This window comes from Pseudomonas sp. Pse79 (genome assembly GCF_024519615.1).
Taxonomy (GTDB): domain Bacteria; phylum Pseudomonadota; class Gammaproteobacteria; order Pseudomonadales; family Pseudomonadaceae; genus Aquipseudomonas; species Aquipseudomonas veronii.
Genome location: NZ_JALJRR010000007.1, coordinates 85657 through 143327 on the forward strand (window position 1 = coordinate 85657; position 57671 = coordinate 143327).

The following is a 57671-nucleotide window of genomic DNA, read 5'->3' on the forward strand; positions in this document are numbered from 1 at the left end:
GTGGGAGGGGGCTTGCCCCCGATAGCGGTGAATCAGTGCCCAATCCGCTAGCTGACACACCGCAATCGGGGGCAAGCCCCCTCCCACATTTGGATCTGCGGGGCTGTGGGAAAATGCTTCAGCGGTAGATATCTTCCCGCGTCCACGGCAGTTCATGGCTGCCATCGGCGTGGGGTTTTACCGCCAGTATGCGGATCGCACGGCGTGTTTCACCGCTGCACCAACAGACGCTGCGGTAAAAATGTGGGAGGGGGCTTGCCCCTCCCACATTTGGATCTGCAGGGCTGTGGGAAAATGCTTCAGCGGTAGATATCTTCCCGTGTCCACGGCAGTTCATGGCTGCCATCGGCGAAGGGTTTTACCGCCAGTATGCGGATCCCACGGCGTGTTTCACCGCTGCACCAACAGACGCTGCGGTAAAAAGTGGGAGGGGGCTTGCCCCTCCCACATTTGGATCTGCGGGGCTGTGGGAAAATGCTTCAGCGGTAGATCTTCCCGCGTCCACGGCAGTTCGTGGCTGCCATCGGCGAAGGGTTTTGCCGCCAGTATGCGGATCGCACGGGGTGTTTCACCGCTTCACCAACAGACGCTGCGGTAAAAATGTGGGAGGGGGCTTGCCCCCGATAGCGGTGAATCAGTGCCCAATCCGCTAGCTGACACACCGCAATCGGGGGCAAGCCCCCTCCCACACTTGGATCTGCAGGGCTGTGGGAAAATGCTTCAGCGGTAGATATCTTCCCGCGTCCACGGCAGTTCATGGCTGCCATCGGCGTGGGGTTTTACCGCCAGGATCTGGTGCAGGTTGATCCAGCCCCGCGCAAACGCGTAGGCGCAACCGGCCAGGTACAACCGCCAGATGCGCAACGCCTGCGCCGGCACCATCTTCGCCGCCGCTTCCAGGTTGTCTTCCAGGCGTTCGCTCCAGTGGTCCAGGGTGCGTGCGTAGTGCAGGCGCAGGCTTTCCACGTCGACCACTTCGAGCCCGGCTTCGCTGAGTTCGGCGGTCATCATCGCCAGGTGCGGCAGTTCGCCGTTGGGGAAAACGTAGCGCTCGATGAAATCCCCGGCGCCGCGGCCCACGGGGCGTCCGTCGGTGTGCTTGGCGGTGATGCCATGGTTCATCACCAGCCCGCCTTCGCGCACCGCGCCAAACAGGGTTTTGCAGTATTGCGCCAGGTTGGCGTGGCCGACGTGTTCGAACATGCCCACGCTCACCACTTTGTCGAAACGACCGTCCTGGGGCAGATCACGGTAATCGAGCAGTTGCAGGTCCACCTGATCGTCCAGGCCCTCGGCTTTCACGCGTGCCTTGGCCAGGGCCAGTTGCTCCTTGCTCAGGGTGATGCCGAACACCTTTACCCCGAACTCCCGCGCCGCATAGCGCGCCAGCCCGCCCCAACCACAGCCGACATCAAGCAAATACTCCCCCGGCTGCAAGCGCAACTTGCGGCACAGGTGGCGGAATTTGTCTTGTTGGGCCTGATCGATGGATTCGCTGCCGGTTTCGAAATAACCGCAGGAATACGCCATGTCCTGGTCGAGCCACAGCTGGTAGAACTCGTTGGACAGGTCGTAATGGTAGGAAATCGCCGCTGCGTCAGTGGCCTTGTCGTGGAACGAGCGCACCGGACGATTGCCCCCATCGTCATCGACCAGGGCGTGACTCAACTCGTCACACACCCGGATCACCTCGGAGATGGAGCCTTCCAGCTCCAGTTTGCCCTCGACGAAGGCTTCGCCCAATGAATCGAGCGTGGGATGGGAAAGCTTGGACACAATCGTGGGGTCCTTCACCACGATGGTCACACTGGGCTCAGGGCCCAAGTTGAATTCATGGCCGTCCCAGAGTCGAAGACGCAGCGGTAGCTGAAGATTCTGTAAGGCCGGTGGAAGTTGCGCGAGCATGAGTAGTCCCCCCTTGTTTCAGACGTCTGGAAAGAGGGTAGACCATCCGACGACCGGGTAGGAAGCTATCGATCTGATAACCTGCGCTTATGGAATCCGGCGTTCGAGCAAACCGTCCTGAACCCACTGTTTCAGCCATGAGACTGCTTGCAGGGGCGCACCCTCTCCATGACTGACCGCCAAGCGTTCGCACAGTTCTGAAAAACACCAGCCGGTGCTCACCATGCCCGCCAGGGCGCAGGTTTGCGCGGGTTCCAGGCTGCGGTAGCGGCATATCTGCTGATCGCGCCACACCAGGCAGACCTGCGGCGCGTCCAGAGGCTGGCCGGCGTGCAAGGCCGATTTAGCCTTGGCGGCACGCCAGGTTTCGACGGTATTGAAGCGGCAGAATATCTGCTGAACGGTCGGCGCCAGGGTGACCTGCAAGCCCGGCCAGTCGGGCGGCGGCAGTCGCGCCATGTCGTCCAGGGTCAGCGGCGTGCCCGGCGGCGCATCGAACGCCAGGGTAAACGCCCACTCCAGCCGTGCCAGCTCGGCCAACGGCGCGCTTTGTTCAGCCACCAGGTGCTCCTGGATAAACCCCGCAAACCGCTCGCCCAGCCAGCGCAGGCTGTAGTGGGCGGACGGATAGCGACGCACGTAGGCCTCAGTCAGCGAGGCGAATTCGTCATCGCCCAGCCAATACCAGAGGGCGCCGAAGTCCTGCCGTAATACGTCCTGCAAGCGCGACAGGTAGGCGTTGTGATAAATCGCCAGGCCGGTTTCCACATCCAGCGTAGGACCACCCAGCAAGGTGGCGGCAAAGCCAATGCCGGCCACGGGCGTTTCGGCTAATAAATGCTCTTCGAAGGCCCGTTGCCAATCTGTCAGGCGCATAGCGTTCTCCTGAGCAAGGCGCTCGCCCCCAGCGACCGGGCCTTGTCCAACTCGCTGAGCAAGTCTTCGAACGGCGGGAAATGGTCGTCGCGCTCGAGCAACGTCGAGACCGGGCCCAGGTGCTCCAGGGTCTGTTGATACAGCGCCCACACCGGATCACACACCGGGTGGTCATGGGTATCGACCACGTAATCGCCGTAGTCCACATGCCCCGCCAGATGCAGCTGGCGGATGCTCTGCGGCGGCAGGTTGTGAATGAACGTCCAGGCATCGAAGCCATGATTGCGCGAGCTGACGTACACATTGTTGACGTCCAGCAGCAACTGGCACCCGGTCAAGTGGGTCAGCGCGTTGAGGAATTCCCACTCGGTGAATTCATCCGCCTTGGCGCGCACATAGCTGGAGACGTTTTCCAGCACCAGCGGGCGCTGCAACACATCCTGTACCTGAAGCACGCGACTGGCCACGTGATACAAACTTTCTTCGGTGTACGGCAGGGGCAGCAAGTCATGCAATTGGTGCGCGCTGCCGCGGCTCCAGCACAGGTGATCGGAGATCCACGCCGGCTGGATGCGTGCGGCGAGTTGCTGGAGCTGCTTGAGGTAATCGGTATCGAGCGGATGGGGCCCGCCGATGGACAGGGACACGCCGTGCATCACCAGCGGGTAGCGCTCGGCGATCGCGTCCAGGTAGTACAAGGCTTTACCGCCCTGCACCAGGTAATTCTCGGAGATCACTTCGAACCAATCCACGGCCGGCGATTGTTCAAGGATCTGCTGGTAGTACTCACTGCGTAGACCCAGGCCGTAACCCAGGCTCGGAAGGGATGTAGACATCAGGCACTCCTGGGCAAAAGTGTCCGCAGCGGTGACGGCGACCGCTGCGGGGTACGCGGGGCCGATTACGCGCCGACTTTGCCACCGGCCGCGTCGCACGCAGCCTTGGTCATGGCCTTGAAGCCATGGCCCTTGCAGACCGCCTGGCCCTTGCAGGCGTTTTCAGCGGTCTTGCAGTCATTCATGCCTTTGCAGGAGGTTACGCCGTAGCAATGAACCGGAGCGTCGGCGGCCTGGACCTGGGTGGTGACACCGGCAAACAAGGCGGCGGCAGCGAAAGCCAGGGCAGCACCGGAAACGGCGTTTTTGATGGTCATGGGGTCATCCTCATAAATCGTGGTTAGGTCGGCTGAGCGGAATGCTCAGTCGCGACATAGCACTAGAGTGAGGTGCCCCCTTGCCGTTACAGCACCATCGAAAAAAACCTGGAATTTATTCCTCCAGCTTCGACAGCGGCTCCTGAAACCGCAGCAACCGCCCGGCATTGCCCAGCACCAGCAAGGTGCTGAGGTTGTGCAACACCGCCGCGATCATTGCGCCGGCGGCGCCCAACCAGCCAAACGCAGCGAACACCACGATCGCCAGCGTCCAGCCCAGGCCGATGATCACGTTGACCTGCAACGTCTGCCGGCACCGTCGGCTCAAGCGCACACAGGTGCCCAGGCGGCGCAAGTCGCTGCCAATCAACACCACATCCGCCGAGGCCAGCGCAATGTCCGCACCGCCCGCGCCCATGGCCACGCCGACCACGCCGGCCTTGAGCGCCAGGGAGTCGTTGATGCCGTCGCCCACCACCATCGGCCGGAAACCGCTGCTGATTTCGCCCAACACGCGGTTGAGCTTGTCTTCCGGCAACGCCTGGGCTTCGACATCGCTGATGCCCACGTCGAGGGCCAGGCTGTCGGCCACGCTTTGGCGGTCGCCGGTCAGCAGCAGTTGCCGCCCCAGGCCCAGGTCGCGCAGCTCTTGCAGGGCCTGGCGGGCTTCCGGTTTGACGCTGTCGGCCAGCAACAGCCAGGCGAGGAACGCACCGTTCAACGCCAGCCCGGCAATCGGGCCATCATGGTCGGGGACGCGGGTGGTAACGATGCCCAACTGCTCGAACAACTCCGGCCGGCCCAAGGCCGCTTCGCCCTGCGCGGTCTGGGCCACCACGCCGAGGCCTTGGCGTTCGCGGATGTCGGTGAGCACCAACAGCTGTTCCTGGCTCGCCAACCCGGCCAACGCGCGGCTGACCGGGTGGCTGCTGGCCGAACCGAGGCTGGCCGCCAGGTTCAACAACCCTTGGCGGTCCGGCGCGGTGGTTTGGATGGACTGCAGGCGCAGAGTGCCGAAGGTCAGGGTGCCAGTCTTGTCGACCACCAGCGAGGTCAGGTCCGCCAACTCTTCGAGGAACGCCGAGCTGCGGATCAGAATCCCATGCCGCGCCGCCACAGCGATCCCGGCAATCGCCGTGGCCGGGGCCGACAGCACCAGGGCGCATGGGCACGCTGCGACCAGCACCGCGAGCATCGCCTGGGCGTCATTGGTCACAAACCAGGTCACCGCCGCCAGCAACAGCACCAACACCATATAGCTGCCGGCGTAACGCTCCAGCAGCCGCGTGATCGGCGGCTTGGAACGTTCGGCGTTCTGCATCAGGGCGATGACCTTGCCCAGGGTCGACTCGTTGCCGGTACGCGTCACTTCCAGGCGCAACAACCCGTCGAGGTTGATCGCACCGCCGAACACTTGTACGCCGACACTGGCTTCCAGCGGCACCGACTCGCCGGTGATCGGCGCCGTGTCGAGGCTGGCCTGGCCGGACAGCACCACACCATCGGCAGGCACGCGGTCGCCGGCGCGCACTTCGACGATGTCGCCGCTGTTCAGCGTGCCGTTGTCGACTTCGCTGATACTGCCGTCCGCCTGCACCAGGCGTGCGTGGCTGCGGGTCAGTTTGCCGAGGGCGTGGATCGCTTCCTGGGAGCCGATCACGCTGCGCTCTTCGAGCACATGCCCGAAGATCATGATGATCGGCAGCAACGCGGCGGTCAGCAGATCGCCCGTGGCCCACGCGCCGAGCATCGCCAGGGCGATGAGCTGGTCGGTGATGCCATGCAGGCTGGGAAAACGCAGGCTGTACCAGGCCGAGCGCATCACCGGCACGGCCACCAGCAGCGAGGCCACGCCGAGCAGCAACTGGCTGACGCCGCTCTGGTCCGGCGCCAGCCAGCGCCACACCAGGCCCAGCACCAGCAAGCCGAGGGCGAGCATGGCCAGGGTCAATTGCCGGGCGGCGCTGCGCTGCTCGGCGGATGTCAGCATGGGTGCGCTCATTGTTCGGCTCCCTGAATGATCAAGCGGGAGTCGTCTTTGGGATCGACCGTGGTCACGGAACCGGCCTGGCCGAGAATCTTCGGCAAGCGCTCGCGGTACAGGCGCAACAGCAAGCCGGGGTCTTTGACCTGGGCCAGGCTGGCGACGGTGGCGGTTTGCGCCTGCGCGTTGGCCAGGCGTTCGCTGGCCTGGGCGTGGGCGACTTGCACCAGGCGGTCAGCCTGTTGGTTGGCGGTCTGGGTGAGCTTTTCCGCGTCGGTGCGCGCATTCGCCACCGCTTTGTCGGCTTGCTGGCTGGCAGTGAGCACCGCATTGAAGGCATTCACCGCCGGGCTCGGCAGGCTCGATTGCACATCGACGCGGGTGACTTCGATGCCCACCCCCAAGCCGCTGGCGGTCAACTCCGCCAGGCGCTTGTTGATGCCTTGCACCAGGTCGCCGCGCAGCCGTTCACGGCGCTCGGCGGCGCCGTTGTCGCTGCTGATCAATTCGGGGCGCGCCACCAGGATGGTGTCCAGATCCCGCGCCGCCGTCAGGGCCACGGCGCTGCGCGTCACCAGGCGATCCAGCGCCGGCAGCACGTGCTCGCCCTGCAGCACAAACGCATAAGGTTCGGTGACTTTGTAGAACACCCGCACATCCAGCTGCACCACGCCGGCATCGCCGGTCAGCAGGTAGCCGGACCCGGCCAGGGCATCGCTCAACGGCGTGGCGAAGCTGGCCACGCGGTCGGCCTGCACCGCGGCATCGGAACGCAGCAGGTTGCCGACCCGCCGCTCGATCACCCGGTCTGCCGCCGGCAACAGCACGACTTGCTCGAACGGCTGCGGCCACGCCAGCAACAGTCCGGCATTCTGAACCCGATCGAGTGCGCCGAAGTGCAGCACCACGGCGCGATTCTGCGGGTCGATCTGCCGCACATTGGAAAACGCCCAGGCCAGGGCGGCCAACACCGTCACCGCGTACAGCGCCATGAACGTCAGGCGCCCGGCCTGAATCCACGGGCTGTCCGGGCTGTCACGCTCGATCATGGCTGGACGTCCTTCGGCCCGTCCACCAGCGCGCGGAACGGCGCGGCGTCGGTGCGCAGGATGATCTTGGTGCCCGGGGTGACCACGGTGCCCAGGGTATCCAGGGAACGCAGCAGGTTGTACAGCTGGGGATTGCCGGCGTAGGCGCGACCATAGATCTGCGCCGCTTCGACCCGCGATTGCGCTTCGATGTCGGCGGCTTTCACCGTGGCATCGGCCTGCACGATGCGCGCATCGCGCTCGGCGGCGGAACGGATCTGCGCCGCCTCACGCTTGCCCACGGCGGTGCGTTCGGTGGCGATGGTTTCGCGCTCGGCGCGCATGCGGTCGACGGTGGCGGTGAGCGTCACCGACGGCAAGGTCAGCCGCTCGATGCCCACCTGCGCCACGCGCACGCCATAGGTGGTGAGCAATTGTTGATCGATCTGCTGGCGCAACTGCGCTTCGAAATCGCTGATGCGTACCTGGCTGGCGTCGGTATTGATCAGGCTGGACAGGTCGAAGCTGGCCGCCGTGGTTTCCAGCGCCGAACCGACAAACGTCCGAATCTGCCGCGCCGCTTCATCCGGCTGGTTCTGCACCGCGCGCATGAAGCGCTGCACATTGTCGGCATCGCCCTGCACCTGCCACGCCACATAAGCCTGCACGATGATGCGCAGACCATCGCGGGTGCCGACATCCTGCAAACCGCTGGAGGTGGTGCGCAGGCGCAGGTCCACCGGGATCGCCGCTTCGAACGGCGCCGGCCAGCGCCAGCCCAGGCCCGGTTCCAGCAGCACCCGCGACGGGTTGCCGAAACGGGTAATCACCGTGGCTTCGCCGGAGCGCACTTGCACCAGGCTGGCGGCCGCTACCGCAAACAACACCAGCAACACAGCCCAGGCCATGCGCCGCCAAGGGAATGGGCCGGCGGGCTGTTCGTCACCATGGTGGTGATGATGGTGGCCGTGGTGGTGGTGACCATGATCGTGAGAATGAGCGCTCAACAGACAGACTCCTTATTGAACGGCTTTACGCGGCACCGAAGGATCGGCCGGCAAGGTAAAAGAACGCAGATCGATCGTCGGCGCACTGTCGGCGCCCAGGCGATGATCCAGAATCAACAGCTTGGCGTGAGCCAGGCCCTGGGTCAGCTGGCCGAGGTACTGCTCCAGCACGAAGGCTTTGCCCGCGCTGGCGTAGGCTTTTTGTTCGGCGGCAAAACGCAGGTCCGCCGCCCGGGCCCCGGCATTGACCTCGTGCGCGGTGGCCTGGGCCTGGTCGCGGACGGTGCTGGCTTGCAGCAGGGCCTGGTTGGTTTGTTCGCTGGCGGCGCCGCGTTCGCGGGAGATCAGCGCCTGGGCGCCGATCTGCGCCGCTTGCACGCCGTGGTAGGCGTTGGCGGCACCGGACGGCGGGTGGATGGCTTCGACCACCGTGGCGAGAATCTCCACGCCGCTGTCGAGTGTATGCAGGTCCGCTTGCACGGCGCGGCCGATCTCGTCGGCCAGGCCGGTGCGTTGTTCGCCGAGCAACTCGTCGAGGGTACGCGAGGCAAAGTCATGCACGAGGATGCGGCTGGCGGTGCTGCGGATCAGGGTCGGCACATCCGCGCTGTTATAGGTGGCGGCCAGTGCGGCCTGGTCGGTCAGGCCGATACGGTAGACGAAGCGCACATCCATATTGACGATCTGGAAGCTCTGCTTGTCGCCACGGCTGCTGGCGATCACCTGGGACTTGTCGTTCACATGGCTGGCGTCCCACAACCGGTTGGCGATCAGCGGCGCCGGGCCTTCGGCCGCCGCGAGTTCCGGGCTGGCGGCTTCGCTGACGCTGGTCGCCAGCTCATGCACCACGCCGTTTTCCACGTTCAGCACGCGGCCCAGCGGCCACGGCAACCCGGCATGCAGGCCAGGGCCGAAGACTTGCACCGGTTTGCCAAAGCGCTCATAAATCCCACGGCCCTGCAGGGGCACTTCATGCACCCCCGTCAGCGCCCAGCCGACGGCCAGTACCACCAGCAGCACCGGCAGGAATGCCCGACGCATGTAGGTAAACGCCCAGATCTGGCGCAGGTCGATGCCGAAGCGGTTGTGCAATTCGTGCTGCAAGGCCTGCAGCGGTTGCGGCGGCCAGCGCAGCAGCCCGGCGACAAAACTCTGCGCCATCAGGCGTGGTTCGAGGCGCGGTTGGCGCGGGCTGAACAGTGACAGCGCGGCCCGTAACAGAAACTCCAGCGCGACCAGCGCTGGCAACAGCCCGACCAGTGTCGCCAGGCGCAGCGGCCACACCGACCCGGCACTGGCAAACAGCAGGCAAATCGCGCTGATCACCAGGCACGCTATCGCCACCCGGCTCAGTTGCGCCAACTGCGCGGCTTCCGGCCATTGCGCGGCGGTTTCCTGGGCCAGGCGCCGCTCGAACACCAGCAGGCCAAAGGCCAATGCCAAGGCCAGCGCAGCGCCGATACTTGCGCCTTGGCCGACCGCTGCCGCGGGCAAGCCCAGGTTCCAGAACTCGACAATGCTGACCAGCGCGAACAACGACCAACCGCCGAGCCACAACACCGGCGCGCCGATCTGCGCCAGCAACCCTCTGCCGAAACGCCCTACCAGGCGCGCCTGCCAGCCAGCGGGTTCACTCTCTGCTTCGAGTAACTCAGGTGCCGACGCTTCCAGCGCCTGGGCACGCCAATCGGCCACCCACCACGCCGACTGCAACCCCGCCACCAGCACCAGCAACGCAGACGCACAATTGATCAACACCACCGGCCAGATCGACAACGGGGCGAACAGCGCGACGAACAACGCCAGCACCCAGCCGCTGATAGCCACCGCAGTCAGGCTGATACCGGCCTGCCTCAATCGACGGGCATGGAACAGCCCTTGCTGAAAACGCGGCAGTCCTTCAACCGAAGCGCCGTCAGCTTCTAGATCCACTTGCATCCACTCATGCCCGTTCACACATAATTCGTTACGATATAACACATGGCGTGAAATTTTTGTTCGTTAAACACCGTATTCACCTGCAACACAGACCCACTGTGGGAGCGGGCTTGCTCCGATGGCGGTGGGTCAGGTGATACATGGGTTGGCGGGGCCGCCGCCATCGCGGGCAAGCCCCCTCCCACATTTGTTCTGCATCGCGCTCCGGAACGTGACTACCCCCCCATAAACACGTGCCATCACTGGTGCAGGCCACGATTAATCGGCACACTTCAGGCCAGTTTTTCGCGGGCTTACGGACAAGGAAACGTCACTCCCATGATTTCGATCTATCAGCTCAAACCGCGTTTTCAAAACCTGCTGCGCCCCCTCGTGCAGCGCCTCTACGACAACGGTACCACCGCCAACCAGATCACCGTGCTGGCCGGGGTCATCTCCCTGCTGGTCGGCCTGCTGATCGCCGGCTTCGCCCAACACCTCTGGCTGTTCGCGCTGATCCCGCTGTGGATGATCCTGCGCATGGCCCTCAATGCCATCGACGGCATGCTCGCCCGCGAATTCGGCCAGCAGTCGCGCCTGGGCGCCTACCTCAATGAACTGTGCGACGTGATCGCCGACAGCGCGCTGATCCTGCCCTTTGCGTTGATCCCCGGCGTCAGTCTGGCGCCGGTGCTGCTGGTGACCTTGCTGGCAGTGTTCAGCGAATACGCCGGGGTGCTCGGGCCGATGGTGGGCGCGTCGCGGCGCTACGACGGGCCGATGGGCAAGAGTGATCGGGCCTTCGTCCTCGGCGTGCTGGCCAGCGGCGTGGCGCTGGGCTGGCTCGGTGCCGGCTGGGTCGACACGGTGATGTGGCTGGTCGCCGCCCTGCTCGCCTACACCGTGGTCAACCGAGTGCGCCAGGGCCTCAAAGAAGAACAACACATTTCCCCTTCTGCATAAGGATTTTGCGATGCGCGAACAGCGAGAACACACCTTCAGTACCCATGATGGCGTCGAGCTTTTCTACCGGCACTGGCCCGCCACCGCCCCGGCAGGCGGCGAGCCGCGCAAGGCGATCCTGCTGTTCCATCGCGGCCATGAGCATTCGGGGCGCATTGCCCATCTGGTCGATGAACTGAACCTGCCCCATTTCGACTTCTTCGCCTGGGACGCCCGTGGCCACGGCCAATCCCCCGGCGAGCGCGGCGACAGCCCCAGCTTCGCCACCAGCGCCCGCGACGTGCAGACGTTCTGCGAGCATATCGGCGCCACTTACGGCGTCGAGGCAGAAAATCTTGCAGTCATCGCCCAAAGCGTCGGCGCGGTGATCGCAGCCACCTGGGTCCACGACTATGCACCGAAAATCCGCGCCCTGGTGCTCGCCTCCCCGGCGTTCAAAGTCAAACTGTACGTGCCCTTCGCCCGGCCGGGCCTGGCGCTGATGCGCAGGTTTCGCGGCAACTTTTTCGTCAACAGTTACGTCAAGGCCAAGTTCCTCAGCCACGACCCGGAGCGCGTCGCGTCCTACGACAGCGACCCGCTGATCACCAAGGCGATTTCGGTGAATGTGCTGCTCGGGCTGTATGAAGCGGCCGACCGGGTTGTCGCCGATGCCCAGGCGATCCAGGTGCCGACCCAACTGCTGATCTCCGGCTCCGACTTCGTGGTCCACCGCAAACCCCAACAACAGTTCTTCGACCGCCTCGGCAGCCTGAAAAAAGAGCTGCATATCCTCCCCGGCTTCTTCCACGACACCCTCGGCGAGCGCGACCGTGCGGTGGCCGTGAGCAGCGCCCGGCGTTTTATCCTGCAGAACTTCGCGCACCCGCTGGACCGCGCCTCGCTGCTCGATGCCGACAAACTGGGCGCCACCTGTGCCGAATCCGAAGCCCTCGCCGCGCCGCTGCCGCGCAATTCCCTGCGCGACCTGTACTGGCGCCTGACCCGCGCCAGCATGGGCCTGGGCAAGAACCTGTCGGACGGCGTCAAGCTGGGCTTCGACACCGGTTTCGACTCCGGCAGCACCCTGGACTACGTGTACCGCAACACGCCCACCGGCAAAGGCGCGCTGGGGCGGATGATCGACACCAATTACCTCAACTCCATCGGCTGGCGCGGCATTCGCCAGCGCAAGCTGAACGTCGAAGAGCTGCTGCGCCTGGCCATGGCCACGCTGCGCACCGATGATCGCGAAGTGCGTATCGTCGATATCGCCGCCGGCCACGGTCGTTACATTCTCGAAGCTTTGCAGGGCGTTTCGCCGCTGCCGGAATCGATCCTGCTGCGCGACTACAGCGACATCAACGTGCGCGACGGTGGTGCGTTGATCCGCGAGAAAGGCCTGGGCGAGATTGCGCAGTTCATCAAAGCCGATGCGTTCGACCGCGCGGACCTGGCAGCGCTGGCGCCCAAGCCGACGCTGGCGGTGGTCTCCGGGTTATATGAACTGTTTGCCGACAACGCCATGGTCGGCGGTTCGCTGGCGGGCCTGGCCGAAGCCGTGGAGCCCGGCGGTTACCTGGTCTACACCGGCCAGCCGTGGCACCCGCAGCTGGAACTGATCGCCCGCGCATTGACCAGCCATCGCCAGGGCCAGGCCTGGGTGATGCGCCGGCGCAGTCAGGCGGAAATGGATCAACTGGTGCAAGCCGCCGGTTTCCGCAAGATCACCCAGCGGGTGGATGAGTGGGGCATCTTTACCGTATCCCTGGCACAGAAGATCTGAACATGCGCGAACCCGGCCTGTTAAAGCCCGCGTTCCTGTGGCTGTTGCTGTTGGCCCCGCTGTTTTTCAGCACCTACGGCTTTGCCACATGGGTCACCAGTCAGCGCAGCGACGTCGGCACACTGGTGTTCGATTGGGAAACCCACATGCCGTTCTGGGCCTGGAGCATCGTGCCCTACTGGACCATCGACCTGCTCTACGGTTTCTCCCTGCTGCTGCCCAACAGCCGCCACGAACTGAAGCAACATGCGCTGCGCCTGCTGAGTGCGCAGCTCATCGCCGTGAGTTGCTTCCTGATCTGGCCGCTGCGCTTCACCTTCGAACGGCCGGAGCTGGATGGCGTGTTCGGCTGGCTGTTTGCCGTGCTGGCCGGTTTCGATAAACCGTTCAACCAGGCGCCGTCGCTGCATATCGCGCTGCTGGTGATCCTGTGGATCATGTACCAACGCCACACCCAGGGCGCCTGGCGCTGGCTGGTGCATGGCTGGTTCGGGTTGATCGGGGTTTCAGTGCTGACCACTTATCAACACCACTTTATCGACTTACCCACAGGTGCCCTGGCGGGTTGGCTGTGCGTGTGGCTGTGGCCGCTGGAACATCCGAGCCCGCTGCTGAATGCGCGGCTGACCCGTGATTCCACGCGCTGGCGCCTGGGGTTGCGCTACGGCCTGGGCGCGCTGGGGCTGTTCATCCTCGCGCTGACTTACGGCGGGTGGTGGCTATGGCTGCTGTGGCCGGCGCTGTCCCTGGGGCTGATCATGGCGAATTACGTCGTCCTCGGCGCGCCAGGTTTCCAGAAGCGTGCCGACGGTCGACTGACCCCTGCGGCGCGCTGGCTGTATGCGCCGTATCTGGCGGCGGCGTGGCTCAATTCACGGCTGTGGACGCGCACGCATCCACAGCCCGACCTGATTGTGGATAACGTCTCGCTCGGTCGGCTTCCTACCGTGCGCGAGCAAGGTTCATTCAAGGCCATCGTCGATCTGTGCGCGGAATTGCCGATTAATCCACAGGGCCGTGCCTATCAAAGCGTCCCCGTCCTCGACCTGATCGCGCCGACCCCCGCCGAATGCCTGCAAGCCGCGCAAGCCATCGAACGCCTGCGCGCCAGCGGCCCGGTGCTGGTGTGCTGCGCCCTTGGCTATTCGCGCAGCGCCACCGCTGTGGCGGCCTGGCTGCTGCACAGCGGGCGCGCCGCCACGGTGGATCAGGCACTGGCTATTATTCGTACAGCGCGGACCCAGGTGGTCCTGCATCCCGCTCATCGCCATGCTTTGGAGGCCTTGCCCCATGCCTGCTGATATGGAACTCCAGGTCGTCGCCAGCCTGCTGCGCCGCGGCCGCTCACTGGATCAGTTATCCACAGGCCTGACGCTGCTGGGCGTATTGTTCGGCCTGGCGCAACTGCTGATGGCCAGCATCGCGCCGATCTGCCTGCTGCTCAGCCTGTGGATGATTATCCTCGGCCTGCTGCAGAAGTACTGGGCGCTGCGCGTGGCCTTCGATGCCGACCTGTTCGCCCTGCTCGCCCGTAACACCGAACGCACCCCGGACCTCGACCAGGCCCTGCAAACCCTCGGCCTGCAGTCGCCCAAACGCGCCGGCCGACCCTGGACCGAACGCCGTCGCGGCGCCCTCAAACTGCTGCGCAAGCAAGCCTGGCTGCTGGGCGCGCAAGTGCTGTTGACCCTGGGCGTGATTCTCGCCAGCCCTTGGCTACCTTTCGCCGGATAAGGAATTCCCATGTTCGAACCCGTGGTCGCCACCCTGATTACCTCGATGGCCCGCACCGTCACCGGCGCCCGCAGCCTGTGGCTGGGCTGCGCGCCGGTGCCGGTGCAACGCATCTACTTCGCCAACCACAGCAGCCACGGCGACTTCGTGTTGCTGTGGGCATCGCTGCCGCAGAACCTGCGCAAATTCACGCGCCCGGTGGCCGGCAGCGACTACTGGAACAACAGTGCGCTGCGCCGCTACATCATCCACCGCGTGTTCAACGGCGTGTTGATCGACCGCGAGCGCAAAGACCCTGTGGATAACCCCTTGCAGCCCATGCTCGCCGCACTGGAAGGCGGCGACTCGCTGATCATCTTTCCCGAAGGCACGCGCAATCTGGAAGACGGCTTGCTGCCGTTTAAAAGCGGCCTGTATCACCTGGCAAAAAGTTACCCACAGGCCGAATTGATCCCCGTGTGGATTGCCAACCTCAACCGCGTCATGCCCAAGGGCCGCGTCCTGCCGCTGCCTCTGCTGTGTACCACCAGCTTCGGCGCGCCACTGCAATTGGAAGAAGGCGAAGACAAAGCCGCCTTCCTAGCCCGCACCCGCGACGCCCTGCTCGCCCTCGCCCCGGAGCATTCCTGAGATGGATAGCCAAACCCTGATGCTGTTCGGCGGGATCGGCGCGATCCTGGTACTCGCCTCGCTGATCGGCCTGATCCTCAAGCTGCGCACCCGTGGCACGCCGAATGCGGTGATCGACAACCTCAACGCCCGCATCAACGCCTGGTGGGTGATGGTGGTGATGATCGGCATCGCCTTCTGGCTCGGCACCGGCGCGGTGATCGTGCTGTTCTATGCCGTGTCGTTCTATGCCCTGCGTGAATTTCTCACCCTCACCCCGACCCGGCGCAGCGACTACCCGGCGCTGGTGGCCGCGTTCTACCTGGCGCTGCCGCTGCAATACCTGCTGATCTATGCCGACTGGTACGGGCTGTTCTCGATCTTCATCCCGGTGTACGTGTTCCTGCTGCTGCCGATCCTCGCCTCCCTCGGCGGCGACAGCACACACTTCCTGGAGCGCGCCTCGAAGGTGCAATGGGGCTTGATGATCGCAGTGTTCTGCGTGTCCTTCGTGCCCGCCCTGCTCACCCTCGACATCCCCGGCTATGAAGGCCGCAACCTGCTGCTGATCGCCTACCTGGTGATCGTGGTGCAACTGTCGGACGTGTTGCAGTACGTGTGCGGCAAGCTGTTCGGCAAACACAAGATCGCGCCCAACCTGTCGCCGTCGAAAACCGTCGAAGGCTTTGTCGGCGGCATCCTGCTCTCCTCGCTGATCGGCGCGGCGCTGTGGTGGACCACGCCGTTCAACCCGTGGCAGTCGTTTCTGATTGCGCTGCTGATCAACTTGCTGGGGTTTGCCGGCGGCATTGTGATGTCGGCGATCAAACGCGACCGTGGCGTGAAGGACTGGGGGCATATGATCGAGGGGCACGGCGGAATGCTCGATCGGCTGGATTCGGTGTGCTTTGCGGCGCCGATTTTCTTCCACCTTGTGCGCTACTGGTGGACCTGACCGACACCGCCCTCAAGCCCGACGAAGATCAACATGTGAGGGCGGGCTTGCTCCCGCACGCTCGGCATTGATGTGACGTATCGACCTCATCTTTTGTCGCAAAGACGCGTGTAAGATACGCCGCACTTAGCCAGGGATGCTCACCATGTTCGACACGTTAAAAACGATCTTTCGCCGTTTGTTCGGTGCGTTAATAACTGTGGTGGGTGCCCTGTTCGGCCAATGGCAGCCGCCGTTCTGGCTACGCGCCATCGGCCGGGGCGTGCTGAACCTGGGCAGCAAGGCCCGCGCTTACCCGCGCCGGGCCGGGGGCGGAGTGTTGGGCCTGGTGCTGCTGGCCGCCGCCGGGTTCTACGGCTGGCAGTGGTACTCCAACCTGCCGCAGCCGCACACCGTGGGTTATTCGCTGCACAACCCCAACCTGACCGACTACACCCAGCAACCCGCGGTTGTGGATAACTTGCAGGTGCGTTTTGCCGAGTCCGTCGCGCCCCTGGCGGCGATCGGCAAGCCGGTCACCGCCGGCATTACCCTTAAACCCGCTGTAGCCGGGGCCTGGCGCTGGTCTGATGACCGCACGTTGCTGTTCACGCCGGAAAAAGACTGGCCCATCGACACCCATTACACCTTCGATCTGGCGAAGAAAAACCTGCTCGCCGACGGCGTGTTGCTCAGCCAGTACAGCGGCCAGTTCTCCACTCAACCGTTCCGCGCCAGCCTTTCGCAGAACGAGTTGTATCAGGACCCGTCCAACCCGACGCTGAAACAACTGGTGGCGACTTTCCGTTTTTCCCACCCGGTCGACGAAGAAAGCCTACGCAAGCGGGTTTCGATCATTCTCGGCAAAGGCCTCGCCTACCGCGACGCCCAGTTACCCAATCGCCCGGAAATCAGCTTCGACGAGACCAAGCTCAACGCCTATGTACGCTCCGCCGCCCTGGCCACCCCGCTGGAAAGCACGCCCGTCAGCGCCAAGCTCGACGAAGGCATCAAGGCCCGGGACGGCGGCAACGCCAGCAACGCGCCATTGGTGGCCGAAGTCACCGTGCCCGGTCGCTATCGCCTGACGTTTACCGCTGCCGAAGTGAGCTTTGTCGACAACGAACGCGGCGAACCCGAGCCGGTGTTGATGTTCAGCAGTTCCAGCGCCGTAGCCGATGACACCATCGCCGGTAAGGTCCAGGCCTGGTTGCTACCGGAAAAAGCCGAGGACGACACGCGCCCCTATAACAGCAACGACATCGACGATGCCCTGCTGGCCCGCAGCACCAAGGTCAACCTGACCCACGTGCCCAGCGTCGAACCGCTCAACACCCTGCACGCATTCAAGTTCAAGGCCCCGGCCGGTCGTGCGCTGTATGTGCGCGTGCCCGCCAATCTGGAAGCCATCGGCGGCTACCTGGCGAAAAACCCCACAGCGTCGCTGATCAGCATGCCGGCCTACCCGCGCACGTTGCAGTTCCTCTCCGACGGCGCCTTGCTCAGCCTCACCGGCGAAAAACGCCTGGGTTTCATGGCCCGTGGCGTGCCCGGCGCCCATGTGGAAATCGCTCGCCTGCTGCCCAACCAGTTGCAGCATTTGGTGGACCAGAGCAGCGGCAGCTTTGCACGGCCGAACTTCGGTAATGAGTACTTCGATCGCATGGTCGAGCGTCAGTCGCTGGATATTCCGCTGTCGTCCAACGACCCGGCGAAAACCGTCTACGACAACGTCGACCTCAGCCATTACCTGACCGCCAACGGCGGCCGACGCGGTATTTTCGTACTCAAGCTCAGCCCACAGGATGACCCGGCCGAACGCACATTCGACTACTCCCGCAGCAGCACCAGCGACCTGCGCTTTATCGTGGTGACAGACCTCGGGATCATCGCCAAGCGCTCCAGCGACGGCAGCCATGACGTGTATGTGCAGTCCATCGGCAACGGTTCGCCGGTGGCCGACGCGCAAGTCGACATCATCGGCCGTAACGGTCTGCCGGTCGCCAGCGGCCACACCGACGCCGAAGGCCACGCGCATTTCGCCAAACTCGATGAACTGCGCCGTGAGAAAACGCCACTGATGTATGTGGTCAGTCGCGGTAATGACCAATCCTTCCTGCCGATTGCCCGTCAGTCCCAACAGCTGGATCTGTCGCGCTTCGACGTAGGTGGTTTGCAAGAAGACGGTGCGATCGACCGCCTCAGCGCCTACCTGTTCACCGACCGTGGCCTGTACCGGCCCGGCGAAACCGCGCACCTGGGCATGATCGTGCGCAGCGGCAACTGGAAAGGCGCCCTGCAAGGCTTGCCGGTGGAGCTGCAAATCACCGACCCTCGCGGCCTGGAAGTGATTCGCCAGCCGCTGAAGCTGTCCGCCAGCGGTTTTGAAACCTTTGATTTCCCCAGCAGCGAAGTGGCCCCGGCCGGGGATTACACCGCGACTTTGCAACTGATCGGCGCGAAACAGACCCGTACCGACCTGGGCAGTGTCAGCTTCAAGGTCCGCGACTTCGAGCCGGACCGTATGAAAGTCAGCCTGAGCCTGCACGACACGCCGGTGCCGGGCTGGATTCCACCGGAGCAGGTGGTGGCCAAAGTCAGCGCAATGCACCTGTTCGGCGCCCCGGCGGCCGGCCGTCGCGTGACCGCGAAGATGTCCCTGAGCCCGACGCTCGCGGCGTTCGAGCGTTACCCCGATTACCGCTTCCGCCTCAACGATGCGCTGGAAGAGGCCAGCACCGAAGACCTGGCCGAGACCACCGTCGATGACAACGGCCAGGCCGTGCTCGACCTCAACCTGCAACGCTTCGCCAACAGCACTTACCGCCTGCAGGTAATGACCCAGGTGTTCGAGGCCGAAGGCGGGCGCAATGTGGCGGCGCAAAGTGCGTTGCTGGTGTCGTCTGCGCCCTACCTGGTGGGTGTGAAAAGTCAGGACTCGCTGTCGTATGTCGCCAAGGACGCCCCGCGCCAGGTGCAATGGTTGGCCGTCGCGCCGGATCTCACGCCGCTGGCGGTGGACGGGCTGACCAGCGAAGTGGTCGAGCACCGCTACGTCTCGGTGCTGGTGAAGCAGTCCAACGGCACCTACAAATACGAATCGCGGATCAAGAACATCAGCCAGCCCGCCTCGCCGCTGGTGATGACCAAGGACGGCGCCAAGCAAACCCTGAACACCGCCACCCCTGGCGATTTCACCCTGCAACTCAAGGACGCCAACGGCAAGCTGCTGAACCAGATCGACTACAGCGTGGCCGGGCGCGGCAACACCTCGCGCTCCCTGGAGCGCAACGCCGAGCTGCAACTGCGCCTGGATAAACGCAGTTACGCAACGGGGGATGAGATTGCCATCAGTGTCCGCGCGCCGTACACCGGGGCGGGCCTGATCACCATCGAGCGTGACAAGGTCTACACCCAGCAGTGGTTCAAGGCCGACAGCACCAACAGCGTGCAACATATCCGCGTGCCCGCAGGGCTTGAGGGCAATGCCTACGTCAACGTGCAGTTTGTGCGCGACATCGGTTCGTCCGAGGTCTACATGAGCCCGCTGTCCTACGGCGTGGTGCCGTTCAGCATCAACCTGGATGCGCGGCGCATGCCATTGAAGGTTGACGGCCCGGCGCAGATCGAACCGGGGCAGACTCTGGATATCAAGGTCAACGCCGACCGCCCGGGCCGTGCGGTGGTGTATGCGGTGGACGAAGGCATCCTGCAGGTGGCGCGCTACCAGACGCCGGACCCGCTGGGCTTCTTCTTCCAGAAACGTGCGCTGGAAGTCGGCACCAGTCAGATTCTTGACCTGATCCTGCCGGAATTCAGCCGCCTGCTCAGTGGAGCCGCGCCCGGTGGCGATACCGAAGGCGCGTTGGCCAATCACCTCAACCCGTTCAAGCGTAAACACCAGCCGCCTGTGGCCTGGTGGTCCGGGCTGGTGGACTTGCCAGCCGGTGAAAGCGTGCTGCATTACCAGGTGCCGGACAGTTTCAACGGCAAGCTGCACCTGTTCTCGGTGGCGGTGGACGCCGACAGCGTGGGCGTCAGCGAGGCCACTACCGAGGTGCGCGGGCCGCTCGTGATCACGCCAAACGTACCGGCTTTCGTCGCGCCGGGGGATGTGTTCAACGTGAGCGCCGGGGTGTTCAGCAACCTCGACGCAGCGGCGGATGTGAAGTTTGAAGTGCAGACCAGCAACGGCCTCAACGTGCAGGGCGACAAAGGCAGCACCTTGTCGCTGCAACCGCGCAAGGAAGGCACCGCCGAGTTCAAGATCAAGGTCGGCGACACCCTCGGCTCGGCAGATCTGCGCTTTATCGCCGTGTTGCCGAATGGCAAGCGCATTCAGGTGGCGGAAACCACCTCGATCCGCCCTCTGAGCGAACACCGCGTGGCCCTGAGCCTGGGCCGTTTCGACAGCGCCAGCAAAGAGCTCAAGCCCACCCGCGAACTGTTCAGCCAACTGCGCGACGTGCAACTGGGTGTGGCGGCGTCGCCACTGGTGTGGGCCAACGGTCTCAAGCATTACCTGGATGACTACGGCTACGCCTGCACCGAACAGTTGGTGTCCAAAGCCATGCCGGCGTTGATCTGGGGTGGCAACGCGCCCGAGGCCGAACAGGCCTTCGCCAGCGCGGTGCGGATGTTGCGCCAGCGCCAGAACCAGGCCGGCGGTTTCGGTTTGTGGGCGGCCAATCCGGATGTAGCGCCATATGCCAGCCTGTACGCCACCGACTTCCTGATCGAAGCCAAGGAACGCGGGCTGCCGGTGCCGGAAGACCTGCTGGTACGGGCCAATACCTATCTGACAGACCTGGCCAACGGCCCCAGCGAAGGCCTGTCGGAATTGCGCAACCGTGCCTACGCCAGTTACCTGCTGAGCCGTCAGGGGATTCTGGTGAGCGGCGCCTTGAGCGATATCCGTGAGCGCTACGAGCGCTACTTCAAGGACACCTGGCAGAACGACCTGGGCGCCGCCTACCTGGCCGCCAGCTACAAGCTGCTCAAGCAGGATCGCCAGGCGGATACGCTGTTCCGTAAGATTCCATGGCGTTCGCTTGTGGATAAGTGGAACAGCGACGGTCTGTATTACGACCCGTTGGTGCATGACGCCGAACACCTGCACTTGCTGGCACGGCATTTCCCCGAGCTGCTGGACGAGGTGCCGGCGGCGCTGCTGGATAAACTCGGCAAGCGCCTTAACGAGCAACGTTACAACTCGCTGTCGGCGGCGCTGTTACTGCGCGCCCTGGATAACTACGGCCAGCGCGCACAAAGCGACATGACCCTCAAGGCCAGCGCGTGGTTGGGCGACAAACAGCAACAATTGCTGGAGATGGCCGGCCAACCGCCGCGCGCCGCAGTGCCGAGCGCCACGCAAAAATTGCTGATGGAAAAATCCGACGGCCCGGCAGCGTTCTACATGCTCAGCGAAGCCGGCTTTGATAAAGGTGCCAAGCTCAAACCGATCAACAATGGCCTGGAAATTATCCACGAGTACCTCGACCTCAACGGCGAGCCGGTAAACACAGTCGCGGTGGGCGATGAGTTCCTGGTGCGCCTGCGCCTGAGGGCGACCGACCGCGATCAAGTGCAGCAAGTGGCGGTGGTCGACCTGCTGCCCGGTGGCGTCGAGCCTGTGTATAACTTGCCGCCGGAGCCGGAGGCCGCCAGCACCGATGACAGTGAAGGCGAGGAAGCGGAATACGTAGAAGACAGCGAAACGCCTGACGCCTGGCAAGCACCTATCGGCGAAACCGAGCTGAGCAACTGGCAGCCAGACTACGTGGACGTGCGCGATGATCGGGTGGTGTTGTACGGCACCGCACTGCGTGACGTAGGCACTTTCGTGTACCGCGTGCGCGCCACCAACGCCGGTACCTTCAATACGCCACCGGCCTACGCCGAAGGCATGTACGAAACCACCCTGCAAGGGCGCGGCAAAGTAGGCCAGCTTGAAATTACCAAGCCTTAAACGCCTGACGCCGCTGCTGGCAGCGGCGGTACTGCTGGCGGGGCTGCGGCTGTGGCCACATGCTCCGCTGGAACAGGCGGTGACATCCTCAAGGGTGGTGCTGGCCGATGACGGCTCGCTGTTGCGCATGACCTTGGCGGATGACGGGCAATACCGCTTATGGCTACCGCTGGAGCGGTTTTCTCCGTCATTGATCGAGGCCTTGCTGCTCAAGGAAGACCGTAATTTCTACTGGCACCCGGGGATCAATCCCCCGGCGTTGCTGCGTGCGGCCATGGCCACTTACAGCGGCGGCCAGCGCCAGGGCGGCTCGACGTTGAGCATGCAACTGGCGCGGCGCTTGTGGGATCTGAACACCCGCCAGGTGCCGGGCAAGCTGCAACAGATGGCCTTGGCCTTGTGGCTGGAAGCGCGTTACAGCAAGCACGACATCCTTGAGGCCTACCTGAACCTGGCGCCCATGGGCGGCAATATCGAAGGCGCCGAGGCGGCGAGTCGCATTTACTTCGGCAAGGCGGCGGCGCAGTTGTCGTTGTCTGAAGCGCTGGCACTGGCGGTGATCCCCCAGCAGCCGGGGCGACGCGCGCGCTTCGGGCCCTCGTTGCAAAACGCACGGCAGCGCTTGATGAACGACTGGCGCGCAACTTATCCACAGGACCCGCGCAACGACAGCCTGCTGGACGTGCCCCTGGAAGCGCGCAACCGCCAGCAGATCGCGTTTCTGGCGCCGCACTTGAGCGAACAGTTGCTCGCGTCCCAGCCCGGCAACGAGCTGAACAGCACCCTCAACCTGCCCTTGCAACAATTGCTCGAACGCTTGATCAGCGGCTTTATCGCCGAGCGGCGCGGCACGGGGGTGGAAAACGCCACGGCGATCCTGATCGACAGCCGCGACCAGAGCGTCAAGGCACTGGTGGGCTCGGCGGATTACTTATCCACAGGCATCCATGGCCAGGTCAATGGCGTGCTGGCGCGGCGTTCGCCGGGGTCGACGCTCAAACCGTTCCTCTATGGATTAGCGCTGGACCAGGGGGTGATCCACCCCATGAGCATCCTCAAGGATTTACCCAGTAACTTCGGCTACTTCCAACCGGAGAATTTCGACGGCAGTTTTGTCGGGCCACTGACGGCGCGCGATGCGTTGATCCGTAGCCGCAATATCCCCGCCGTGTGGCTCGCCAGCCAGGTGAAATCGCCTTCGTTATACGGCTTGTTGCAACGCGCCGGCATCAAGGGCCTGCGCGGTGAAAGCCATTACGGCCTGGCCCTGGCCCTCGGCGGCGGCGAGATGACGCCCGAAGAGCTGGCGCGGCTGTACCTGATGCTGGCCGGCGACGGGCACCTGCGGCCGTTGCGCTATTTACAGGAACAGCCCCAGGCCAGCGGCCCCGCGCTGCTGACGCCTCAAGCCGCCTTCATGGTGCGCGACATGCTGCGCCGCAACCCGCGCCCGGATGGCCTGCCGGGCCGGCACTGGCGCACCGCCTGGAAAACCGGCACCTCCTGGGGCTTCCACGACGCATGGAGTGCCGGGCTGGTCGGCCCCTACGTGCTGGTGGTGTGGGTCGGTAACTTCGATGGGCGACCGAACCCGGCGTTCATCGGCGCCAAGACCGCCGCGCCGCTGTTCTTCCGCATCGCCGACGCCCTGCCCCTGGCCTTGCCCAACGTGCAGATCAAACCCGACAAGCCGCCGCCCGGGCTGATCCGTATCGACGTCTGCGCGGCCTCCGGCGAATTGCCCAACCGCTGGTGCCCGCAGACCCGCAAAACCTGGTACATCCCCGGCGTCTCGCCGATTCGCGTGTCCAACCTGCACCGCCCGGTGCTGATCGACACCCGCACCGGCAAAGCCGCCTGCCCGCCGTTCGACCCGCAGTACACCCGCGAAGAAGTCTTCGAGTTCTGGCCCAGCGACGTACAACGCCTGTACCGCGCCGCCGGCCTGGCGCGACGCACGCCGCCTACGGTGATGAAAAACTGCCAGCCCAACCGCATCGGCGACCAGAGCGAAGCCCCGCAGATCCGTTCGCCGCTGACCCAGGTGAGCTATCAATTGCGCCTGTCCCAACCGCAGGAAAGCATTGCGCTGAATGCCAACGCGGCCAGCGACGCGACGACGTTGTACTGGTTTGCCGACCAGACCCTGATCGGCCAAGGCCCGCCGCAATCCACGCTGAATTGGCGACCGGGCAAGTCGGGGGAGTACCGATTGCGGGTCAGTGACGATCAGGGCCGCAGTGCGAGCCGGGCGCTGCGGGTGGAGTTTGTGCCGTGAGCGGGCGAACGCGCCTGACCGCTAGGCGCTGATCTCCACGTAACTCGACTCCCCACCGCCCGTCGCGCCCGACAACCATCCCCAAACGAAGCTCAAGGTGGTACGCCCGGCCTGATCCACACCCACCGTGCCACGCGACCAGCCGGCCAGCAACTCGCCCTCAAGCGTCAGGCATTGATACAGCAACTCGATGGTATCAGCGCCCGTCACACGCCCGACCTGCGTGCCCACGCGGATTCGACCGCCTTGGTAAGAGCCGGAGATGGCCTCCCCTTCGACAAGGTAATGAAACACCGTGCCGGCACCGGATAGCCCGTGGGCATTGTTCGCGACCGTAAAGCGACGATTGTTCAAACGTGCGTGGATTGGGCAGAAGGGAGTGTCCATGAATGTCGCGTCCTTTTGTAGGGGGCTTCCGTTCCGGGTCGAGCCTGGAGACCCGGCGGTGGATCTAGAGAATTAAAACGCTCGCAATCTACGTGGTTGTTTGCTGGGAACCAATACGCCCGTCTTCAGCTTGTCAGATGCGAATGATCTGGTGAATCACCTGATCCACAACCATGAAGGCTTCAGCATTCTCGATCAGCTCCTGGAGGCTGCAGACACCAATGTCGACGCTGGCGCAGTAGCATCTGGCAGCCCTCTTGCTGCTCTACTCTCCCTTTACGTCACTGAACGGGATGATTTCTATTGGTGGTGTCACTGCACAAAGTGGTTTGCGCCAATAACCAACGCTATGCCATTGACCGTGCTTGTACCCAACCTCAGGGTACGTGCCGATATGGGTAAAACCGAGCGCTTCATGGATACCGATGCTCCCCGCGTTGGGTAAGGCAATGCCGGCGTAGGCCGTATGAAACCCCTGTTTCTCGAGGAGCGGTAGAAGCCGCTGATAAAGCGCACGACCAACCCCTTTTCGGTGTACGGCAGGGTCGACATAGACGGTGACATCTACCGACCAGCGATAGGCTTCTCTAGCGCGATGCTGGCTTGCATAAGCGTATCCAACGACATCGCCATTCATCTCGGCTACCAGATAGGGATACATCGGCAGTGTTGCGGCGATCCGCTCTGCCATTTCATCGACAGTTGGTGGCGTCAGCTCAAACGAGATGGCTGTGTTCAAAACCATCGGCGCATAGATAGCCTGAATGGCAGAGGCATCAGCGGGTGTAGCGACCCTCACGTTGTAATTCATGGCGACCAAGTACTCCATTCTCTTTCTCTTTGAGTTCAGGCACGACGATTCGGTGGCTCGAGATCGCCGTTGGTTTTGTAGGCGTTCGAAGTTAAGGCGATATCAGCAGAAGAACCGCCAGACCGATCAATGCTTGTAGAACTGAACCGGCGGTCATCAAACGCATATACCTGCCGGTGCTGTATTCGGGAAAGGCGTCCGATTTGACCAGCCAGTAATAGCTGTCGTTAGGGAGAATGGCGACGAACGATCCCAGACAGACGGCGAATGTGACGCTCATCAAGTCCACCGCGCCAGACGCAAGGATTGGAGAGAGAACAGGAGGGATCGCGGCAAAGGTCGCAAGGGAAGAGCCATTCAGTGTTTTGAATACCGCAGCCAGCAGGAACACCCCCACCAAAATATGCGTGGTGCTGCCCGACGCGCTGAATGCGTGCTGAATCAGTTCCTTGGGAAGCACCAAACCGAGGGCTTGGCCCAAAGCAGACGCACAACCGATGGTGAACAATAACGGGCTGGTTCTACGCATCGCTTTGGACAGCAGATCTTGAACCTCACCAGGTTTGCAGCTAAGCGCAATCAACAACGATGTGGCGATCAACGCACCGGCGGGAGTAGTGAAGAACTCGATGATGGAGTGCTGGTTCTTTGGAATGGCGTAGCCGGTGATCAGGAGCAGGAAAAATACAGCCAGAGGCAGGATCACCTTGATAACCGAGTCGTGAGGCACGGTGGGATCAGTCGAATCGTTGGGTGATGAACAATCTGTGCGGGTCGTCCAGTACGTCCAGACCGTCCCGACAACCCAGGTGACGACTGTCAGCAGCAACCCTAGATACAGAAACTTTGGGTCATGCGTGTTGGCCCCTAACCCAATCCCAATGATCAGCGGGCCCGCGGGCATTAACAGCTTGAATCCCGAGTAGCATCCGATTGCAATGTACTTGCGGTGTTGCCCGGCAATGGGAGCAAGAGACGCATAGGCTGTATCGGGACAAACCATGCCAGCACCCAGCAAGGGTGACAGAGAGATGCCGAATTTTCCGAAGGACGCACTTCCTTGCGTCGAGATCCAGCCGGCAATGAAAAACGCGCTCAGGATGACGATGGCGAAATAGCCAAGGTTGTTTGCGAATCCTTTGCTCAGCGATTGGAACACGTCACTGCTGTTGGTGCCGGCAAGAAGAGGGATCAGAATCGCACCCAGCAACATCGCGACAGGGAGAGGAATGGAGACACGGCTCCCTAGGTTCCGTAACCGGGAGCGTGTTTTCGTCCTAAGCGCTTCTACCAACATCCATGTACCTCCCCGCGTTACCGGAACCGCCTCTGAAAGGCCTGCAAGTTGTGCCTGCACTTCACAATCGCAAAATACGTTGCGACCCGCAACTAATATAATTGAACAATTTCGCAGGCGCTTATGCCCAGAAAAATGTGTCGCTGCGCCTGCTAAGGTGGTATTAGCGTTTCCCCGGAATTGCGAGCCGAGTGCTATGCCAAACATTGATCAGATCGACCAGGATGCCGAACAGCTTTACGAAGCCCTGAGTCACTTGGTTAGGGTCTACCAGTTTCGTGACAGAGATCGCAGCTGCTGCGAAGGCCTGTCCGTCACTCAATGCTATGCGCTTGAGCATGTGATAAAGGCTGGGCCGGTTCGCGTTCAATCGTTGGCCAGTGAGCTTTTTCTCGACAAGAGCAACGCGAGCCGGTTAGTCGATTCGCTTGCAAAACAGGGGCTGGTTTGCCGTGTTCCAGATGCCACTGACGGCCGCGCGCTGGCGATCACCGTGACGCCCGAAGGCGTGACGCTTTATGAAAGTATTCGATCGGATTTAGTCGCAGAGGCTCGCAATCTCGCATCTGACTTATCGAAAGAAGCCCGTGAGGGTGCAATCCAAATGCTACGTCGCTTCGCTAACGCCACCGAACAACGGTGCGGTCTCAAAGACTTCAGTGCTGACGAGGCTCTGCCCCGCAAATGCTGCTGAGGCTGTTGGCGCTGATGCCGAGTTGACCCAGTTGCCGAGATTTCACTGACCCAGTCTGACTCCTCGTGAATCATTGTCTGTGCTCGATTGTTGCAGTTTTAGAGATGGGACAGTCTTGCGTCGGCAATTGGGTCAATCCGGGGTCAGCATCAACACCCTGATTGATCTGTGTCTCGGCTACACATTACTGGAAGACCTCAACCTCAATGTTTCACTACAGAACATGACGGACCGTTAGAACCCGGTTCGTCATGCCCTTCGCGTGATGGCACACCTGCCGGTCACGCGAGCATCGGGGTTACATCGTCCGCACAATGATCTGGCTTTTCAGGTCATTGACCATGCCTTCAATCGTCGGCTTCATCGCCGCGAACTCTTCGGGCGTGCACAACACGTTCGGCTTGGAGAATGCATAGTGTCGCGTGATCAGGACCGTATTGGCTTTCTTCACATAGGTTGAGCGGTAGTCGAAGCCGTTTTGTTTCATCGTGACCGCCTTGGGGAGTGCCAGAATTTTCACGTTGCCGGGAAACGCCAGTCGCGCCTCCTCAGAGATTTCACCCGACATACAGGTAGAGGTTTGCGTGCGCTCGTTTTCGGCAATGAACGAAAACACGTTCTGGGCGATGCCGCCGGCCAGGCTGGAGAGGGTACGAACTCCGGTAGGGCCGGGCAGGCTCACCAGATTTTTGGTATGGCCGCTCATCGTCGACGTGAAAGTATTGGCGTTGCCTTCCATTGAATCGTTTTCGATTACACCACTGCCGGATTGCCCGTACATACTCAAAATCTGTTGCACCAACTGATCGCGGTCGGCTGGCTGCATGGCCTTGAATATGAAGCGACTGAATTCCGCCCCCCAACCTTGCGCAGTGGATGCATGGGTAAAATCGGCAGCGCCTTTGCCGTCGATCTTGAAAGACAGCGTTGTGTTCACGTTGCTTTGCTGATGGTATGGGGTATGGCCGCGTTCACCGCTCTGGGTCTGCAGCACCGGCTTGCCCAATTCCTGAATGGGCAAATAACCCGCCGCGATAGGCGTGGCAGTCGAGTCCAGATATAGGTCGAGGCTGGGCACGTAGGTAATCACGTGGTTGAGCAGGCCCAGAGTCGGCACCTTCGGCAGTACGTAGGCATTACCGAGGTTGATCAGCGCGGGCGAGCTTTCGATGGCGGCAGCCTTGAGCAAGGCTTCTAGCAAGACGACATGGTCTTTGCAGTCGCCGTAGCGATTATCCAGCACCGCCTGTGCGGCATGCGGCACTACGCCGCCCGCTCCAACGTAAACGGCCACGTAACGGATATTCTTGCGCACCCAATCGCTCAACGCCAGGGCTTTGGCGCGCGGGGTATCGAGGTTGGCAGTGAGCTCACTTGCCAGTTGCGTGATGGCTGGAGTCACGTCTACCTTTGCCCTAGCGGCGTAGGCTTGAGCAAATTGTTTGTAGTCGGTGAAGGTGGAAACGGCTAGCAATTGTCCGTAATCGGTGTAAGCCACGGAGCCTTCTTCCACGCGTTTTTTTTCACTAGCTTGCAAGTCCCAACGGTAGACGGTCCGCCCGTTAGCGGTGGTGGGGACGGATGCTTTGAACCCCCGGAAGTCGGCGTACAACTTCATCTCGGCGGGCATGTCGTAGGTGAAACTCACCTGCTCGTTGCGATAGAAGTCCGGTGAAAACAGGTCTTCGAACTGCCCGGGGAACAACGGTGTGTTGCGATGGCGCTGATAGTGCATAACTATGCGATCACCCACCTGCAGCTCGGGGAATATCACCACCTTGACCCGTGAGTCCTGGAACATTGGCGCTTCAGTGGAGGCCTGCTCCTGCTGCTCCTTGATCCGGTCTGCGGCTACGACGACTTTGCGTCCATCCGGTTTCAAGGTGTAGGCGTCAACGATATCCAAGGTTTCCAGCGTGCGGTTGTAGCTTACTGAATGCTGGGCGTTGGTTTTGATCGCGCGCTCTTCTTTGATCAACGAAACCAGCTCGACATCCAGTACGAAACTGCCGTCGGCATTCACTGCGTACGACCGGATGTTTTTTTCGTGAATCAGAGAAAGGTCGGTGTAATCGGCGCGGGCCTGCGTCATGAACAGCAGGCCGATGATCACAACCAGTGCACCGTACAGGCGCGTCGAGGGGTGCATAAAGCTTTGCATAGAGATCCTTCTGAGCGATGAGGCGCGCCGTCTTCAAGGCGGTACGCGCTTCTGGTTAAACCGCTAAATGCGAAGCGTTATTATATAGAGCCGATAACGAGCTAGCTGATTTTTTGTTGTGAATCGCCCCGGATTCTCTAGACACCTTGCAATAAACGGGATAACGAATACTCAAAGCATGGGCAATTGACTGGAGGGTCGGTACCGGCAGGAGAGGAAATTGCTCACGTATATCCAGCACCTCTGGGGAAAAATCGGCTACGAGCAAATACCCGTATTCAAGATCTGACAGCAGATGATGAAGCCTATCAACTTTTACTCCGTGGACCTTACGTGAGCGGCCCTGAGATGGAACGTCCTGCACGCGCAGCCATGGCACATACAGCTCCTGACTTCCTTGCCCAAAGCCTTTTTCGATATGCCGATCAATATCGGACTGCATCTTCCACGCAAGCCAACCTCCCATGCCTTCTGCAGCCTCCACATATCCTCAAAATGGAATGTGTACAAAAAAGTCCTAGGAAATTATCTGCCCTGTGAATAAGTCTAATCACTGGTACCAGACTAAACCTTCAGCAGGATCACAATCCAAAATAGGGTATGTGGTGGAGACACATAAAAAAGAAAAGCCCCTGAGATCAGGGGCTTTTGGCAGTGATTGTCTGAAACCAGACGGGCCTTCCGGCGCCAGCCGTATTACTCCACCGTTACCGACTTCGCCAGGTTGCGCGGCTGGTCAACGTCGGTGCCCTTGAGCACGGCGACGTAGTACGACAGCAATTGCAGCGGGATGGTGTAGAGGATCGGCGACAGGGTGTCGTGGATGTGCGGCATGTTGATGACGTGGGTGCCTTCGCCATTGACCATGCCGGCTTTCTCGTCAGCGAAGACGATCAGTTGGCCGCCGCGGGCGCGCACTTCCTGCAGGTTGGACTTGAGCTTCTCCAGCAGTTCGTTGTTCGGCGCGACGGTGACCACCGGCATGTCGTCATCCACCAGGGCCAATGGGCCGTGTTTCAGTTCGCCGGCCGGGTAGGCTTCGGCGTGGATGTACGAAATTTCCTTGAGCTTCAGGGAGCCTTCCATCGCCACCGGGTATTGCGCGCCACGGCCGAGGAACAGGGTGTGGTTCTTGTCGGCGAACAGCTCGGCGACTTTTTCTACGGTGCTGTCCATCGCCAGCGCTTCGCCGAGGCGGGTCGGCAGGCGGCGCAGTTCTTCCACCAGGGTGGCTTCGACGCCGGGGGCCAGGGTGCCGCGCACTTGGCCCAGGGACAGGGTCAGCAGCAGCAGGCCGACCAGTTGGGTGGTGAAGGCTTTGGTGGAGGCCACGCCGATTTCGCGACCGGCCTGGGTCAGCAGGGTCAGGTCGGATTCACGCACCAGGGAGCTGATGCTGACGTTGCAGATCGCCAGGCTGGCGAGGAAGCCCAGCTCTTTGGCGTTACGCAAGGCGGCCAGGGTGTCGGCGGTTTCGCCGGACTGCGAGATGGTCACGAACAGGCTGTCGGGCTGCACCACCACCTTGCGGTAGCGGAATTCGCTGGCGACTTCGACCTGGCACGGGATGCCGGCCAGTTCTTCCAGCCAGTAACGCGCAACCATACCAGCGTGGTAGCTGGTGCCGCAGGCCACGATCTGGACATTGCGCACCTTGGCGAACAGCTCGGCGGCTTGCGGGCCGAAGGCGTTGACCAGCACTTGCTTGTCGCCAAGGCGACCTTCCAGGGTGCGTTGCACCACGGCCGGTTGCTCGTGGATTTCCTTGAGCATGAAGTGGCGGAACGCGCCCTTGTCGGCCGCTTCGGCGCCGTCGCGGTATTGCACGGCTTCGCGCTCGACGGAATTGCCGTTTACGTCCCAGATCGCCACGCTGTCACGGCGGATGTCGGCAATATCGCCTTCTTCCAGGTACATGAAGCGGTCGGTGACCTGGCGCAGGGCCAGTTGGTCGGAGGCGAGGAAGTTTTCCCCCAGGCCCAGGCCGATCACCAGTGGGCTGCCACTGCGTGCGGCAACCACGCGGTCGGGTTGGCTCGCGCAGATCACGGCCAGGCCGTAGGCGCCGTGCAGTTCCTTGACTGTGGCCTTGAGGGCGGCGGTCAGGTCGCTGTGGTCCTTGAGCTTGTGGTCGAGCAGGTGGGCGATGACTTCGGTGTCGGTGTCCGAGGTGAACACGTAACCCAGGCTCTTCAACTGTTCACGCAGCGCTTCGTGGTTTTCGATGATGCCGTTGTGTACCACGGCCACGTCGCCAGAGAAGTGCGGGTGGGCGTTACGTTCGCACGGCGCACCGTGGGTGGCCCAACGGGTGTGGGCGATGCCCAAGCGACCGACCAGCGGTTCGCCGGCCAGGGCCTGGTCCAACTCGCTGACCTTGCCCGGACGACGCAGGCGCTCCAGCTTGCCGGCGTTGGTGAAGACCGCCACACCGGCGCTGTCATAGCCGCGGTATTCCAGGCGTTTGAGGCCTTCGATCAGGATGGGGGTGATGTTACGTTCAGCGACTGCGCCAACAATGCCACACATGGTGTTTCTCCTAGATGATTGCCGCGCATATCAGCGTAATGCCGCGGGCTTGGATCTGGTCGCGGGCCTCATGCGGCAGGCGATCATCGGTGATCAGGGTATGGACGCTGCTCCAGGGCAGTTCCAGGTTGGGAATCTTGCGGCCGATCTTGTCGGACTCGACCATTACCATCACTTCACGGGCAACCTCGGCCATCACGCGGCTCAGGCCCAGCAGTTCGTTGAACGTGGTGGTGCCGCGCTGCAGATCGATGCCGTCGGCGCCGATGAACAGTTGATCAAAGTCGTAGGAACGCAGCACCTGCTCGGCGACCTGGCCCTGGAACGAGTCCGAATGCGGGTCCCAGGTGCCGCCGGTCATCAACAGCACCGGCTCGTGTTCCAGCTCGCTCAAGGCGCGAGCCACGTGCAGGGAGTTGGTCATCACCACCAGGCCGGGCTGGTGGCCCAGTTCGGGGATCATGGCGGCGGTGGTGCTGCCGCTGTCGATGATGATGCGTGCGTGTTCGCGCAGGCGCATCACGGCGGCACGTGCGATGGCGCGCTTGTAGACCGAGATCGGCTGGGCAGGGTCGCCGACGAGCTCCTGGGGCATGGTGATCGCACCACCGTAACGGCGTAGCAGCAGGCCGTTGCTTTCGAGGGCAGCCAGGTCCTTGCGGATGGTGACTTCCGAGGTTTCGAAACGCTTGGCCAATTCATCCACGCTGACTTCGCCCAGTTGATTGAGCAAGGTCAGGATGTTGTGGCGTCGTTGGGGTGTATTTCGTTTCGACATGGTGACTTTATGTTTCGTTTCGAAAGATAACGAAGGCAATAAAAGCCTATTGGCGAAAGATCGTCAAGCAGCATGCCGCAAATTTTTGAAACTGGCGAAGGGCTAATGTGGGAGGGGGCTTGCCCCCGATAGCAGTGTGTCAGTCATTAAGTGCTTTGACTGGACCGTCGCCATCGGGGGAAAGCCCCCTCCCACATTGACTATTTGTTGCTGATAAGACTGTGGATAACTCAGCTCTTTTTGATTTTGACCGGGCGTTTCCAACCGTCGATGTTGCGCTGACGGGCGCGGGCCACGGCAAGCTGGGACTTATCCACATCCTGATTGATGGTTGAACCCGCTGCGGTGTTTGAGCCATCACCGATGGTTACAGGTGCAACCAGCGAGTTATTGGAGCCGATGAATACGTCTTCACCAATCGTCGTCTGATACTTGTTGGCACCATCGTAATTGCAGGTGATGGTGCCAGCGCCGACGTTGGTCCGCGCGCCGATCACCGCATCGCCCAGGTACGTCAGGTGGCCGGCCTTGGCGCCTTCGCCCAGATGGGCGTTTTTCAATTCGACAAAGTTACCCACATGGGCCTTGGCTTCCAACACGCTGCCGGGACGCAGGCGCGCAAACGGGCCGGCATCGCTGCCCTCGCCCATCACCGCACCGTCGATATGGCTGTTGGCCTTGATCACCACGCCCTTGCGCAGGGTGCTGTCCTTGATCACGCAGTTCGGCCCGATCACCACGTCGTCTTCGATGATCACACGACCTTCAAGAATCACGTTGATGTCGATCAGCACATCCCGGCCCACGGTGACTTCACCGCGCACATCGAAGCGCGCCGGGTCGCGCAGGGTCACGCCCTGGGCCATCAGGCGGCGGCCTTCGCGCAGTTGGTAGTGACGCTCCAGTTCGGCGAGTTGCTTGCGGTCGTTGGCGCCCTGCACTTCCATCGGGTCGTGGGGCTGTTCGGTGGCGACCAGCAAGCCATCGTTGACGGCCATTTCGATCACGTCGGTCAGGTAGTACTCGCCCTGGGCGTTGTTGTTGGACAAACGGCTCATCCAGTCCGCCAGGCGATTGGCCGGCACTGCGAGAATCCCGGTGTTGCCTTCAGTGATGGCGCGTTGGGCGTCGCTGGCGTCCTTGTGCTCGACGATAGCGGCGACCTTGCCGTCGGCGTTGCGCACGATGCGGCCGTAGCCGGTAGGGTCATCCAGTTCGACGGTGAGCAGGCCCATCTGGCCGGGCACGACGTGCTTGAGCAGGCGCTGCAGGGTTTCCACTTCGATCAGGGGCACGTCGCCGTAGAGGATCAGCACCGTGTCGGCTTTGATGAACGGCACGGCTTGGGCGGTAGCGTGGCCGGTGCCCAGTTGCTTGTCTTGCAATACGAAATTCAGGTCATCCGCGGCCAGGCGTTCACGCACCACATCGGCACCGTGGCCGATGACGACGTGGATGCGTTGCGGGGCCAGTTGCCGGGCGCTGTGGATAACATGGCCAAGCATGGAGTTACCGGCCACCGGGTGCAGCACTTTGGGCAAGGCCGACCGCATGCGGGTGCCCTGGCCAGCGGCGAGAATGACGATTTCTAGAGACATGAATGGCTACCAATCCTGGGCGGTCCGGCTTCAGACCAGAGAAGTGTTTTGCAAAAAAAGAAAAAGGGTAGCCGAGGCTACCCTTTTTAATCAATCACGCATGAGGCGTAACGGCTTAGCCGCCAAACTTCTTGCGGATCTGCTGGACGGTACGCAGCTGAGCTGCGGCCTCGGCCAGACGAGCGGCAGCAGAACCGTAGTCGAAATCTGCGCCTTTTTCGTTCAGGGCCTTCTCGGCGGCCTTGACGGCTGCCTGAGCGGAGGCTTCATCCAGGTCAGCAGCACGTTGCACGGTGTCGGCAAGTACCTTGACCATGTTCGGCTGAACCTCGAGGTAACCACCAGAGATGTAAAACACCTCCCGGTCCCCGCCTTGCTTGGTCAGAGTGATCGGACCTGGCTTCAAACTGGTGATCAATGGCGCGTGGCCCATGGCAATACCCAGGTCACCGAGTTCGCCGTGTGCAATCACCATTTCTACCAGACCGGAGAAGATTTGCCCTTCCGCGCTGACGATATCGCAATGGACTGTCATAGCCATCTGATTGCCTCAACCTGATGAGCGCCCGTTGCCGGGCGCCGGGATTACAGTTTCTTGGCTTTCTCGATCGCTTCTTCGATGCCGCCGACCATGTAGAACGCTTGTTCTGGCAGGTGGTCGTAGTCACCGTTGAGGATGCCTTTGAAGCCAGCAATGGTGTCTTTCAGGGAAACGTATTTACCCGAGGCACCGGTGAAGACTTCAGCCACGAAGAACGGCTGCGACAAGAAGCGCTGGATCTTACGAGCGCGGGATACCAACTGCTTGTCGGTTTCCGACAGCTCGTCCATACCCAGGATCGCAATGATGTCCTTCAGTTCTTTGTAACGCTGCAGCACGTACTGAACGCCGCGAGCGGTGTCGTAGTGCTCCTGGCCGATCACGTTCGGGTCCAGCTGGCGCGAAGTCGAGTCGAGTGGATCGACCGCTGGGTAGATACCCAGGGAAGCGATGTCACGGGACAGAACGACGGTGGCGTCCAAGTGGGCGAAGGTGGTCGCTGGCGACGGGTCGGTCAAGTCATCCGCAGGTACGTATACCGCTTGGATCGAAGTGATCGAACCTTCCTTGGTCGAAGTGATACGTTCTTGCAGAACGCCCATCTCTTCAGCCAGGGTCGGCTGGTAACCTACTGCCGAAGGCATACGGCCCAGCAGTGCGGATACTTCAGTACCGGCCAGGGTGTAACGATAGATGTTGTCGACGAACAGCAGAACGTCGTTACCTTCGTCACGGAACTTCTCGGCCATGGTCAGGCCGGTCAGTGCTACGCGCAGACGGTTTCCCGGCGGCTCGTTCATCTGACCGTAAACCAGTGCCACTTTGTCCAGAACGTTGGAGTCCTTCATCTCGTGGTAGAAGTCGTTACCCTCACGAGTACGCTCACCCACACCGGCGAACACGGAATAACCGCTGTGCTCGATGGCGATGTTACGGATCAGTTCCATCATGTTTACGGTCTTGCCTACACCGGCACCACCGAACAGACCGACTTTACCGCCCTTGGCGAACGGGCAAACCAGGTCGATAACCTTGATGCCGGTTTCCAGCAGGTCGTTGCCGCCAGCTTGTTCCGCGAACGAAGGTGCTGGACGGTGAATGCCCCAGCGCTCTTCGGTGTCGATCGGGCCAGCTTCGTCAATCGGGTTACCCAGAACGTCCATGATCCGGCCCAGGGTCGCTTTACCGACCGGTACGGAGATGGCAGCGCCAGTGTCCAGAACACCCAGACCGCGCTTCAAGCCCTCGGTGGAACCCATTGCAATGGTACGAACCACGCCGTCGCCCAGCTGCTGCTGAACTTCCAGAGTGGTGCCTGCATCGCTTTGTACTTTCAAAGCGTTGTAGATGCTCGGTACGCTGTCGCGTGGAAATTCCACGTCGATAACGGCGCCGATGATTTGAACGATACGTCCGCTACTCATAGCTGGATCCTCTGAATATTTGAACCGTTAAACCGCGGCAGCGCCGCCGACGATTTCCGAGATCTCTTGGGTGATCGCAGCCTGACGCGCCTTGTTGTAGATCAGCTGCAAATCGCTGATCAGATCACCGGCGTTATCGGTAGCGTTTTTCATCGCGATCATCCGCGCCGCTTGTTCAGCTGCGTTGTTCTCGACCACCGCCTGGTACACCTGCGACTCCACGTAGCGCACCATCAAGCCGTCAAGCAGCTCTTTGGCGTCTGGTTCGTAGAGGTAGTCCCAGTGGTGCTTGAGTTCCTGATCCGGAGTCGCCACCAGTGGAATCAATTGCTCCACGGTAGGCTGCTGGGTCATGGTGTTGATGAACTTGTTGGATACCACGGACAGGCGGTCAATCCGGCCTTCCAGGTACGCATCCAGCATCACCTTCACACTGCCGATCAAATCATTGATCGACGGCTCTTCACCCAGGTGGCTGATAGCTGCAACGACGTTACCGCCGAAGTTGCGGAAAAAGGCCGCACCCTTGCTACCAACTACACACAGATCGATCTCGACGCCGTTTTCGCGGTTTACCGCCATGTCCTTGACCAGGGCCTTGAACAGGTTGGTATTCAAACCACCGCACAAACCACGGTCACTGCTCACTACCACATAACCCACACGCTTAACTTCGCGGTCGATCATGAACGGGTGGCGGTATTCCGGGTTGGCGTTGGCCAAATGCCCAATTACCTGGCGGATACGCTCCGCATAAGGACGGCTAGCCGACATACGCATTTGTGCCTTGCGCATTTTGCTGACCGCCACTTTTTCCATGGCGCTGGTAATTTTTTGCGTGCTTTTGATGCTCGCAATCTTACTGCGAATCTCTTTTGCGCCTGCCATGTAACACCTATCAGGTTAGCAAGCGGGAGCCTTGCGGCTCCCGCTGCGGCTTACCAGGTTTGGGTGGCCTTGAACTTCTCGATACCGGCTTTCATGCCAGCGTCGATATCGTCATTGAAGTCACCCTTCACGTTGATCTTCGCCATCAATTCGGCGTGATCGCGGTTGAAGTAAGCAATCAGCGCTTGTTCAAAGCTGCCGACCTTGGCGATTTCAACGTCGGTCAGGAACCCACGCTCAGCGGCATACAGCGACAACGCCATGTCAGCGATCGACATCGGGGCGTATTGCTTCTGCTTCATCAGCTCGGTAACGCGCTGACCATGCTCAAGTTGCTTACGGGTCGCTTCGTCCAGGTCAGAAGCGAACTGGGCGAATGCCGCCAGTTCACGGTACTGAGCCAGAGCGGTACGGATACCACCGGAGAGCTTCTTGATGATCTTGGTCTGAGCGGCACCACCCACACGGGATACCGAAACACCGGCGTTCACTGCAGGGCGGATGCCCGAGTTGAACATGGCCGATTCCAGGAAGATCTGACCGTCGGTGATGGAAATCACGTTGGTCGGAACGAACGCGGAAACGTCGCCAGCCTGGGTTTCGATGATCGGCAGTGCGGTCAGGGAACCGGTTTTGCCGGTCACTGCGCCGTTGGTGAACTTCTCTACGTATTCTTCCGAAACGCGGGATGCGCGCTCCAGCAGACGGGAGTGGAGATAGAACACGTCGCCTGGGTAGGCTTCACGGCCTGGTGGACGGCGCAGCAGCAGGGAAATCTGGCGGTAAGCCACTGCTTGCTTGGACAGATCGTCATAAACGATCAGCGCGTCTTCACCGCGGTCGCGGAAGAATTCACCCATGGTGCAACCGGAGTACGGTGCCAGGAATTGCAGCGCAGGAGATTCCGAAGCACTGGCAGCCACGATGATCGTGTTGGCCAGGGCGCCGTTTTCTTCCAGCTTGCGAACCACGTTGGCGATGGTCGATTGTTTCTGACCGATGGCTACGTAGACGCAGAAAATGCCGCTGTTCTTCTGGTTGATGATCGCGTCGATCGCCAGAGCGGTTTTACCGATCTGACGGTCACCGATGATCAGCTCACGCTGGCCACGGCCGACTGGGATCATGGCATCGACAGCCTTGTAGCCAGTCTGTACAGGCTGGTCTACCGACTTACGCCAGATCACGCCTGGAGCAACTTTCTCGACCGCATCGGTCTCGGTGTTGTTCAGCGGACCTTTGCCGTCAACTGGGTTACCCAGTGCGTCGACTACGCGACCCAGCAGTTCCTTACCAACCGGAACCTCCAGGATGCGGCCGGTGCACTTGGCGCTCATGCCTTCAGCCAGACTGGTGTACGCGCCCAATACAACGGCACCTACGGAGTCTTGCTCCAGGTTGAGGGCCATACCGTAGACGCCGCCCGGAAACTCGATCATCTCGCCGTACATGACGTCGGCCAGACCGTGAATCCGCACGATGCCGTCAGATACGCTGACGACAGTGCCTTCGTTACGGGCTTGGGAGGTCACATCGAGCTTGTCGATGCGGCCCTTGATAATTTCACTTATTTCGGAAGGATTGAGTTGCTGCATTGCTCTGCTGCCCCTTCAAACTCAAGATTTCAATGCTTCGGCAAGGCTCGCGAGTTTGCCGCGAACCGAGCCATCGATAACCAGGTCGCCGGCGCGAATGACAATGCCCCCAATGAGGGATTTGTCTTCCGCAACTTGCAGGCGCACTTCCCGGTCGAGTCGTGCACTGAGAACCTTGGCGAGTTTGTCTTGCTGTTCTTGGTTCAATGCAAAAGCACTGGTCACTTCAACGTCTACCGACTTCTCTTGCTCGGCCTTGAACAGGTCGAACAGAGCGGCAATCTCCGGCAGAAGCGGGAGACGGTCGTTTTCGGCAACGACGTGAATGAAGTTCTGCACTTTCACATCGAACTTGTCGCCGCACACGTCAATAAACGTGGCGGCCTTGTCTGCGCTCGTCAGGCGCGGGGCCTTGAGCACGCGCTGCATGGTGTCGTCTTGCGACACTGCTGCAGCCAGGCCGAGCATGGCTGACCAAGAGGCCAGCTGCTGGTGGGCCTGGGCGTGCTCGAAGGCTGCCTTAGCGTAAGGTCGGGCCAACGTGGTCAGTTCTGCCATGATCGCCCTCGCTTAAATTTCAGCAGCCAGTTTATTAACCAGCTCCGCGTGCGCGTTTTGATCGATTGTGGCACCGAGGATCTTCTCGGCACCGCCGACCGCCAGAGCACCCAGTTGGGCACGCAGCGCGTCTTTGACGCCGTTCAGTTCCTGTTCGATCTCGGCATGAGCCGAAGCCTTCACACGATCAGCTTCGACGCGGGCTTTTTCAACAGCCTCTTCGACGATCTGGTTGCCGCGCTTCTTGGCTTGCTCAATGATTTCAGCTGCCTGTGCTTTAGCATCGCGCAGTTGATGACCCACTTTCTCTTGGGCCAACTCCAGGTCGCGAGCTGCACGGCTGGCAGCGTCCAAACCATCCGCGATCTTCTTCTGACGTTCGTGCAAAGCCGCGATGACCGGAGGCCACACGAACTTCATGCAAAACACTACAAAAATGAAGAACGCAACGGATTGGCCAATCAGGGTTGCATTAATGTTCACGCCAACACCTCGCTCATTCGTTGTCCATCACCCCAATCAACTCGAAAATTCGAGTGATTAGCCAGCGAGTTGACCAACGAAGGGGTTCGCGAAGGTGAAGAACAGAGCGATACCAACGCCGATCATGGTCACGGCGTCGAGCAGGCCGGCGACGATGAACATTTTAACTTGCAGCATTGGAACCATTTCTGGCTGACGCGCTGCGCCTTCCAGGAATTTGCCGCCAAGCAGGCCGAAACCAATGGCAGTACCCAGGGCGCCCAGGCCGATCAACAGTGCAACAGCGATAGCGGTTAGACCAACTACAGTTTCCATCTTTCCTCCCGACTTTTACGTCGTATGGTTTAGGTTTTTTAGATTTTAAAGCGGTAAAACAAATCGTTTCATAGCCCTTTCAGGCCACCTTCCCGTTTTACCGGGAAGGACATCAGACTAGTCGAGACTGGCCTTAATGGTTCTCTTCGTGCGCCATCGACAGGTAGACGATGGTCAGCATCATGAAGATAAACGCCTGCAGGGTGATGATCAGGATGTGGAACACAGCCCACGCCCACTGCAGAACAACGCCCAGGCCGCTAAGCCAGAGCAGACCGCTGCCGAACATCACAGCAATCAGAATGAACACCAGCTCGCCGGCATACATGTTGCCGAACAGTCGCAAGGCCAGGGAGATCGGCTTGGCGACCAGGGTCACGAATTCCAGCAGGAAGTTCACCGGGATCAGCAGGGCTTGAACGAAGATGTTCTTGCTGCCGAACGGGTGCAGGGTCAGTTCGCCGATGAAGCCGCCGATGCCCTTGACCTTGATGCTGTAGAAAATGATCAACGCGAACACCGACAGGGCCATGCCCAGGGTGGCGTTAGGGTCAGTGGTGGACACCGCACGGAATGGAATGTGGTGATCGCCAGTGATCAGGATGGCCAGCTGAGGAATCCAGTCGACCGGAATCAGGTCGACGGCGTTCATCAGGAACACCCAGACGAAGATGGTCAGTGCCAGCGGTGCAATCACCGGGCTACGGCCATGGAAGCTGTCTTTCACGCTGCCATCGACGAATTCGACCAATACTTCAACGAAGTTCTGCAGGGCACCCGGTTGACCGGAAGTCGCCTTCTTTGCCGCCATGCGGAAAATCAGGACGAAAATCAGACCCAATGCGACCGACCAGCCCAGAGTATCCAGGTGGAAAGCCCAGAAGCCCATTTCTTTGGCTTCTGCTGCGGTGTGGGCGAAGCCCCAGCCGCCGTTGGGAAGCTGACCGAAGGTCAGGTTCTGCAAGTGGTGCTGGATATAGCCCGAAGCGGTTGTTTCTGCCATGGTTGCCTCAAACGCCCTAAGGTTTCGAAAGTCTTGTTTTCATTAGCAGGGGAGCGAACCAGCTGACCAGTTGGGTCAACACGAAGACGCTGAATACAGCCAGCGGCGCCAATGGCTTCACACCTGCAAAGGTCAGTGCAAACAGCACTGCCGTCAAAATCAATTTCCCCGCCTCGCCGGCATAAAAAGACCGGACGATGGCCTGGGCTGCTCGGGCGCCGGAAAACCGAAAGGCCCTGTGAGCAAAATACATATTGGGCAGCAAGGCTATCAGGCCTCCGCAGAGTCCCGAGTATCCCGCTACGACTCCATGCCAATACCAAAGCGCCAGTGCGGCGATCAGCAAAATGACAAATTGCGCCAATAGAACCGGGAAAACGGCCAAGCGATGGAACGACGACGTGTTTGGCGTGCGGGTTTCCACCACTCTTGCTCCTCAATGGTCGGCTGCCGGAAATCAATAACTTGGCATAATTTGTGCCGACAAAATGCGCGCAGAGTATAGGGGCGGTTCTGCCCCTATTCAACTGTCAGGTAGTGATTTCCGATCACACGCTACATAAGCAATTGTTTCAGCGGATGTGGGCAAGAACACCCTGAAGCTCATCTAGCGAGTTATAGCCGATGACCAGTTGGCCTTTACCCTTCTTGCCATGCCGAATTTGCACCGCAGAGCCCAGGCGCTCGGCCAGGCGCTGTTCGAGACGCGCGATATCCGGATCAGTTTTGACCGCTTCGACCGGTGCAGGTTTGCCACTGAGCCACTGTCGAACCAGGGCCTCGGTCTGACGAACGGTGAGACCCCGTGCGACAACGTGTCGCGCCCCTTCAACCTGTTGATTTTCCGGTAAACCGAGCAAAGCACGCGCATGCCCCATTTCGAGGTCGCCATGGGAAAGCATCGTCTTGATGACTTCCGGCAGTGCAATCAGGCGCAGCAGGTTGGACACGGTCACGCGGGATTTACCCACGGCATCGGCCACTTGTTGCTGGGTCAACTGGAATTCCTGCTGCAAACGCTGCAAAGCGATCGCTTCTTCGATCGGATTGAGGTCTTCGCGCTGGATGTTCTCGATCAACGCCATGGCGATGGCGGTTTCATCCGGCACATCGCGCACCATCGCCGGGATGGTTTCCTTGCCGGCCTGTTGGCTCGCGCGCCAGCGGCGTTCGCCGGCGATGATTTCAAAGCGGCCGGCGCCGATCGGGCGGACCACGATCGGCTGCATCACGCCCTGGGCCTTGATCGAGTTGGCCAGTTCTTCCAGCGCCTGCGGGTCCATGTCCCGGCGCGGCTGGTATTTGCCGCGCTGGATCAGGTCCAGCGGCAGGTGCTGCAGCTCGCGCTCGTCGGCCTGTACCGCTTGTTCTTCAAGGGTCGTGACAGTCGGACCACTCAGCAGTGCATCCAGTCCACGTCCGAGACCTCGTTTCTTGACGGCCATGGGGTTTCCTTAAGTTGGCTGGGCTGCAGCGGTACGGGAGTTGCGGCGTTGACGACGAACCATCTCGCCGGCCAATGCCAGGTAGGCAATGGCGCCACGCGAGGACTTGTCATACGCCAGCGCGGGCATGCCATAGCTTGGCGCTTCGGCCAGGCGGATGTTGCGTGGGATCACGGTGTCGTACAGCTGATCGCCGAAGTGTTCCTTGAGCTGCGCCGACACATCGTTCATCAGGCTCAGGCGCGGATCGAACATGGTCCGCAGCAGGCCTTCGATCTGCAGGTTCGGGTTGAGCAGTTCGGCGATGCGCTTGATGTTATCCACAAGGTCGCTCAAGCCTTCCAGTGCGTAGTACTCGCACTGCATGGGGATAATCACGCCATCGGCGGCCACCAGCGCATTGAGCGTCAGCATCGACAGCGACGGCGGGCAGTCGATCAAGATGTAATCGTAATTCTCGCGGATCGGCGCCAAGGCGCTGCGCAGACGGCTTTCTTTCATCTGCATTTCCAGCAGCACCACTTCCGCCGCCGTCAGGTCGCGGTTGGCCGGCAGCAGTTGATAACCGCCGTGTTCGGAATAGTGCATGGCCTGGGCCAGGTCGCACTCGCCGATCAGCAAGTCGTAGACCGAGTTTTCCAGGCCGTGTTTATCCACACCGCTACCCATGGTGGCGTTGCCCTGTGGATCGAGATCGATCAACAGCACCCGGCGCTTGGTCGCGACCAGGGATGCTGCGAGGTTGATGCAGGTGGTGGTTTTACCCACGCCACCTTTCTGGTTCGCTATCGCGAATACCTTAGCCATTCTTGCTTGTGTTCCCAATCATGCCGTGCGGCGCAGTATCAGCAGATGGCGTTGGCCTTGGCAACCGGGTACGGCCAAGGCGTGTTCGCTATCGAGGTGGAAGTCTGCCGGCAATGCTAACAGCTCGTCGCTTGGATGAACGCCCTTCATTGCCAGCCAACGTGTGTCGCGGTCGCCTAAGTGGCGGGTCCAGTTGCTGAAATTCTCCATGCTGCTGAAAGCCCGGGAAACAATTCCGTTGAAAGGCTGCGGCGGCGTGAAGGCTTCGACGCGACTGTGGATAACTTGCAGGTTGTCCAGCTTCAATTCGAGTTTGACCTGGGTCAGGAAGCGGGTCTTCTTGCCGTTACTGTCCAGGCAGGTCACTTGCGACTCGGGAAACAGGATAGCGAGCGGAATGCCAGGCATCCCGCCGCCGCTGCCGACGTCGAGCCAGCGGCCGTTTTCGATGAACGGCATCACGCTCAGGCTGTCGAGCAAGTGGCGCGAGACCATTTCGTCGGGGTCGCGCACCGCCGTCAGGTTGTAAGCCTTGTTCCATTTGATCAACAGGGCCAGGTAGCCGAGCAGCAACTCGTGCTGGGCGGGGCTCAGGTCGACACCCAACTGGCGTGCTCCTGTGGATAACTCTTCGGCGTGTTGCGAGGTGACCAACGAACTCAAGCGCTTTGCTCCAACTGACGGCCCGCGCCGCGTTTTTTCAAATGAATCATCAACAGCGAAATGGCTGCCGGGGTGACACCGGGGATCCGTGAAGCCTGGCCCAGGGTTTCCGGGCGAGTTATCCCCAGCTTGCTTTGGATTTCTTTCGACAGCCCGGAAATCCCGGTGTAATCGATATCCACAGGCAGCTTGGTGTCTTCACTGGCGCGCAGGCGAGCGATCTCGTCCTGCTGGCGATCGATATAACCGGCGTACTTGGTTTTGATCTCGACCTGTTCGGCGACCTGCGGATCGTCTGCGCCGCCGCCGGTCACTTCAATCAGACCAGCGTAGTCGATTTCCGGACGGGACAGCAGGTTCAGCAGGTTGTACTCGTGGGTCAGCGGCGTGCCGAATTTTTCGGCGATCGCGTCGCCCTGCTCGGTACCCGGGCGAACCCAGGTGCTTTTCAGGCGCTGCTCTTCCAGGTCGATACTTTCACGTTTCTTGCAGAAAGCCGCCCAACGCGCGTCATCCACCAGGCCCAACTCGCGGCCTTTTTCGGTCAGGCGCAGGTCGGCGTTGTCTTCGCGCAGGATCAGACGGTATTCCGCTCGCGAAGTGAACATCCGGTACGGTTCCTGGGTACCCAGGGTGATCAGGTCGTCGACCAACACGCCGATATACGCTTCATCGCGACGCGGGCACCAGCTGTCTTTGCCCTGCGCGCGCAACGCGGCGTTGGCCCCGGCCAGCAAACCTTGGGCGCCGGCTTCTTCGTAACCGGTGGTGCCATTGATTTGTCCGGCGAAGAACAGACCGCCGATCACTTTGGTTTCCAGGCTGTATTTCAGGTCACGCGGGTCGAAGTAGTCGTACTCGATGGCGTAGCCGGGACGCACGATGTGCGCGTTTTCCATGCCGCGAATCGATTGCACGATCTGGATTTGCACGTCGAACGGCAGGGAAGTGGAAATCCCGTTCGGGTACAGCTCGTGAGTGGTCAAGCCTTCGGGCTCGATGAAGACCTGGTGGCTTTCCTTGTCGGCAAAGCGGTGGATCTTGTCTTCGATCGACGGGCAGTAACGCGGGCCGATGCCTTCGATCACCCCGGAATACATCGGCGAACGGTCGAGGTTCGCGGCAATGATTTCGTGGGTACGCGCATTGGTGTGGGTAATCCAGCAGCTCACCTGTTTCGGGTGCTGCTCTTTCGAACCCATGAACGACATCACCGGAATCGGCGTATCGCCGGCCTGCTCGGTCATCACCGAGAAGTCCACCGAACGCCCATCGATCCGCGGCGGCGTACCGGTTTTCAGGCGACCGACCCGCAGCGGCAGTTCGCGCAGGCGTTGTGCCAGGGCAATCGACGGCGGATCGCCGGCGCGGCCACCGGAATAGTTCTGCATGCCGATGTGGATAAGTCCACCGAGGAACGTGCCGGTGGTCAACACCACGGATTCAGCGAAGAAACGCAGGCCCATCTGGGTGACAACACCGCGGACCTGGTCTTGTTCGACGATCAGGTCATCGGCTGCCTGTTGAAATATCCACAGGTTCGCCTGGTTTTCCAGGGTTTCGCGTACCGCCGCCTTGTACAGGATGCGGTCAGCTTGTGCCCGGGTCGCACGCACGGCTGGGCCTTTGCGGCTGTTCAGCACACGAAATTGAATACCCCCTTTGTCGGTGGCCATGGCCATCGCGCCGCCAAGGGCGTCGATTTCCTTGACCAGATGGCTTTTGCCGATGCCGCCAATGGCAGGGTTGCAACTCATGGCACCAAGGGTTTCCACGTTGTGCGTCAGCAACAGGGTTTTTGCACCCATGCGTGCTGAGGCCAGTGCTGCCTCGGTACCGGCATGACCGCCGCCGATGACGATCACTTCAAAACGGGAAGGGAAATCCACCACGCACCTCGTGCCTGCTTATGTAGGTAATTAGGAATTGATTGATTGAGCTGGTTTTAGAGCTTTGGCGGCCAGTATAGGGACTTAGCCCTTCCTAAAGAACCCTTTGCACAAAATTTAACCAGCTGTGGATGAATCACAGACAATAGAAATTAAAAGAGAGAAAGATATTAAATCTTTGTTTTTATGTTTATTTATACTGAGCCTACTTTCTGTGGATAGATTGCTACAGCCCTTTATTTACGTAATGTACAGAGATTCAAAAGTCTGTGGTCATGTGTCCATGAGCGGCGTGGATAAGTGCTTTAAGCCTGTGGATTAAACAGGCGGTTATCCACAGAGGGGTTTTCGCTCAGGTTTCAAGCCCTGTTATCAACCGGGCACAGGCGCGGTTATTCACAGGGCTTAATCCACAGAAATTGCTGCGCCAACGCAAATCGCGCCCACGGCGAGGCCACCAATGGCTGGCTCAGGAATGCAGAAAGAGAGGAAATCGGCTGAAACAAGAGAAACAGACAGGCACGAATGGCCTGTCTGTGGACAACGAAGGTCTATTTACCGATACAGAAGCTGGAAAAGATCCGCCCCAGCAGGTCATCCGAGCTGAATGCCCCGGTGATCTCGCCCAATAGCTGCTGCGCCTGGCGTAAATCCTCAGCCAGCAGCTCACCGGCGCCTGCCAAGGTCAGCTGCGCCCGACCATGCTCCAGGGCCGCGCTGGCATGGCGCAGCGCCTCCAGGTGCCTGCGACGGGCGCTGAAGCTGCTTTCCGACGTCTGCTCATAGCCCATGCAGGCTTTGAGGTGTTCGCGCAGCAACTCCAGGCCATCACCGGCCGACTTGGCACTCAGGCTGATCGTGACGTGGCCATCCTCGCTGGTTTCCATGGCAATGGCTTCGCCAGTCAGGTCGGCCTTGTTGCGGATCAAGGTGACTTTGGCCGGGTCGGGCCGTTGCTCGAGGAATTCCGGCCACAGGGCGAAAGGGTCCACCGCCTCCGGCGCAGTGGCGTCTACCACCAGCAGCACGCGGTCGGCTTCGCCGATGGCCTTGAGGGCGCGTTCCACGCCGATCTTTTCCACCTGGTCGTCGGTGTCACGCAGCCCGGCCGTATCGACGACGTGCAGCGGCATGCCGTCGATGTGGATATGTTCGCGCAGGATATCCCGGGTGGTGCCGGCAATCTCGGTGACGATCGCTGCTTCACGGCCCGCCAGGGCATTGAGCAGGCTGGATTTGCCCGCGTTGGGGCGCCCGGCAATCACCACGGTCATGCCGTCGCGCAACAACGCGCCCTGCCCGGCTTCGCGCAGCACTGTGGATAACTCGTCGCGGACTTTATCCAGCATCGCCAATACATGGCCATCGGCGAGGAAGTCGATTTCTTCTTCCGGAAAATCAATCGCCGCCTCCACATAGATGCGCAGGCTGATCAGTTGCTCGGTCAAGTTATGCACGCGCAGGGAAAACGCACCCTGCAGTGAGCGCAAGGCGTTGCGCGCCGCCTGTGCAGAACTGGCCTCGATCAAATCGGCAATGGCTTCGGCCTGGGCCAGGTCGAGCTTGTCGTTGAGGAATGCACGCTCGCTGAATTCTCCCGGCCGGGCCAGGCGACAGCCCAGTTGCAGGCAGCGCTGCAGCAGCATATCCAGCACGACGGGGCCTCCGTGGCCCTGCAATTCAAGGACATCTTCACCGGTAAAGGAATTCGGCCCCGGGAAATAGAGGGCCAGGCCTTCGTCCAGCACCTGGTTATCCGCATCCAGAAACGCGCCGTAATGGGCGTAGCGCGGTTTCAACTCACGACCGCTGATGGCCTTGGCAGCCATGCCGGCGAGCGGCCCGGAAATTCGAACGATACCGACACCGCCGCGACCTTGGGCGGTAGCGACAGCAGCGATGGTTTCACGAGGAGCGCTCATCAGCAGGTTCCAGAACAAAAGTGACGGAAAGCAAAACGCCCCACTAGGGGGCGTCTTGAGTGGTTATCCACAGAGTAAGTTACGCCGCGGCTTTTTTGGTAGCCGCTTCGATCTTACGTGTGATGTACCACTGTTGAGAGATCGACAACACGTTGTTGACCACCCAGTACAGCACCAGACCAGCCGGGAACCACAGGAAGAAGAAGGTGAAGATGATTGGCATCATTTTCATTACCTTGGCCTGCATCGGATCCGGCGGAGTCGGGTTCAGGCGCTGCTGGATGAACATGGTCGCGCCCATGATGATCGGCAGGATAAAGAACGGGTCTTTGATCGACAGGTCAGTTATCCACAGCATGAACGGTGCCTGGCGCATTTCCACGCTTTCCAGGAGTACCCAGTACAGCGACAGGAATACCGGCATCTGCACCAGAATCGGCAAGCATCCACCCAGCGGGTTGATCTTCTCTTTCTTGTACAGCTCCATCATGGCCTGCGACATTTTCTGCCGGTCGTCGCCATGTTGTTCTTTCAGCGCGGCCAGTTTCGGGGCCACGGCACGCATGCGCGCCATCGACTTGTAACTGGCGGCCGACAGTGGGAAGAAGATCCCCTTGATCAGCATCGTCAGGAAGATGATCGAGAAGCCCCAGTTGCCGACGATGCTGTGGATATGTTGCAGCAGCCAGAAGATCGGCTGGGCAATGAACCACAGGATGCCGTAATCCACAGTCAGTTCCAGACCTGGGGATAACTCTTTGAGCACTGCCTGGCTTTTCGGGCCGGCGTACAGGGTCGCGGTGGTTTCAGCCTTGGCGCCTGGAGCAACGGTCAACGTCGGGCCAGTAAAGCCGATGATGTAGTTGCCCTGGCTGTCCTTGCGGGTTTGCACCAGGTTGGCTTCACCCTTGTTCGGGATCCACGCGGTCACGAAGTAGTGTTGCAACCAGGCAACCCAACCACCTTGGACGGTTTCTTTCAGCGCGCCCTTGTCGATATCTTTCATCGACACTTTTTTGTACGGCTCGTTACTTGTCCACAGGGCGGCGCCCAGGTAAGTCGCGGTGCCGGTGGCAGTGCTGGAAGAAGGATCGGCGCTGCCATCACGCTTGAGCTGGGCAAACAGGTTGCCGCTCCACGCTTTGTCGCTTTCGTTGTCGATCAGGTAAGTGACCTTCAAGTCGTACAAACCGCGGGTGAAGCTGAAGCGTTTGATGTAATTGACGCCGTCGAGGCTGAATTTCAGGTCGACGTTCAACTGGTTCTGGCCGTCAGCCAGTTGATAAGTCTTCTGTTCGGTCGAATAAACCGGACGACCGGTAGCACGCGCATCCGGACCGTTGGTGCCGGTCAGGCCGCTTTGTGCCAGATAAACGCGTTCGCCGCCGTTATCGAACAGCTGGAACGGAACATCCGGATGGTCTTGGCGACGTGGATACAGCGGCAGTTTCAGCTGCGCGATATCACCACCTTGTGGATCGATAGCCAGGTCGAGCACATCCGTTTTCACATGGATGAGGTCTTTATTGGTGACAACTGGCGTTTCTACAGGGGCGCTTGTCTCGCCATTCGCGCTGGGAACATCGGCACTCGCGGACGCATTGTTACCCAGCGGGGTGTCCGGAATAGCCGGCGCAGCCTGATTGGCAGCAACATTCTGAGTCGGCAGGGCAGCTTGGCCGTAGTCCTGGTTCCACTTAAGAACCATGACGTAGGACACGATTGCCAGGGCGACGATCAGGATCGTGCGTTTAATATCCATGATTACTCGGCCATCGAAGAAGAACGGGAGGTAGGGATAGGTGGAACCGGGTCATAACCACCGGGATTCCACGGATGACAGCGACCTAAACGACGAAAGGTCAGCCAGCCACCGCGCAGAAGACCATGATTTTCTATGGCCTCTAACGCGTAGCAGGAACAACTGGGGTAGAAACGACAGTGGTTGGCCATCAGAGGACTAATGGCATAGCGGTAAAACTGGATCGGAACGAGTGCCAGTTTACGCATCAAGGCTGTCTACCCCTACAGTTTCGGTGCTGACTGCTGGTGCTGGTTTGTTGGTACGCGCCAGACGTTTCCAGAGCTTGCCGAAATGCTGAATCAATTCGGGGTTTTCTACGTCCCCCAAGCCTTTGCGCGCGACGATAACAATATCCCAACCAACCAGAGTGTCCTGGTGGAGGCGAAACGATTCGCGCATCAGACGCTTGAGGCGATTGCGCTCAACGGAGAGCTTTACGCTCTTCTTGCCGATCACCAACCCGAGACGGGGGTGATCCAGATCGTTGTTACGCGCAAGGAGCAGGAGATTTTTCCCCGGAACCTTGCCGGTGGGGGAGTCAAAGACTGCCTTGAAGTGTCGGGGGGTAAGCAGACGCTTTTCCCGACTGAAGTCCTGACTCACCACCAGTACCGGATTATCAAACTGCCAGACGCGCACGACCTTTGGCGCGGCGACGCGACAGGACAGCACGGCCGTTCTTGGTAGCCATGCGAGCACGGAAGCCGTGGGTACGGGCGCGTTTGATGGTGCTTGGTTGGAAAGTACGTTTCATGGCGTTGTTACCTGGTTCGTCCACAACGGGCCGGAATGGCCCCCGTTTTAAGAGACCGGCGATTCTAGAGAAAGCAAGCCTCTAGGTCAATTTCCAACCAGCTTTTCCTTCAATTAGATCTTTACAGGCAATCCGCCCTTTTTTGTCCAGCGAGCTTCCAAGGGCAATGCCATAGATATAAAAATAAAGAAGGAAGTTATTTAAAGCTTTTCTGTAAAGCTTATAAAAGCTAGGCAGGCATTCCTCTGTGGATAACTGCCTTTAGGCCTTATTCCACGTGATGTACAGAGAATGACAACACGGGGGAGAAACGGTGCTCTGCCTGTGCTGCGCTGTCGGATAAGCTGTGGGTGGAATGGGTTGTTATCCACAGGCCAGTTACCCACAGACTTTCGACCCCACTTGTGCAACGAGCTCAGGGGCGCTTATCCACAGAGCTTATGCACAGACCATTGGTCGCCTTTATTCACGTTAAGGCGTTGATTTTGGCTGGCCTGTGCGCAACCTACATGTGGATAAGTGGGCGGCCGACCGCTACAATGGCGGCTGTTTTTGCCTCACCGGCTTTCAACTTAGGGGATATCCGTGTCAGTGGAACTTTGGCAGCAGTGCGTAGAGCTTTTGCGCGATGAGCTGCCTGCCCAGCAATTCAACACCTGGATCCGTCCGCTACAGGTCGAAGCCGAAGGCGACGAGTTGCGCGTCTACGCACCCAACCGTTTTGTTCTCGACTGGGTCAACGAGAAGTACCTGAGCCGCGTTCTCGAATTGCTCGATGAACATGGCAACGGCCTCGCGCCCGTGCTCTCCTTATTAATAGGCAGCAAACGTAGCTCCGCGCCTCGCGCTGCGCCGAATGCGCCATTGGCGGCTGCCGCGTCGCAAGCCCAGGCGGTGACGGCTCCGGTCAACCACGCGCCGGCTCCCGCGCCGACGCCTTCGAAATCGTCGGCCCAGAAAAACGCGCCGGCCAATGAAGAGCCGTCCCGCGACAGCTTCGATCCGATGGCGGGTGCCAGTTCCCAGCAAGCACCGGTTCGCGCCGAGCAGCGCACCGTGCAGGTCGAAGGCGCGCTCAAGCACACCAGCTACCTGAACCGCACCTTTACCTTTGAGAACTTCGTCGAGGGTAAATCCAACCAGCTGGCCCGCGCGGCCGCCTGGCAAGTCGCCGACAACCCCAAGCACGGTTACAACCCGCTGTTCCTTTATGGTGGTGTTGGCCTGGGTAAGACGCACTTGATGCACGCGGTGGGTAACCATCTATTAAAGAAGAACCCGAATGCCAAGGTCGTGTACCTGCACTCGGAGCGCTTCGTGGCTGACATGGTCAAGGCCCTGCAGCTCAACGCTATCAACGAGTTCAAGCGGTTCTACCGTTCCGTGGATGCCTTGCTGATCGATGACATTCAATTCTTCGCGCGCAAGGAACGTTCCCAGGAAGAGTTTTTCCACACCTTCAACGCCCTGCTCGAAGGCGGCCAGCAGGTCATCTTGACCAGCGACCGCTACCCGAAGGAAATCGAAGGCCTGGAAGAACGCTTGAAGTCGCGCTTCGGCTGGGGCCTGACCGTGGCGGTCGAGCCACCGGAGCTGGAAACCCGCGTGGCGATCCTGATGAAAAAGGCCGATCAGGCCAAAGTCGATCTGCCCCACGACGCCGCGTTCTTCATCGCCCAACGCATTCGCTCCAACGTGCGTGAGCTGGAAGGCGCGCTCAAGCGGGTCATCGCGCACTCGCACTTCATGGGCCGCGACATCACCATCGAGCTGATTCGCGAATCCCTGAAAGACCTGCTGGCTCTGCAGGACAAACTGGTGAGTGTGGATAACATCCAACGCACCGTGGCCGAGTACTACAAGATCAAGATTTCCGATCTGCTGTCCAAGCGCCGTTCGCGCTCGGTGGCACGTCCGCGTCAGGTGGCCATGGCACTCTCCAAAGAGTTGACCAACCACAGCCTGCCGGAAATCGGCGATGTCTTCGGTGGTCGCGACCACACCACGGTCTTGCACGCATGCCGCAAGATCAACGAGCTTAAGGAATCCGACGCGGATATTCGCGAGGACTACAAGAACCTGCTGCGTACACTGACTACTTGATGACACCAGCGCAGCTTATTAAGGCAAGGGACTAGACCATGCACTTCACCATTCAACGCGAAGCCCTGTTGAAACCCCTGCAACTGGTCGCAGGCGTCGTCGAGCGCCGACAGACCTTGCCGGTGCTTTCCAACGTATTGCTGGTTGTCGAGGGCCAGCAATTGTCCTTGACCGGCACCGACCTGGAAGTCGAACTGGTGGGTCGCGTTCAGCTGGAAGAGCCCGCTGAACCTGGCGAGATCACCGTGCCCGCGCGCAAGCTGATGGATATCTGCAAAAGCTTGCCCAACGACGCGCTGATCGACATCAAGGTCGATGAGCAGAAGCTGGTGGTCAAGGCCGGCCGCAGTCGCTTCACCTTGTCGACGTTGCCGGCCAATGACTTCCCGACTGTGGAAGAAGGCCCGGGTTCGCTGACCTGCAGCCTGGAGCAAAGCAAACTGCGTCGTTTGATCGAGCGCACTAGCTTCGCCATGGCCCAGCAGGACGTGCGCTATTACCTCAACGGTATGTTGCTGGAAGTGTCGGAAGGCATTATTCGCGCCGTGGCCACCGACGGTCACCGCCTGGCCATGTGTTCGATGAAGGCCGATATCGGTCAGCCGGACCGTCATCAGGTGATCGTGCCGCGCAAAGGTATCCTTGAACTGGCGCGTTTGCTCACCGAGCCGGACGGTATCGTCAGCATCGTCCTGGGCCAGCATCACATCCGCGCCACCACCGGCGAGTTCACCTTCACCTCCAAGCTGGTTGACGGCAAGTTCCCGGATTACGAGCGTGTACTGCCCAAGGGTGGCGACAAGCTGGTGGTCGGTGATCGTCAGGCCCTGCGTGAGGCGTTCAGCCGTACTGCGATTCTGTCCAACGAAAAGTACCGGGGTATTCGCCTGCAATTGGCCAACGGCCAACTGAAAATCCAGGCCAACAACCCGGAACAGGAAGAAGCGGAAGAAGAAGTGGGCGTCGACTACAACGGCGGTTCGCTGGAAATCGGCTTCAACGTGAGCTACTTGCTCGACGTACTGGGTGTGATGACCACCGAACAGGTTCGCCTGATTCTGTCCGACTCCAACAGCAGTGCGCTGGTGCAAGAATCCGACAACGATGACTCGGCTTACGTTGTTATGCCGATGCGTCTGTAATCATGCTCAGCAGAAGCTAGATGTCCCTCAGTCGCGTCTCGGTCACCGCGGTGCGCAATCTGCACCCGGTGACCTTCTCCCCCTCCCCCCGCATCAATATCCTCCATGGCGCCAACGGCAGTGGCAAAACCAGCGTGCTGGAAGCCATCCATTTGTTGGGGCTTGCCCGGTCTTTCCGCAGTGCCCGCCTGTTGCCGGTGATTCAGTACGAACAACTGGCGTGTACGGTGTTTGGCCAGGTCGAGTTGGCTGAAGGTGGCCATAGCAGCCTGGGGATATCCCGTGATCGCGGGGGCGAGTTTCAGATCCGCATCGACGGGCAAAATGCTCGCAGCGCGGCGCAGTTGGCGGAAATCCTGCCGCTGCAACTGATCAACCCCGACAGTTTCCGTTTGCTCGAAGGCGCGCCGAAAATCCGCCGGCAGTTCCTCGATTGGGGAGTGTTCCACGTGGAACCGCGCTTCATGGCCACTTGGCAGCGCCTGCAGAAGGCCTTGCGGCAGCGGAACTCATGGCTGCGGCATGGTACACTTGACGCCGCGTCGCAAGCAGCCTGGGACCGGGAACTGTGCCTGGCCAGCGACGAAATAGATGAATACCGCCGCGCCTATATCAAAGCCTTGAAACCAGTCTTTGAGCAGACCTTGAGTGAGTTGTTGGACCTCGAAGGGCTGACGCTGAGCTACTACCGCGGTTGGGACAAAGAGCGTGAACTGAGTGCAGTGCTCGCCACGTCCTTGCAGCGGGATCAGCAAATCGGCCACACCCAGGCCGGCCCCCAGCGCGCTGATTTGCGTCTTAGGTTAGGCGCACATAATGCCGCGGATATCTTGTCCCGCGGCCAGCAGAAGCTGGTGGTATGTGCATTGCGTATCGCCCAAGGGCATTTGGTTAGCCAGGCCCGGCGCGGTCAATGTATTTATCTGGTGGATGATTTGCCGTCAGAACTCGACGAGCAACACCGCCGAGCGTTATGCCGCTTGTTGGAAGACTTACGCTGCCAGGTGTTTATCACCTGTGTAGACCACGAATTATTGAGGGAAGGCTGGCAGACGGAAACGCCAGTCGCTTTGTTCCACGTGGAACAAGGCCGTATCACCCAGACCCACGACCATCGGGAGTGAAGGCATGAGCGAAGAAAACACGTACGACTCGACCAGCATTAAAGTGCTGAAAGGTTTGGATGCCGTACGCAAACGTCCCGGTATGTACATTGGCGACACCGATGATGGTAGCGGTCTGCACCACATGGTGTTCGAGGTGGTCGACAACTCCATCGACGAAGCTCTCGCCGGTCACTGCGACGACATCAGCATTATCATTCACCCGGATGAGTCCATCACCGTGCGCGACAACGGTCGTGGCATTCCGGTAGACGTGCATAAAGAAGAAGGCGTTTCGGCGGCAGAGGTCATCATGACCGTGCTCCACGCTGGCGGTAAGTTCGACGACAACTCGTACAAAGTATCCGGTGGTTTGCACGGCGTAGGTGTTTCCGTAGTAAACGCCCTCTCCGAATTGCTGGTGCTGACTGTGCGTCGCAGCGGCAAGATTTGGGAGCAGACCTACGTTCACGGTGTTCCGCAGGAACCGATGAAGGTTGTTGGCGAAAGCGAAACTACCGGTACCCAGATTCACTTCCGTCCTTCTGACGAAACCTTCAAGAACATCCACTTCAGCTGGGACATCCTGGCCAAGCGGATTCGTGAACTGTCCTTCCTCAACTCCGGTGTCGGCATCGTCCTCAAGGATGAGCGCAGCGGCAAGGAAGAGCTGTTCAAGTACGAAGGCGGCCTGCGTGCGTTCGTTGAATACCTGAACACCAACAAGACTCCGGTCAACCAGGTGTTCCACTTCAACGTCCAGCGTGAAGACGGCATCGGCGTGGAAATCGCCCTGCAGTGGAACGACAGCTTCAACGAGAACCTGTTGTGCTTCACCAACAACATTCCGCAGCGCGACGGCGGTACTCACCTGGTGGGTTTCCGTTCCGCGCTGACGCGTAACCTGAACACCTACATCGAAGCCGAAGGCCTGGCCAAGAAGCACAAAGTTGCCACCACCGGTGACGATGCGCGTGAAGGTCTGACTGCGATTATTTCGGTGAAAGTACCGGACCCTAAGTTCAGCTCCCAGACCAAAGACAAGCTGGTGTCTTCCGAAGTGAAGACCGCCGTGGAACAGGAGATGGGCAAGTACTTCTCCGACTTCCTGCTGGAAAACCCGAACGAAGCCAAGCTGGTTGTCGGCAAGATGATCGACGCAGCGCGTGCCCGTGAAGCCGCGCGTAAAGCCCGTGAGATGACCCGCCGCAAAGGCGCGCTGGACATCGCCGGCCTGCCGGGCAAACTGGCTGACTGCCAGGAGAAGGACCCTGCCCTCTCCGAGCTGTACCTGGTGGAAGGTGACTCTGCTGGCGGTTCCGCCAAGCAGGGCCGTAACCGTCGCACCCAGGCCATCCTGCCGTTGAAGGGTAAGATCCTCAACGTCGAGAAAGCACGCTTCGACAAGATGATTTCCTCCCAGGAAGTCGGCACCTTGATCACGGCGTTGGGCTGCGGTATCGGCCGCGACGAATACAACATCGACAAGCTGCGCTATCACAACATCATCATCATGACCGATGCTGACGTCGACGGTTCGCACATCCGTACCCTGCTGCTGACCTTCTTCTTCCGTCAGTTGCCGGAGCTGATCGAGCGCGGCTACATCTACATCGCCCAGCCGCCGTTGTACAAAGTCAAAAAGGGCAAGCAAGAGCAATACATCAAAGACGACGACGCCATGGAAGAGTACATGACGCAGTCGGCCCTGGAAGACGCCAGCCTGCACTTGAACGAAGAAGCACCGGGCATTTCCGGTGAGGCGCTGGAGCGTCTGGTCAACGACTTCCGCATGGTCATGAAGACGCTCAAGCGTCTGTCGCGCCTGTACCCTCAGGAACTGACCGAGCACTTCATCTACCTGCCGGCCGTGAGCCTGGAGCAGTTGGGCGATCACGCAGCGATGCAGGATTGGCTGGCCCAGTACGAAGTGCGTCTGCGCACCGTCGAGAAATCCGGCCTGGTGTACAAAGCCAGCCTGCGCGAAGACCGTGAACGTAACGTGTGGCTGCCCGAGGTCGAATTGATCTCCCACGGCCTGTCCAACTACGTCACCTTCAACCGCGACTTCTTCGGCAGCAACGACTACAAAACCGTGGTCACCCTGGGCGCACAACTGAGCACCCTGCTGGACGACGGCGCTTATATCCAACGTGGCGAACGCAAGAAGCAGGTCAGGGAATTCAAGGAAGCCCTTGACTGGCTGATGGCCGAAAGCACCAAGCGTCACACCATCCAGCGCTACAAAGGTCTGGGCGAGATGAACCCGGATCAACTGTGGGAAACCACCATGGACCCCGCTCAGCGCCGTATGCTGCGCGTGACCATCGAAGACGCCATTGGCGCAGACCAGATCTTCAACACCCTGATGGGTGATGCGGTCGAGCCTCGCCGTGACTTCATCGAGAGCAATGCTTTGGCGGTGTCTAACCTGGATTTCTGATCGGGTGTAGGAACTCACAAAAGCAGCTGACGTTCACACTATGCTGCTTTCGCCGCGCTACAAAAAAGGCCAACCCCTGCGGGTTGGCCTTTTTTTTGCCCGTATGTCCAGGAACGCGCGAGAGCTCTGCCAATTGGATTCACAGCGAGAGTTGCCGTAGTAACGTAAAGGCCTGCTTCATTTGGTCTTCACTGACGACGAACGCACGTAACTGCCCTGCCATATCCATGCCTCTGGCTATCAGCCCCTGTGCCTCAAGGCTGATCTGCCATTGCAAGTCCTTGCGGCTGGTTTCTCCGGCCAGGTGCAGCGGCATTTCCGGAGTCTTGACCTTCACCAGCATCGCCGGGAACTTAACTTCCTCATTCCCACCCAGCACATTACGCGCCAGGGTCATGGCGCTTACCTGGATA

Annotated in this window: 48 protein-coding genes (1 of these 48 running past the window's edge); 13 read left to right on the forward strand and 35 right to left on the reverse strand. The window is 60.5% G+C overall.

The window, feature by feature from the left end; genetic code table 11:
- Positions 1-720 precede the first annotated feature (720 nt).
- The 8 genes from cfaB to hflK (NR164_RS11310) all read right to left on the reverse strand — a co-directional run bounded on the left by cfaB (position 721) and on the right by hflK (NR164_RS11310) (position 9891).
- On the reverse strand, positions 721-1905 hold the full coding sequence (gene cfaB / locus NR164_RS11275) for a C17 cyclopropane fatty acid synthase CfaB (RefSeq protein ID WP_026140407.1): 1185 nt from the start codon (positions 1903-1905) through the stop codon (positions 721-723).
- An 87-nt stretch (positions 1906-1992) separates the two neighbouring features.
- Positions 1993-2781, reverse strand: a complete 789-nt coding sequence (locus tag NR164_RS11280; protein WP_017850055.1) for a DNA-binding domain-containing protein — start codon at positions 2779-2781, stop codon at positions 1993-1995.
- Positions 2772-3617 carry a DUF692 domain-containing protein gene (locus NR164_RS11285; RefSeq protein ID WP_256822761.1) on the reverse strand — a complete coding sequence of 282 codons (846 nt, stop codon included), beginning with the start codon at positions 3615-3617 and terminating at the stop codon, positions 2772-2774. The genes NR164_RS11280 and NR164_RS11285 overlap by 10 nt, the downstream gene beginning before the upstream one ends.
- A gap of 65 nt (positions 3618-3682) precedes the next feature.
- Entirely contained in the window at positions 3683-3934 is a 252-nt protein-coding gene (locus NR164_RS11290) for a membrane protein (protein ID WP_017850057.1), read from the reverse strand.
- A 115-nt stretch (positions 3935-4049) separates the two neighbouring features.
- Positions 4050-5936: a cation-translocating P-type ATPase gene (locus tag NR164_RS11295; protein ID WP_046381595.1), complete on the reverse strand. Its 1887-nt coding sequence runs from the start codon at positions 5934-5936 to the stop codon at positions 4050-4052.
- Positions 5933-6967: a protease modulator HflK gene (hflK, locus tag NR164_RS11300; RefSeq protein WP_017850059.1), complete on the reverse strand. Its 1035-nt coding sequence runs from the start codon at positions 6965-6967 to the stop codon at positions 5933-5935. The genes NR164_RS11295 and hflK (NR164_RS11300) overlap by 4 nt, the downstream gene beginning before the upstream one ends.
- Entirely contained in the window at positions 6964-7953 is a 990-nt protein-coding gene (gene hflC / locus NR164_RS11305) for a protease modulator HflC (protein ID WP_017850060.1), read from the reverse strand. Before hflC ends, hflK (NR164_RS11300) begins: the two co-directional genes overlap by 4 nt.
- Before the next feature lie 12 nt (positions 7954-7965).
- Positions 7966-9891, reverse strand: coding sequence for a protease modulator HflK (gene hflK, locus NR164_RS11310; protein ID WP_102617670.1), 1926 nt, complete (start codon positions 9889-9891; stop codon positions 7966-7968).
- A gap of 318 nt (positions 9892-10209) precedes the next feature.
- Between hflK (NR164_RS11310) and NR164_RS11315 the strand changes: the two genes are divergently transcribed.
- The 8 genes from NR164_RS11315 to pbpC all read left to right on the forward strand — a co-directional run bounded on the left by NR164_RS11315 (position 10210) and on the right by pbpC (position 24121).
- Positions 10210-10833 (forward strand): CDP-alcohol phosphatidyltransferase family protein, encoded by a 624-nt coding sequence (locus NR164_RS11315; RefSeq protein WP_046381592.1) that lies wholly within the window; start codon positions 10210-10212, stop codon positions 10831-10833.
- A 10-nt stretch (positions 10834-10843) separates the two neighbouring features.
- A complete protein-coding gene (locus tag NR164_RS11320) occupies positions 10844-12598 on the forward strand; it encodes a bifunctional alpha/beta hydrolase/class I SAM-dependent methyltransferase (protein WP_046381591.1) in 1755 nt (584 codons plus the stop codon).
- Positions 12599-12600: 2 nt separating this feature from the next.
- On the forward strand, positions 12601-13899 hold the full coding sequence (locus tag NR164_RS11325) for a phosphatase PAP2/dual specificity phosphatase family protein (protein ID WP_256822762.1): 1299 nt from the start codon (positions 12601-12603) through the stop codon (positions 13897-13899).
- Positions 13889-14332, forward strand: coding sequence for a hypothetical protein (locus NR164_RS11330; RefSeq protein WP_017850065.1), 444 nt, complete (start codon positions 13889-13891; stop codon positions 14330-14332). The genes NR164_RS11325 and NR164_RS11330 overlap by 11 nt, the downstream gene beginning before the upstream one ends.
- 9 nt (positions 14333-14341) lie before the next feature.
- Positions 14342-14962, forward strand: coding sequence for a 1-acyl-sn-glycerol-3-phosphate acyltransferase (locus tag NR164_RS11335; RefSeq protein WP_017850066.1), 621 nt, complete (start codon positions 14342-14344; stop codon positions 14960-14962).
- A gap of 1 nt (position 14963) precedes the next feature.
- Positions 14964-15896 (forward strand): phosphatidate cytidylyltransferase, encoded by a 933-nt coding sequence (locus NR164_RS11340; RefSeq protein ID WP_017850067.1) that lies wholly within the window; start codon positions 14964-14966, stop codon positions 15894-15896.
- Between the two features lie 145 nt (positions 15897-16041).
- Positions 16042-21843, forward strand: coding sequence for an MG2 domain-containing protein (locus NR164_RS11345; RefSeq protein ID WP_256822763.1), 5802 nt, complete (start codon positions 16042-16044; stop codon positions 21841-21843).
- Positions 21824-24121 carry a penicillin-binding protein 1C gene (gene pbpC, locus NR164_RS11350; RefSeq protein WP_046381588.1) on the forward strand — a complete coding sequence of 766 codons (2298 nt, stop codon included), beginning with the start codon at positions 21824-21826 and terminating at the stop codon, positions 24119-24121. The genes NR164_RS11345 and pbpC overlap by 20 nt, the downstream gene beginning before the upstream one ends.
- A 21-nt stretch (positions 24122-24142) precedes the next feature.
- On the opposite strand, the gene NR164_RS11355 is transcribed toward pbpC, so the two are convergent.
- From NR164_RS11355 to arsQ, 3 genes are all read right to left on the reverse strand, one after another.
- Positions 24143-24508, reverse strand: a complete 366-nt coding sequence (locus NR164_RS11355; RefSeq protein ID WP_046381587.1) for a hypothetical protein — start codon at positions 24506-24508, stop codon at positions 24143-24145.
- 265 nt (positions 24509-24773) lie between these two features.
- Positions 24774-25319 carry an arsinothricin resistance N-acetyltransferase ArsN1 family B gene (locus NR164_RS11360; protein ID WP_046385144.1) on the reverse strand — a complete coding sequence of 182 codons (546 nt, stop codon included), beginning with the start codon at positions 25317-25319 and terminating at the stop codon, positions 24774-24776.
- 91 nt (positions 25320-25410) lie between these two features.
- Positions 25411-26616: an arsinothricin export permease ArsQ gene (gene arsQ, locus NR164_RS11365; RefSeq protein ID WP_256822764.1), complete on the reverse strand. Its 1206-nt coding sequence runs from the start codon at positions 26614-26616 to the stop codon at positions 25411-25413.
- Positions 26617-26812: 196 nt separating this feature from the next.
- Between arsQ and NR164_RS11370 the strand changes: the two genes are divergently transcribed.
- On the forward strand, positions 26813-27310 hold the full coding sequence (locus NR164_RS11370; protein WP_046381585.1) for a MarR family winged helix-turn-helix transcriptional regulator: 498 nt from the start codon (positions 26813-26815) through the stop codon (positions 27308-27310).
- Positions 27311-27608: 298 nt separating this feature from the next.
- On the opposite strand, the gene NR164_RS11375 is transcribed toward NR164_RS11370, so the two are convergent.
- The 23 genes from NR164_RS11375 to rpmH form a co-directional block, all read right to left on the reverse strand.
- On the reverse strand, positions 27609-29471 hold the full coding sequence (locus tag NR164_RS11375) for a DUF3857 and transglutaminase domain-containing protein (RefSeq protein WP_256822765.1): 1863 nt from the start codon (positions 29469-29471) through the stop codon (positions 27609-27611).
- A 55-nt stretch (positions 29472-29526) separates the two neighbouring features.
- The gene (locus NR164_RS11380) at positions 29527-29955 is read right to left on the reverse strand and encodes a hypothetical protein (protein ID WP_256350887.1); all 429 of its coding nucleotides are present in this window, start codon (positions 29953-29955) and stop codon (positions 29527-29529) included.
- A gap of 212 nt (positions 29956-30167) precedes the next feature.
- Positions 30168-32000, reverse strand: a complete 1833-nt coding sequence (gene glmS / locus NR164_RS11385) for a glutamine--fructose-6-phosphate transaminase (isomerizing) (RefSeq protein ID WP_046381583.1) — start codon at positions 31998-32000, stop codon at positions 30168-30170.
- A 10-nt stretch (positions 32001-32010) separates the two neighbouring features.
- On the reverse strand, positions 32011-32778 hold the full coding sequence (locus tag NR164_RS11390) for a DeoR/GlpR family DNA-binding transcription regulator (RefSeq protein ID WP_256822766.1): 768 nt from the start codon (positions 32776-32778) through the stop codon (positions 32011-32013).
- Between the two features lie 230 nt (positions 32779-33008).
- A complete protein-coding gene (gene glmU, locus NR164_RS11395; RefSeq protein WP_057004919.1) occupies positions 33009-34376 on the reverse strand; it encodes a bifunctional UDP-N-acetylglucosamine diphosphorylase/glucosamine-1-phosphate N-acetyltransferase GlmU in 1368 nt (455 codons plus the stop codon).
- 115 nt (positions 34377-34491) lie between these two features.
- On the reverse strand, positions 34492-34917 hold the full coding sequence (locus tag NR164_RS11400) for a F0F1 ATP synthase subunit epsilon (protein WP_017848931.1): 426 nt from the start codon (positions 34915-34917) through the stop codon (positions 34492-34494).
- Between the two features lie 44 nt (positions 34918-34961).
- The gene (atpD, locus tag NR164_RS11405; protein WP_010565871.1) at positions 34962-36341 is read right to left on the reverse strand and encodes a F0F1 ATP synthase subunit beta; all 1380 of its coding nucleotides are present in this window, start codon (positions 36339-36341) and stop codon (positions 34962-34964) included.
- A gap of 27 nt (positions 36342-36368) precedes the next feature.
- Positions 36369-37229, reverse strand: a complete 861-nt coding sequence (gene atpG, locus NR164_RS11410; protein WP_017848932.1) for a F0F1 ATP synthase subunit gamma — start codon at positions 37227-37229, stop codon at positions 36369-36371.
- A 50-nt stretch (positions 37230-37279) separates the two neighbouring features.
- Complete coding sequence (gene atpA / locus NR164_RS11415; protein ID WP_017848933.1) at positions 37280-38824, reverse strand: F0F1 ATP synthase subunit alpha; 1545 nt, start codon at positions 38822-38824, stop codon at positions 37280-37282.
- 21 nt (positions 38825-38845) lie between these two features.
- Positions 38846-39382: a F0F1 ATP synthase subunit delta gene (locus NR164_RS11420; RefSeq protein ID WP_017848934.1), complete on the reverse strand. Its 537-nt coding sequence runs from the start codon at positions 39380-39382 to the stop codon at positions 38846-38848.
- Between the two features lie 12 nt (positions 39383-39394).
- Positions 39395-39865, reverse strand: a complete 471-nt coding sequence (locus tag NR164_RS11425; RefSeq protein WP_015886647.1) for a F0F1 ATP synthase subunit B — start codon at positions 39863-39865, stop codon at positions 39395-39397.
- 57 nt (positions 39866-39922) lie between these two features.
- Positions 39923-40180, reverse strand: coding sequence for a F0F1 ATP synthase subunit C (gene atpE / locus NR164_RS11430; RefSeq protein WP_002555987.1), 258 nt, complete (start codon positions 40178-40180; stop codon positions 39923-39925).
- Positions 40181-40313: 133 nt separating this feature from the next.
- Positions 40314-41183 (reverse strand): F0F1 ATP synthase subunit A, encoded by an 870-nt coding sequence (gene atpB, locus NR164_RS11435; protein WP_017848936.1) that lies wholly within the window; start codon positions 41181-41183, stop codon positions 40314-40316.
- 16 nt (positions 41184-41199) lie between these two features.
- The gene (locus NR164_RS11440; protein ID WP_026140275.1) at positions 41200-41607 is read right to left on the reverse strand and encodes a F0F1 ATP synthase subunit I; all 408 of its coding nucleotides are present in this window, start codon (positions 41605-41607) and stop codon (positions 41200-41202) included.
- A gap of 148 nt (positions 41608-41755) precedes the next feature.
- Positions 41756-42628, reverse strand: coding sequence for a ParB/RepB/Spo0J family partition protein (locus NR164_RS11445; RefSeq protein ID WP_017848938.1), 873 nt, complete (start codon positions 42626-42628; stop codon positions 41756-41758).
- A 9-nt stretch (positions 42629-42637) separates the two neighbouring features.
- Positions 42638-43435, reverse strand: a complete 798-nt coding sequence (locus tag NR164_RS11450) for a ParA family protein (RefSeq protein ID WP_016978715.1) — start codon at positions 43433-43435, stop codon at positions 42638-42640.
- Positions 43436-43453: 18 nt separating this feature from the next.
- The gene (gene rsmG, locus NR164_RS11455) at positions 43454-44098 is read right to left on the reverse strand and encodes a 16S rRNA (guanine(527)-N(7))-methyltransferase RsmG (RefSeq protein ID WP_026140276.1); all 645 of its coding nucleotides are present in this window, start codon (positions 44096-44098) and stop codon (positions 43454-43456) included.
- Entirely contained in the window at positions 44095-45987 is a 1893-nt protein-coding gene (gene mnmG / locus NR164_RS11460; protein WP_057004955.1) for a tRNA uridine-5-carboxymethylaminomethyl(34) synthesis enzyme MnmG, read from the reverse strand. The genes rsmG and mnmG overlap by 4 nt, the downstream gene beginning before the upstream one ends.
- Positions 45988-46538: 551 nt before the next feature.
- Positions 46539-47909, reverse strand: coding sequence for a tRNA uridine-5-carboxymethylaminomethyl(34) synthesis GTPase MnmE (gene mnmE, locus NR164_RS11465; RefSeq protein WP_017848941.1), 1371 nt, complete (start codon positions 47907-47909; stop codon positions 46539-46541).
- Positions 47910-47988: 79 nt separating this feature from the next.
- On the reverse strand, positions 47989-49671 hold the full coding sequence (yidC, locus tag NR164_RS11470) for a membrane protein insertase YidC (protein ID WP_046381578.1): 1683 nt from the start codon (positions 49669-49671) through the stop codon (positions 47989-47991).
- A gap of 2 nt (positions 49672-49673) precedes the next feature.
- Complete coding sequence (gene yidD / locus NR164_RS11475) at positions 49674-49919, reverse strand: membrane protein insertion efficiency factor YidD (RefSeq protein ID WP_003213574.1); 246 nt, start codon at positions 49917-49919, stop codon at positions 49674-49676.
- The gene (gene rnpA, locus NR164_RS11480) at positions 49912-50316 is read right to left on the reverse strand and encodes a ribonuclease P protein component (protein ID WP_010565857.1); all 405 of its coding nucleotides are present in this window, start codon (positions 50314-50316) and stop codon (positions 49912-49914) included. Before rnpA ends, yidD begins: the two co-directional genes overlap by 8 nt.
- A gap of 16 nt (positions 50317-50332) precedes the next feature.
- Positions 50333-50467: a 50S ribosomal protein L34 gene (rpmH, locus tag NR164_RS11485; RefSeq protein ID WP_003213577.1), complete on the reverse strand. Its 135-nt coding sequence runs from the start codon at positions 50465-50467 to the stop codon at positions 50333-50335.
- A 585-nt stretch (positions 50468-51052) separates the two neighbouring features.
- Here rpmH and dnaA point away from each other — a divergent pair.
- From dnaA to gyrB, 4 genes are read left to right on the forward strand one after another with little or no spacing between them, the layout of a single operon-like run.
- Complete coding sequence (gene dnaA / locus NR164_RS11490) at positions 51053-52570, forward strand: chromosomal replication initiator protein DnaA (RefSeq protein WP_026140277.1); 1518 nt, start codon at positions 51053-51055, stop codon at positions 52568-52570.
- Positions 52571-52608: 38 nt separating this feature from the next.
- Positions 52609-53712 carry a DNA polymerase III subunit beta gene (dnaN, locus tag NR164_RS11495; protein ID WP_017848945.1) on the forward strand — a complete coding sequence of 368 codons (1104 nt, stop codon included), beginning with the start codon at positions 52609-52611 and terminating at the stop codon, positions 53710-53712.
- Positions 53713-53732: 20 nt separating this feature from the next.
- The gene (gene recF / locus NR164_RS11500) at positions 53733-54836 is read left to right on the forward strand and encodes a DNA replication/repair protein RecF (RefSeq protein ID WP_010565854.1); all 1104 of its coding nucleotides are present in this window, start codon (positions 53733-53735) and stop codon (positions 54834-54836) included.
- A 4-nt stretch (positions 54837-54840) separates the two neighbouring features.
- Entirely contained in the window at positions 54841-57258 is a 2418-nt protein-coding gene (gene gyrB, locus NR164_RS11505) for a DNA topoisomerase (ATP-hydrolyzing) subunit B (protein ID WP_017848946.1), read from the forward strand.
- A gap of 139 nt (positions 57259-57397) precedes the next feature.
- Here gyrB and norW read toward each other — a convergent pair whose 3' ends face one another.
- Positions 57398-57671: the final stretch of an NADH:flavorubredoxin reductase NorW gene (gene norW / locus NR164_RS11510; protein WP_169863617.1), read on the reverse strand. The gene runs 860 nt beyond the window's last position; the window shows 274 of its 1134 coding nt (coding positions 861-1134); its start codon lies off the right edge, out of view; it ends in the stop codon at positions 57398-57400.

Excerpts from the sequence above, each read along its gene's own strand:
- cfaB (WP_026140407.1), bottom strand. The coding sequence starts at position 1,905 with ATGCTCGCGCAACTTCCACCGGCCTTACAGAATCTTCAGCTACCGCTG.
- NR164_RS11280 (WP_017850055.1), bottom strand. The coding sequence starts at position 2,781 with ATGCGCCTGACAGATTGGCAACGGGCCTTCGAAGAGCATTTATTAGCC.
- NR164_RS11285 (WP_256822761.1), bottom strand. The coding sequence starts at position 3,617 with ATGTCTACATCCCTTCCGAGCCTGGGTTACGGCCTGGGTCTACGCAGT.
- NR164_RS11290 (WP_017850057.1), bottom strand. The coding sequence starts at position 3,934 with ATGACCATCAAAAACGCCGTTTCCGGTGCTGCCCTGGCTTTCGCTGCC.
- NR164_RS11295 (WP_046381595.1), bottom strand. The coding sequence starts at position 5,936 with ATGAGCGCACCCATGCTGACATCCGCCGAGCAGCGCAGCGCCGCCCGG.
- hflK (WP_017850059.1), bottom strand. The coding sequence starts at position 6,967 with ATGATCGAGCGTGACAGCCCGGACAGCCCGTGGATTCAGGCCGGGCGC.
- hflK (WP_102617670.1), bottom strand. The coding sequence starts at position 9,891 with ATGCAAGTGGATCTAGAAGCTGACGGCGCTTCGGTTGAAGGACTGCCG.
- NR164_RS11315 (WP_046381592.1), top strand. The coding sequence starts at position 10,210 with ATGATTTCGATCTATCAGCTCAAACCGCGTTTTCAAAACCTGCTGCGC.
- NR164_RS11320 (WP_046381591.1), top strand. The coding sequence starts at position 10,844 with ATGCGCGAACAGCGAGAACACACCTTCAGTACCCATGATGGCGTCGAG.
- NR164_RS11325 (WP_256822762.1), top strand. The coding sequence starts at position 12,601 with ATGCGCGAACCCGGCCTGTTAAAGCCCGCGTTCCTGTGGCTGTTGCTG.
- NR164_RS11330 (WP_017850065.1), top strand. The coding sequence starts at position 13,889 with ATGCCTGCTGATATGGAACTCCAGGTCGTCGCCAGCCTGCTGCGCCGC.
- NR164_RS11335 (WP_017850066.1), top strand. The coding sequence starts at position 14,342 with ATGTTCGAACCCGTGGTCGCCACCCTGATTACCTCGATGGCCCGCACC.
- NR164_RS11340 (WP_017850067.1), top strand. The coding sequence starts at position 14,964 with ATGGATAGCCAAACCCTGATGCTGTTCGGCGGGATCGGCGCGATCCTG.
- NR164_RS11345 (WP_256822763.1), top strand. The coding sequence starts at position 16,042 with ATGTTCGACACGTTAAAAACGATCTTTCGCCGTTTGTTCGGTGCGTTA.
- NR164_RS11355 (WP_046381587.1), bottom strand. The coding sequence starts at position 24,508 with ATGGACACTCCCTTCTGCCCAATCCACGCACGTTTGAACAATCGTCGC.
- NR164_RS11360 (WP_046385144.1), bottom strand. The coding sequence starts at position 25,319 with ATGAATTACAACGTGAGGGTCGCTACACCCGCTGATGCCTCTGCCATT.
- arsQ (WP_256822764.1), bottom strand. The coding sequence starts at position 26,616 with ATGTTGGTAGAAGCGCTTAGGACGAAAACACGCTCCCGGTTACGGAAC.
- NR164_RS11370 (WP_046381585.1), top strand. The coding sequence starts at position 26,813 with ATGCCAAACATTGATCAGATCGACCAGGATGCCGAACAGCTTTACGAA.
- NR164_RS11375 (WP_256822765.1), bottom strand. The coding sequence starts at position 29,471 with ATGCAAAGCTTTATGCACCCCTCGACGCGCCTGTACGGTGCACTGGTT.
- glmS (WP_046381583.1), bottom strand. The coding sequence starts at position 32,000 with ATGTGTGGCATTGTTGGCGCAGTCGCTGAACGTAACATCACCCCCATC.
- NR164_RS11390 (WP_256822766.1), bottom strand. The coding sequence starts at position 32,778 with ATGTCGAAACGAAATACACCCCAACGACGCCACAACATCCTGACCTTG.
- glmU (WP_057004919.1), bottom strand. The coding sequence starts at position 34,376 with ATGTCTCTAGAAATCGTCATTCTCGCCGCTGGCCAGGGCACCCGCATG.
- NR164_RS11400 (WP_017848931.1), bottom strand. The coding sequence starts at position 34,917 with ATGGCTATGACAGTCCATTGCGATATCGTCAGCGCGGAAGGGCAAATC.
- atpD (WP_010565871.1), bottom strand. The coding sequence starts at position 36,341 with ATGAGTAGCGGACGTATCGTTCAAATCATCGGCGCCGTTATCGACGTG.
- atpG (WP_017848932.1), bottom strand. The coding sequence starts at position 37,229 with ATGGCAGGCGCAAAAGAGATTCGCAGTAAGATTGCGAGCATCAAAAGC.
- atpA (WP_017848933.1), bottom strand. The coding sequence starts at position 38,824 with ATGCAGCAACTCAATCCTTCCGAAATAAGTGAAATTATCAAGGGCCGC.
- NR164_RS11420 (WP_017848934.1), bottom strand. The coding sequence starts at position 39,382 with ATGGCAGAACTGACCACGTTGGCCCGACCTTACGCTAAGGCAGCCTTC.
- atpE (WP_002555987.1), bottom strand. The coding sequence starts at position 40,180 with ATGGAAACTGTAGTTGGTCTAACCGCTATCGCTGTTGCACTGTTGATC.
- atpB (WP_017848936.1), bottom strand. The coding sequence starts at position 41,183 with ATGGCAGAAACAACCGCTTCGGGCTATATCCAGCACCACTTGCAGAAC.
- NR164_RS11445 (WP_017848938.1), bottom strand. The coding sequence starts at position 42,628 with ATGGCCGTCAAGAAACGAGGTCTCGGACGTGGACTGGATGCACTGCTG.
- NR164_RS11450 (WP_016978715.1), bottom strand. The coding sequence starts at position 43,435 with ATGGCTAAGGTATTCGCGATAGCGAACCAGAAAGGTGGCGTGGGTAAA.
- mnmE (WP_017848941.1), bottom strand. The coding sequence starts at position 47,909 with ATGAGCGCTCCTCGTGAAACCATCGCTGCTGTCGCTACCGCCCAAGGT.
- yidC (WP_046381578.1), bottom strand. The coding sequence starts at position 49,671 with ATGGATATTAAACGCACGATCCTGATCGTCGCCCTGGCAATCGTGTCC.
- yidD (WP_003213574.1), bottom strand. The coding sequence starts at position 49,919 with ATGCGTAAACTGGCACTCGTTCCGATCCAGTTTTACCGCTATGCCATT.
- rpmH (WP_003213577.1), bottom strand. The coding sequence starts at position 50,467 with ATGAAACGTACTTTCCAACCAAGCACCATCAAACGCGCCCGTACCCAC.
- dnaN (WP_017848945.1), top strand. The coding sequence starts at position 52,609 with ATGCACTTCACCATTCAACGCGAAGCCCTGTTGAAACCCCTGCAACTG.
- recF (WP_010565854.1), top strand. The coding sequence starts at position 53,733 with ATGTCCCTCAGTCGCGTCTCGGTCACCGCGGTGCGCAATCTGCACCCG.
- gyrB (WP_017848946.1), top strand. The coding sequence starts at position 54,841 with ATGAGCGAAGAAAACACGTACGACTCGACCAGCATTAAAGTGCTGAAA.